Source organism: Bacteroides clarus YIT 12056, from assembly GCF_900129655.1.
Taxonomy (GTDB): Bacteria; Bacteroidota; Bacteroidia; order Bacteroidales; family Bacteroidaceae; genus Bacteroides; species Bacteroides clarus.
Genome location: NZ_FQWK01000009.1, coordinates 1 through 57,671, shown reverse-complemented (window position 1 = coordinate 57,671; position 57,671 = coordinate 1). Strand labels below are relative to the sequence as shown.

Sequence of the window (57,671 nt, the reverse complement as noted above, 5' to 3'; positions counted from 1 at the left end):
TGCCCTACAAGTTCCTGTCCTCGTGGATTTGCACGATGCTTACCGTACGCATGGTGCTCGCTCCCTGCATCGGAACCGCCTTATATAGTAATGTGTTGCAGGAACGGCAGCAATACTACATCACCCGTTATGCGCAGAATGTGGATATGATGCATCCCGAAGCGTCCGCCTCGTTTACGCAAACCGTGCAAGGAATGCAATATCAAGGAAAAAGCAAACAGGAAGCCGTCCACATGGCAGCCATGTCCGCTAAAGGACGCATTCAGGTGCAGGCCACCTTATCGGCGGTCAAGGAAATGGCGGGTTGGACGCTGTACGCCTGCCTTTTTTGCATGATATTTGTCGTGATACTGCCCTATCCTAAACGGAAATTATTAACTTAGCGCTGTTTTCAAACGAAACCTGTAATCTCTATCATCATGGATACCCGGCAAGAACGTTTATCGCACCTTGACAATGCGCTATCGAGCAAACAACAAATTTGCAGTTCGGAAGGCGTGCTCCGCTCTTTTCCGTCTGCCTTGCAAAGCCCGTTTATGATAGACGGGGTGGGACTGGTGATTTGCCGCCGGGGAAGTTTTACCTTCATCCTCAATCAGAAATCGTTTTCCGCCAAAGACGGCGATACGCTCTTTCTTCCGAAAGACTCCCTGTTTCAAGTACTGTACGTATCCGACGACGTGGAAGTAGTCATCTTCATTTATCAGACCGATCCCATACGGGATATTATGGGAAATTCGGTAGTATCCATGAACCTGTATTCACATCTGGCCACCGAACCGTGCTATGTATGGAACACCGGAGAGGAAGAAGAGGTCTTGAAATACCTGTCGCTACTGGACAATACGCTGAAAATAGAAGAGAACACGTTCAACCGATACGAGCAGAAACTGCTCCTGCTGGCATTGACATACAGGCTTTGTTCGGTCTACACCCGTAAACTCATTGCGGAGAAAGCATCCGTAAGCCACAAGCATGACATCTTTATCCGCCTGGTTCAGTTGATAGAACAATACTATACGAAAGAGCGGGGAGTGGACTTCTATGCGGACAAGCTGTGCCTGTCGCCCAAATATCTTTCGGCTCTGTCCAAGTCTATCTGCGGATATACGGTACAGGAGTTGGTGTTCAAATCCATCATCCGCAAGAGCATTTCATTGCTCAAGAATACACAGAAGAACGTACAGGAAATCTCCGATTTCTTCAACTTCCCGAACGCATCCTATTTCGGCACTTTCTTTAAAAAACAGACAGGAATGTCGCCCCAACAGTACCGCAGAAAATAGGTAAACGGCAAACCGCCACTACGCTTTCAGCCGAATAACGAAACGGCTGCCTTTTCCCAACTCGCTCCGGACAGTCAGCGTGCCTCCATGAGCCTCTACAAAATCTTTGGATATGGAAAGCCCCAAACCGCTTCCCTGCACTTTCGTACCGGGTACGCGGAAGTAGCGGTCGAAGATACTTTGGTGATAACGCGGGTCGATACCTTTGCCGAAGTCCTGCACATAGAGCTCCACAAAATTATCTTCCTGCTTTGCACCGATAACGACGCGGCCGTTTTCTTTGGAATAACGAATGGCATTGCTCAATAAGTTAGTGAGCACCCATGCTATCTTCTCGCTATCCACAAACAGCTTCGGCATCTTCTCTTCCGGATATTCCACCTCAATCTGGATATTGAACTTATCAGCCTGTACCTGATTCGCCTTGATAGCATACTCTATCAGTTCGATAGGCTTCGTTATCTTCGGTATCATCTGCAACTTGCCGGCTTCCACTTGCGTCATGTTAAGAAGCTCGCCCGTAATACCCAGCAGGCGGTCGGCGTTCTCCCTGATGCTCTTTGAAAGTTGTTCCTGTTCCTCGTTCAAGGCGCCCACACGATTGTCTTCCAAAAGCTGCAGACTCATAAGGATGGCGGAGATAGGGGTTTTCAGCTCATGCGAAATCGTAGAGATAAAGGTTGTTTTCGCCGTATCCAGCTCTTTAAATTCGGTGATATTCTTCAACAGAATAACATCGCCCAGATTATGGGATTCATCCGTATCGGCATCCGTATTCATAATGGTAATATAGGATGCCTGAAAATAGCTTTCCTTATTATCCGCATAAATCTTCAAAGGCTCTTTCTTCTCGCCCGGATTGATTAATTCCCTCACCAGCCGCCGGAGCAGGTCGTTTTTCAGCGACAGTTCCTCGGCAGAACGGCGTATGACATCTTCACGTTTCAGATTCAGTACGGTCAACGCCTCTTTATTGATGAAAAGGATTTCGTGCCCGCGGTTTAAGCCGATAATAGGCTCATGGATGCTGTTTACAATGGCTTCCAGGAACTTTTTGGCAGATAAAATATCATTCAGCGTACTGGTACGATATTCCGTGAGGCGTTCCGCCATGCTGTTAAAGCTATCGGCCACTTCGCGAAATTCTTCGTGCTCGCTCATATCAAGGCGCTTTTCATAGTTATGGTTGGCTATTTCGAGGATGCCTTGCGTCAGTTCCCTGATAGGTTTATTTATGGAACGGGGCAACCATACCAGCAGCACGATACTGGCAAGAATGCAAATGCCGCCCGTTACGGAAATCCACAGCAAGGCGCGCTGCAAGCCGGGCATGGCGGCAGGGCTATCCGGCTCCGTAGCCGTCAGTATCTGGAGATTCACAACCGAGAGGGCTACCAGCAGGATTATCATACCTGCGAGAATGCCTACACTGAGTATCAATTTAGTACGAATGTTCATAACGCTCAAGGAATTAAATTTTATGCAAGTATAATCAAATCTATGTTTGCTTGCGCCAGTTCGCTCACAAATTTTCTATATCTCAGCACCATAAACAAAGATTGCGGCAAAGCGAACGAGGGACTGCCCATACAAACGGTCGTTATCTGTTTCTCTCTGCAAGCCGTAACGATACTGCCCGGCACGTCTTTGGACTGCACCTGCATAACCTCTCCGCCCAATTCGGTCACCAGTTTGAAATGATTCAGCAGATGCCGCTGATTCGCAAGCGCGATGCGGTCGGCGCTCTCCCGGGGAGTCTGTACATAGAGAGCCACGAATGATGTATTATAACGGGTTGCCAGCCGCGCCGCCTTACGGATAATACGGCGCGGCGTCTTTTCATGGCTGCTGATACACGCCATGAACTTCTCATGCCGCACACCGACACTGGAAACCACCACTTCATTCTCCACTTTCTTCTCCACCCTTAACGCCACTTCTTTCAGAGCCAGCTCACGCAGTTGCAGAATATTTTCCGTCTTGAAGAAGTTGTTCAACGCAAGGGCTACTTTATCCGGCTTGTATATCTTGCCGGCTTTCAGGCGGGTTATCAGTTCTTCCGCCGTCAGGTCGATATTCACCACTTCATCCGCTTCTTCCAGCACACTGTCGGGAATGCGCTCCTTTACCTCGATACCGGAAATACCTTGCACTTCTTCATTAATACTCTCAATGTGCTGTATGTTGACGGCGGATATGACATTGATACCCTCATCCAGCAAATCCATTACATCCTGCCAACGCTTCTCATTCCGGCTGCCTTCTACATTGGTATGCGCCAGCTCGTCCACAACGACGATTTCCGGATGGATACGGATGATGGCGTCAAGGTCCATTTCCTCGAGTTCCTTGCCCTTATAGAATATCTTACGCCGGGGAATTACGGGCAGTCCGGCCAACACCGCCTCCGTACCGGCGCGTCCATGCGTCTCCACATAGCCGATATTCACGTCTACCCCATTATCCAGCAAGTCATGGGCTTCCTGAAGCATACGATAAGTTTTGCCTACACCGGCAATCATGCCGATGTAGACCTTAAACTTACCGCGACGTGATTTCTTAATCAGGTCGAGGAAATGTTGTACGCTCTCTTCCCTGCTCATGGCTTCAGAGTTATACCGAACACCAGGTGCGCATCTTCCATACGGGGATTCCAAATAGCCTGCGCAAATACCGGTATAGCGAACCTATCCGTTACCTTGATGTCTTTCGTGGCTTTCAGCGCCAGATTGGTTACGGCAAAGCCGCTGTTTGGAACTCCGTAAACACCCGAGCCGGCTTCATAAGGCAGAAAACCGCAAGTGGCATTCAAATCGACGGACTTGATGCTGAACGGATAGTTCAACTCTACATAAGAAGAATAATTCTGTTCTCCCTTCTCATTCTTATCCGCGCCGGCAAACATCGTGTACCAGGCTATTGACAGCGGAAACTTCTCCAACGGCAGCGTATAGGCAAGCCCCGCCTCAAAATGATGAGCCGTCTCATGGCTTTTGAAGTTAAAGTACTTATTGCTTCCCTGACCTGCCCACCAAAGACTGGCAACGGACAAGGTCAAACCGGAATCGCCGAACGTATAAGCTGCCGTCAAATCTATTTCTTTTGCAGCCTCACCATCCGAGGAGCTTGTTCCGTCAAAATCGGTAGAGCCCCATGCCGTCAACGAAAAGCCACCTATCCCAAATCCTAAAGTCGGCTGGAAGCTAACCCCGGTTTGATAAAAGCCGCGCCACACATAGGAACTGACTAAATCACCCTGTATCTTAAACTCCTGCGCCTGTACCTTGTCCACTCCCATAACACTTGCCGCCAAAACGGCGATAAAACCTATTACTGTTACTCTTATCCTATTCATATCTTTCATTATTTTCTTATTTTCCATTTGTTTCTTCCAATGCGATATTCAACTTCAACACATTCACTTTCGCCGTACCGAACAACCCCAGCAACGGTTTTTCAACAGCCTTGTCAACGATGCTCCGGACAGTAGCCTCATCCAGTCCCCTCGCCTCAGCCACACGCTTTACCTGTACATAAGCGCTGGCAGGCGTAATGTCAGGGTCAAGACCCGAAGCGCTGGCCGTTACCATTTCGGCGGGAACCTCTTTGCGTTGCAAATAAGGATGATGCAGCAAGAATGTATCTATGCGCGCTTCCACCTCCGCAAGGTATTCTTCGTTTGTAGGACCTTTGTTACTACCCGCCGAACTGCTCGCGTCGTAACCGTCACCGGCACAGGAAGGCCGTCCCCAGAAAAAAGTGTCTTCCGTAAACATCTGCCCCACATTGGCGGCGCCCACTACCTTGCCGTTCAGGGTCAAGACCTCGGCATTACCTTTATTCGGTCCTGCAAATTGCGCGAATATCCATAAGACAAGGATATAGAACACGGAAAAGAATACGCAGAAAGCAATGGTTATTTTAACTGATTTCCAAAGAGTTTTCATTTTCTTTCTATTTTAAATTAAAAAAACAAACTGACAAACATATCTATTAACTTGATACCTATGAACGGCGCTATGACACCGCCCAAACCATAAATCAGCAAGTTGCGGCGAAGTAGCGCGCTTGCGCCGATCGGTTTGTACCGGACGCCCTTCAATGCCAACGGTATCAGTATGGGGATGATGACGGCATTAAAGATGATAGCCGAAAGAATGGCCGTCTCAGGGCTATGCAACCCCATGATATTCAACGGAGCCAACTGAGGAATGGCCGCCATGAACAGCGCGGGAATAATGGCAAAGTATTTGGCCACATCATTCGCGATGGAGAACGTGGTGAGCGTGCCGCGTGTCATCAGCAACTGCTTGCCTATCTCTACAATTTCAATCAGCTTGGTCGGGTCGTTGTCAAGGTCTACCATATTACCGGCTTCCTTTGCAGCCTGCGTACCGCTATTCATGGCGACACCCACATTTGCCTGCGCCAGCGCGGGGGCGTCATTGGTTCCGTCTCCCATCATGGCAACCAGTTTGCCGGCCTGCTGCTCTTTCCTGATATATTCCATTTTATCCTCCGGCTTTGCTTCGGCGATGAAATCATCCACACCGGCTTTTTCGGCAATGTATTTGGCGGTCAACGGGTTGTCACCGGTTACCATCACCGTCTTCACCCCCATTTTGCGAAGACGCTCAAAGCGCTCCTGAATACCCGGCTTGATGATGTCCTGCAATTCAATGACTCCCAACACCGCTTTATTGACACATACCACCAGCGGAGTACCGCCGTTGCCCGAAATGGCGGCAATCGCTCCTTCTACTTCCTTCGGGAACTTATTCCCCGCACTTTCCACAATCCGACGAATCGCGTCGAACGCGCCTTTACGTATTTGAGTACCGTCTTGCAGGTCGACACCGGAGCATTTGGTTTCGGCTGTAAACTTAATCATGTGAGCGCCCGCTGTGTTGAGGTCGCGCATACGATGTCCGTTCTCACGTCCCAGCTCGATGATGGATTTCCCTTCCGGGGTTTCATCGGAGAGCGAGGACAGCAGGCAGGCCTCCACAAACACCTTTTCATCAATGCCCGGAGCCGGGTGGAACTTGGTAGCCTTACGATTACCGATAGTGATTGTACCGGTCTTGTCCAGCAGCAACGTATCAATGTCACCGGCAGTCTCAACGGCTTTACCCGACTTTGTAATCACATTGGCACGCAGGGCACGATCCATACCGGCAATACCGATGGCCGAAAGCAGACCGCCGATGGTTGTCGGTATCAGGCAGACAAATAATGAGAGTATGGCCGCAATGGAGATATACGTACCCGGATGGTCGATAGCGGTATAGTCCGCCATCGGAATCAACGTAATACATACGATTACGAACACTAACGTAAAACCGGCCAATAAGATAGTCAGCGCTATTTCGTTCGGTGTTTTCTTACGGGTGGCGCCCTCTACCAGCGCAATCATCTTGTCGAGGAAACTCTCGCCCTGTTGCTGCGTAACCAACACCTTTATCTTATCCGACAGAACCTTTGTGCCGCCGGTGACGGAGCTTTTATCACCGCCCGCCTCACGGATTACCGGAGCGGACTCACCGGTAATGGCGCTCTCGTCAATAGAAGCCAACCCTTCCACAATCTCTCCATCGGCAGGAATCGTATCGCCGGCTTCGCAAATAAAGAAATCTCCCTTTTTGAGACGCGCGCTGCTGACGGTACGCAACTTACCTTCCACCAAGACCTTGGCGGGAGTTTCCTCACGCGTCTTACGCAGGCTGTCCGCCTGTGCCTTGCCACGGGCTTCGGCAATGGCCTCGGCAAAGTTGGCAAACAATAAAGTTACAAACAATATCACAAACACCAAGAAGTTATAGCCGAACGTCCCATATTCCGATGTTCCCAAAGAGAGGATGCAGACCACCAGCATCACCAGTGTCACCAGCTCCACGGTGAACATTATCGGGTTCTTTATCATCACCCGCGGATTCAACTTCACGAATGACTGTTTCAAACTTTCCATTACTTGCTCCTTCTGAAACAAAGAAGCTGATTTTTTATCTTTCATAAACATATCTAATTATTCTTATCTCGTTACAAACTGAAGTGTTCGGCAATGGTACTCAACGCATGTGCCGGGAAGAAAGACAGCGCTGCCACGATAAAGATTACGGCAAAAGTCATTACGGCAAAGGTAAACGTATCGGTTTTCAGCGTACCGGCGCTTTCGGGCACAAACCTCTTCTGCGCCAGTAGACCTGCAATGGCGACCTGTCCCACAATAGGAAGAAAACGGCTCAGAATAAGTACCCATCCGCAGGCATAGTTCCAAAAATAAGTGTTGTCGCCCAAACCTTCGAAACCGGAACCGTTGTTGGCAGCGCACGAGGTAAACTCATAGAACTGCTCGCTCAGTCCGTGGAAACCGGGATTATTCAGCCAACCGCCCTCACTCTCCACAAACCCCGGATGATGCGCAAAGAGATAGCAGGACAAAGCCGTACCCACCAATATCACAAACGGATGAAGCAACGCGACGATTGTCGCTATTTTCATCTCCCGGGCTTCCACCTTCTTTCCTAAGAATTCCGGTGTACGTCCCACCATCAGTCCGCTGATAAAGACCGCGATAATAATAAACGTATAATAGTTCATCCACCCTACTCCGACACCGCCGAACCAAGTGTTTATCTGCATGTTCAGCATCTCCATCATACCGGACAACGGCATCGTGGAGTCGTGCATACCATTGACGGAACCGTTGGAAGTAACCGTGGTCGTAATGCTCCACAATGCAGTGGCGCCCGCTCCCAAACGGATTTCCTTGCCTTCCATCGCTCCATTGTCCTGTGCGATGCCCATATCATCGATGCGCGGATTACCGTTCATCTCCTGATAGACATTGATACCGACACCCGCCAGATAAGCGCAGAGCATTACGCCGTAAATACTATAAGCCAGTTTCATGCGTTTTGTATAGAAGCCCAACGCAAAAACCATAGCCATAGGTATAATCAGGATAGACCAGCACTCGGCGATATTGGACAAGTAGGTAGGATTTTCCAACGGATGGGAGGAATTTACGCCGAAGTAACCGCCGCCGTTCGTACCCAACTGCTTGATAGGAACGATGGCCGCCACAGGACCTTGTGAAACGATTTGTTCTTGTCCTTCGAGCGTAGTCACTTCCATCTTACCGTCAAAGCCCATCGGAGTGCCTTGCGTAATAAGGATAAAGCCGACTATCAGGGAAAGCGGCAACAGAATACGCGTGCAACTCAATACAAGAAAGTTCCAGAAGTTACCGATTGTACTCGTTGTTTTACGGCTGATGGACTTCATAATACCCGCCATAGCCGCCATACCTGTCGCTGCGGTAATAAACTGGAAGAGCGTGATGACGAACAACTGAGTGAAATACGTCAGTCCGCTCTCACCGGAATAATGCTGCAAGTTGCAGTTTACCATAAAGCTGATGCAGGTATTGAATGCCTGGTCGGGAGTTTGCGGGCCATTACCGTCAGGATTCAACGGCAGCCACCCTTGACTGACCAACAGCACCATTCCCCAAACAAACCAGAACGCATTCAATATCAACAATGCCTTGAGGAACTGCTTCCAGTTCATTTCTTCATCGGGATTAATCCCCACTGCCTTAAATATCAATCTCTCTACCGGTTTCATAAAGTCCGACCATGTCTTCTCTCCTTTATAAACCTTTGCAATATACTTTCCCAGTGGATAAGAAATCACCACCAACAGGAAAATCTGTAAAACTACACCTAAAATTTCCGTATTCATTTCTTTAATCTTTTAGAACTTTTCGGGTCTCACCAGAACATACATCAGGTACCCGAACACTGCAACACCTAATACAAATAATACTGTGTACATAATCTTTTCTCTCCTCTTTAAATCTTCTCAAACCAATCCACACATTTCCAGAATAGCCAGAAAGCGAGAAACCCGCTTAACAGGCAGAAAATAAATGAAATCGTTACTCCCATGTTTTTACTTTGTTAAATTAATATTCATGTTTTACCGCCCTCATAATCGCCAAATGCGTGCCAAAAGAGAAGCTAAAAAGATAAGATTTTGATTTCTAAAGGAATAAAGCAAAACAGGGACTCACAAAAAAAGAAAACACCCTTCCAAAATGAAAGGGTGCTTATCAAAATAGAAAAGGAATACTGCATGATTCGGGGTTCATCCGGCGGAACCATTTGTTCCAAGGGTTGGGAACGAGAGTTCCCCGGTGTGAAACGGAGTGTTTCACGGCATGGAACACTTTGTTTCCCGCTGCGGAACACTTTGTTCCATGCCGGGGAACTTTCGGTAAGCTATGGGAAAGGAACAGATTATATTCCGTACTCTTCGATTTTACGGTAGAGGGTGGTCAGTCCGATTTTGAGCAGACGGGCGGCTTCGGTCTTATTACCTTTCGTATATTCCAGTACACGGGCGATGTGACGACGCTCCATAGCCGAAAGTTCAAAACTGTCGGGACTGGTTTCATCGGATTGTTCGTAATGTGCGTTCTGTATATCGAGCGGCAAGTCGGCCACGTCCAGCCGTTCACCTTCGCTAACAATCAGACTGCGCTCTATCACATTACGCAGTTCACGGATATTGCCTTTCCAGGGTTGTTGCTCGAGAGCTTCGAGAAAGGCGGGCGTAATATCCGTAACGGGACGCGCCAACCGGGCGGAGAAGTTCTTCACAAAGGCTTTTGCCAAAAGACGCACATCGCCCGCCCGTTCGCGTAACGGCGGCAGATGTATTTGGAATACGGAAAGCCGGTAGAATAAATCTTCGCGGAAACGTCCTGCGGCAATCTCTTCCGGCAGATTACGGTTGGTTGCGGCAATGATACGCACATTCACGCGGGTAGGTTTGGTATCGCCAATCTTTATATATTCACCCGTTTCGAGAATACGCAGAAGCTTGGCTTGCAGTTCAAATGCCATTTCACCGATTTCATCCAGAAAGATTGTACCATTGCTGGCCTCTTCAAACAATCCTTTCTTGTCTTTCAATGCGCCTGTAAACGAACCGGCCTTATGACCGAACATCTCGCTTTCCAGCAGCTCTTTACTGAAAGAAGAGCAGTTGACCGCCACAAAATTCTGCCCGGCACGCTTACTATTATAATGTATGGCTTGCGCAAAGACTTCCTTTCCCGTACCCGTTTCGCCCGTCAGCAATACAGGCACGTCCGTTCCCGAGACTTTCCGTGCCAGTGAAACGGCATCTTTCAATGCTTTCGAATCACCCAAAACAGAATCGAAAGAATACGTCTGCCCTACTTTCTTTTCCAGTTTCTCCAAACGGACGTTCATGCGCGCCTTTTCCACGGCGCGGCTGACAAGCGGTATAATCTTATTGTTATCATCACCTTTGGTGATATAATCGAAAGCGCCGTTCTTAATGGCCTGTACCCCGTCCGGGATATTGCCATGCGCCGTCAATAGGATTATCTCGACGTTAGGGGCCGTTTTCTTGATAGACGACACAAGGTCTACCCCATTACCGTCTGGAAGGAATACATCGCACAAGGCCACATCCGGACTCTGAAATTCCAACTGCTTCAAAGCAGTCCTGCAATCACCGGCCTGACATACTTCATATCCTTCCAACTCCAACATACGCGACAGAAGGGTACGAATCTGTACTTCATCGTCAACGACTAAAATCTTGCTCATATTTCTCGGATAAGTTTAAAGTGATAAATGGTAAAAACAGGGGATGCGCAAATATAAATGTTTTCCGGGAAACGAACGGCATGTCTTTTGAACTTTTATAAGTGAAGGGGGGCTACATAAGGCTACGGAAAAGTAGTAAATCGCCTTACAATGCATCCTCGGGGGCATTGCAAGAGAACAGAAAAAGAAACTCTCCCTTTCATTTTGGGAATGAGCCTTCTAAAACGAAAAGGCGTACGGTGGCTCCACCCGGCAACGGAAAAAAGAATAACTAAAAAAGAATTAAAAATGAAAGTTTACAAATTCGGCGGTACTTCCGTCGGCACAGTAGAGAGAATGAAACACGTGGCGGAACTCATTTCAGAGTCCGCACCGAAGATTGTAGTCCTGTCCGCAACGGCAGGTACCACCAATCATCTGGAAGAAATCGCAGCCAACCTCTTCAGCCGTGATATAGAACAGGCACACGAGAAAATAACCCGGCTGGAATTCCAGTTCATAGACTTCGCCAACGAACTGTTGACAGACGAGTCCATAAAGCGGGAAGCGATAGATTATATTCTCGACCGCTTCCAGCGGCTCTGGCAATTTATCAACGATGAATTTACCTCGGTCGAGGAAAAAGAGGTACTGGCGCAAGGGGAACTTATCAGTACAGCCCTGCTCCACTTCTACCTGCGGGAACGAAAGATTGCCAATATTTTGCTCTCTGCTTTCGACTTTATGCGTACCGGAACGGAAGGGGAACCGGACTTGAAGTATATAGAGGAAAAACTGCAAGCGCAATTGGCACAGTACCCCGGCATCAATCTTTTTATTACTCAAGGGTACATCTGTAAAAACGCTTATAATGAAACGGATAATCTGAAACGGGGTGGCAGCGACTATACGGCATCACTCATCGGAGCCGCTATCCGCGCAGAGGAAATACAGATATGGACGGACATTGACGGAATGCACAATAATGACCCGCGTGAAGTATCGGGAACCCGTTCCGTAAAACATCTCAGTTTCAACGAAGCCGAGCAACTGGCCTTTTACGGAGCGAAAATATTGCACCCGTTTTGTATCGCTCCGGCACGCAAACGCAATATTCCGGTACGATTGCTCAACTCGATGAATCCTCAGGCAGAGGGGACATTGATTTCGGATTTGCAGGACGATAATATCATCAAGGCCATAGCCGCCAAAGACAATATCTTCTACGTGAAATTCGAATCGAAACACAGTCTGTGCCCTTATCAGTTTATCAGTAAGATTTTTGATACGTTTGCCAAGTACAGAACCCCGCTTTGTCTGTTGGTTTCATCCAATCAGGGCGTGTCCGTCGCCATAGACAATAGCGAACGCTTATGCAAAATCCTTGCGGAACTGGAGCAATATGCAAAAATTCTGACGGAAGACCGCATGTCTATTGTATCCGTAGTGGGAAACATACGCTGGCAGTATGCCGGTGTCGAGGCGCAGATTATAGAAGCGCTGGCGGATATTCCGTTACGGATGATTTCGTATGGAAGCAATGACAGCGACGTGGCATTCGTCATTAAGACGGAAGATAAGAAAAAGGCTTTGCAGGCGCTCAGCAATAAGCTCTTTGAGCCGGAAACAGATAAAATCATCAAATAGAAACCCGCCCCTATACATAATGGAGAGGCTATATCAGAATGGATATTCATCAGTACCTCATTCTAATATAGCCTCAACCTGAAAACAACTAACCTGTTTTTTACGAAAAGCGTTCAAGCATCTCCATACACATGCGCCCGTTATGATAGGGGCATTTCCAGAAACCCGCCTTATCATCGGCGGTGTTTACCGTTCCGTCGGCACGAACGCTCCAATACCATTCTCCGTTTTGATAATCTATCAGATGTTTCTTGATATACTCCCAACAGCGGAATGCCTTCTGAAGAGCCACTTCATCATCGAAATGCTGATAGAGATTAATGTGGCCTACCACATTTTCGGCTTGCACCCACCAATGGCAGTCCCTGTCCGTTATCCCCTTGTCGGGGAAAGTCTCGTAAATCATGCTGCCCTCGGATGTCAATCCCTCATCGGCAGCCGCCGCGATGTACCCAACCAGAGGCTCTACTTTCTCCAAGAGCGTTTTATCTCCCAAGACTAAAGCCGCCTCATGAATCAGCCAGGAAGCCTCAATATCATGTCCATAGGATACTATGCGGTATTTGCTCACCCAATCATCATCAAAAAAGAGTTCCAAATGCCCGGTTTGCTGGTTCAGTATTCTATCTGTGAAGAGTAGTATCAAGTTGCGGAGTTGCTTCTCAAGACCGTCATCTTTCCATACCCGATAGAGATTTGTGTAAGGTTCCAGAATATGCAAATGGGTATTCATGGTCTTGCGCTCATTCTCATCCTTGTCGCTAAGCCGCATATCGGAGATTTCGTGCCAATCGCGGGTCAAGGCCTCGCAATAACCGTTCTTTACGGAGTCGAAGCTATATTGTTCGATGCTTCTGAAGAGGCGGATGGCATAGTCCAATGCTTCTTCGTCTCCGGTGGCGCGATGATACTCACTCAGACCGTAAATAGCAAAACCTAAAGCATAAATCTGCTTTTTGGTATCCGAGGGATGGCCTGTATAGTCGAGCGACCAGTATATTCCACCCTGTTCCTTGTCGTAGAATTCGTCGATAATGACACGTTTGGCACGGGTAGCCATTTCCAAGCATCCGGGCTTCTTCAACAAACGGTAAGCCGATGAGAACGTCCACAATATGCGGGCATTGAGTACAGCGCCTTTCACAGCCTGCGGTTCCAGTTTATCCGTTCCGGTGATGCGGCCATAGAAACCGCCATGCACCGGGTCTGTCATTTTATCCGCCCAAAACGAAAGGATATTATCTTCCAGTATAGTACGCATCTCTTGCTGCATCCCGCTTAGTATATTCATGCACATCATTTTCTTATAATTGTCTTTTGTGTTCCAGTTCTGTTGTTATATCTTTCATTTTGTTTTCTGTAAGCGGATACATGCTGATGAACACCACACTCAGGATAGTACCTATGGCCGGCAAGAAGCTCAGGAACATCTTGATACCGCTAATCGCTTCTTCACTTTGCACTGCGTTTGCCTGGAAGCCAAAGAATCCGAGCAGCCAGCCGGTTACCGCCGTACCGATAGCCCAACCGAATTTCTGGCTCATGGAAGAAGAGGAGAATATCAGTCCTGTGGCACGGTTACCGGTTTTCAGTTCCGAATAGTCGGCGCAATCGGCATACATAGACCAGAGCAACGGAAAGATACTACCCGCGCAAACGCTGATTAACGCTTGAAATACAAACATCCATATCAGGTCTTCCTTATCAAACCAATAAAAGATAACGCTAAGTACTGTGGCGATAATCATCGCCCACATATAGGTGTTACGCTTGCCGATGCGGTTGCTGACGGGAGCGGCTGCTATTACGCCTATTATATTGGCAGCCTGCCCCAAAGCGAGGTATAGTCCGCTCAACACGAATGACATGCCGAAGAAAGAGACGGTCGCATAATCTTCCTCTACGACAAAATACTTAAAGTAATAGACAGTAGCGCCATCACGAATGGAGTTGAATACCAAAGCAGCCACACCCGCACCCAATAAGATCCACCAAGGCTTGTTTTTAAACAAATCTTTCAAGTCTTCTTTCAGCGGGTTTTGTGTTTCTTTGATTGGCTTTACCCGTTCTTTAGTCCAGGCAAAGCATCCGAAAAATAACACGATGCATAAGATGGCTATAACAACGACTGCCATAGTCCAGCCCGTCTGCTGATCGGCCAACTCCTTACTGTTGCCACTGAAAAAATTCACCAACGGCATAAACAACAGCAGGGCTATGAAGCTACCGATGTAGGCAAAGGTCATTCTATAAGTAGAAAGTGTGTTGCGTTCTTTAGGATTAGGGCTCATTACTCCCAGCAGGGAAGCGTAAGGTACGTTGATGGCAGAGTATATCATCATCATCAACGAATAGGTGACGTAGGCATAAATCAACTTACCGGTCGGGCTCCAGTCCGGAGTAACAAAAGTCAGAATACCGATGATGCCGAACGGGACAGCCAACCACAAGAGATAAGGCCGGAACTTTCCCCAACGGGAGTGTGTACGGTCGGCAACGACGCCGACAATAGGGTCGAAAGCCGAATCCCATATTCTCGTTATCAGGAACATAGTTCCCACCACCGCAGCCGGCAAACCGAAAACATCCGTATAGAATATCATCAGATAGGCGCCAAACAGTTTCCAGAACATGGATGATGCCATATCCCCAAATCCATAGCCTATTTTCTCTGTAAGTTTTATCATACTGTGTTTATTTAGAAACAACCTGTTGTTTCAATAGTTTCAAATTCTTGTCTATCAATCTCTTCAAAGTCTCTACCGAAGCAGAGGAGTTCAAACCGTCGGCAGGGGTATTCATGCAATAATCCACCAACTTGTCAATGGTGGACGTCGCTACATGCATCCGCGTATCGGAAGAAGCATAATAGATAAATACCGTCCCGTCATCATCGGCAATCCAGCCGTTGGAGAAAAGTACGTTGCTTACATCGCCTATACGCTCTTCGTCCTCGGGAGCCATGAAGTAACCGCCGGGAGCGGCTATCAGTCTGGTCGGGTCGTCCAAGGCCGTCATGTACATATATAGCACATAACGCAATCCGGCGGCACAAGCGCGTACACCATGCGCCAAATGTAACCATCCCTTAGGAGTTTTGATAGGATGAGGGCCTTCGCCGTTCTTCACTTCTTTAATAGTGTGATAGTAGCGTTGGTCGATAATCTTTTCTTCTTTTACTTCTGCATGCGTTATATCGTCTACCAATGCCCAACCAATACCGCCACCGCTTCCGGTATCGATGAAACCGTCCTGCGGACGGGTATAAAGAGCGTATTTACCATCTACAAATTCCGGATGAAGTACTACATTGCGTTGCTGGCTTTTGGTTTTCAAATCCGGCAGACGCTCCCAAGTCTTCAAATCTTTGGTACGGGCAATAGCTGCCGTTGCCGTTGCCGAAGACAAATCTCCCGCAGGGGCCGTATCGTCATGGCGCTCCGCACAGAAAAGGCCGTATATCCAACCGTCTTCATGGGCAGTAAGACGCATGTCATAAACATTGGTTGCCGGAATAATGTCTTCGGGCATCGTTATCGGATAGTCCCAAAAACGGAAGTTGTCAATGCCATTCGGACTTTCGGCTATGGCAAAGAATGATTTACGGTCGGCTCCTTCCACACGAACCACCAACAAGTATTTATCATTCCATTTGATAGCGCCGGAATTCATTGTGGCATTCATACCAATACGCTCCATTAGATAAGGATTACTGTTTTCATCCAAATCATATCGCCAAAAGACAGGGGTATGCGCAGCTGTCAGTACAGGATATTTATAACGGGTGAATATACCGTTGCTTGTTTCTTGGGGTATATTGGTTCTGGTTATCAACTCTTCATGTAAGCGATAGAGTTCTGCGATTTTCTGTGTATAAGTTTTCATCTAATTTTATATTAGTTTGTTATTGATACAAATTAACTTCTTCTGCAAATAATGTTTTGGGATGCTTATAGAATTCTACGAAATCCGTAGCAGAAACCTGTCCCGGATAAGGAGCATAAAAATGTGTAACCCTTTCACGCGCATTACGCCATACCAACGCATAAGCAAGAGAATATTGGGCTAATGCAGGAAGTAATGTGCCTGTCCACCATTTTGCATCAGGAATCCCCTCATATCCGATTTCTGTTACAGCATATACTTTATCATGGGTTTTACCTATACTATCCAAAATAGCAAGTGACTTATCAAGCTTGGATAGAAAAATATTACGATTAAATTGGTAAGTATCAAGGCCTATAACATCCACCATCTCATCTCCCGGATAACGTTCCAAATACTGAGCTGTGTCTTTAGGTTCAGTCCCCGGAGAATATGCATAGAGTATATTATTAACACCATTTAGCCTAAAATGATTCACTGTCATTTCCCATAAAGCTTTATATTCATCGGGAGTACATAACTGCTCACCCCACCAAAACCAACTACCAGTATTTTCATGCCATGGACGGAAAAGTATCGGGACTTTAACATTATCTGCCGTTTGCAGTGAGCTGATGAAAGCAGACACTTTATCCAGCCATCCTACGAACTTTTGATGATTAATACCACCAGGCAGAATAGACTTTACAACAGTACTGTCTTTTATATCCCAAGCATCTCCACCTGTCATAGGATTACGGGCATGCCAACTTAATGATATCATCCCTCCCCGATAATATTGATTAATTATTTCTTTCTTAATTTTATCAAAAGGTACTTTATCCAAATTAACCGTACTATCCAGTTCTAACTCTCCTAAATCAAAACTGATAACAGCCGGATAATCGCCACATACTCTTTTTACATCTGACTCTCCCTCATCTCCTTCCCAGCCAATGCCATACACAGTATCATCATGATGCCCAAACATAAAACCCCGCAATGATACTTTCTTCAAATTATCCAATAAGTTATTGGTTTCCTTACTTTTGATAGATATATTATTCGTTCCGGCCTTATCCAGAAGGGAATTATATCGTTTTATTATGCGCATAGCAGTATCTGTGTCAAAGACAGAATTAAGCCCCTGTTCTTCTTGTCCCGGGTCACCGACATAGTCATCCCAAGGTTGCCAAAATTCATGTTGAGGTTGTCCAGTACCACCCCATGCCCAAAAATTACACCCCGCCAACACATCTCGCTGTTTCAACGATTGGTATATTTTATCAAAAACAGCACTGTAATATCTATCTCTAGCTGTAGTAGGATCTGTACGGTGATACTTATGATTATCACGAGGCAAGCCAAACTCTTCCAACACAATGGGTTTATTCAATTGGCGAGCAACAATAATATGTTCTGCCATATATTGGGTAGTCAAACTAATAGCTCTTCTTACATTTTGCGGAATACTATCTGCATTTATCCAACGCCAATTTTTAGGCCAGATATGCATTGTAAGATAATCGACATTTTCATCATGATGGATTTCTTCAAACAGAGCCATATCATTTTCACAGCCCATTTTTCCTTCACTCCCAATTGTTATCAAATGATTAGAATCAAGTGTACGAATTAGACGAGTAGCTTTGCTCAGCCATTTAGCAAAAGCTGTTTTTCCCTCACTACTAAAAGCACGTGGTTCATTTCCAACTTGCCAAGCCATAATGGCAGGATCATCAGTATATTTTTTATTAGTATAGCGGTTTGTTCTACTAACTACGGTTCTGATGTGATTAAGAAACAAAGAATGACATTCTTCACATTCTGCATATTGAGCTACATATTTATTAAAAGCATCCCAACCATCAATTCCAGGAATAGGTTCCTTACCATGCCCGGTCCAATTCAGATATTTACTATATCCTCCACTCCATTCCCAGCTATTATTCAGATAGAGAACTGCATACATATCCCTTTTTCCCATTTCTGATAAGAGAAAATCTAATCCTTCAAAAATTGTATCATTATATATACCAGCCTCTTTCTGCAAAGTTGGCATTACCCGAAAAGGTATTCCCTCTTCGCCATCCGCTCCTACAAGAATACGCAAATTGTCCACTCCATTCTCTTTCATCAGATCAAGTTCCCGTACAAGACGCTCACGGTCTCCACCTCTTCCTGTAGACCCTAAAATTGCACCATACCAGTAATTAGTACCAATATAGTAATAAGGTATACCATTTTTTGTAAAGTATCCATTCTCTACCTTAATGAAAGTCTCTCCTAGTTCTTTTTTACCAATACAAGAGACTAAACAGCTCGCCAATAATATCAAGAAGATTATTTTTCTCATAACAGCATTTTTATATTATAAGCAGAGGTTATCAATTAGCCCTATTATTTTTTGAATAACCTTTGTGAGAATTCATACAATTGTTCTCTCCAAAATTCCCATTCATGTCCATAGGCAGCATCATGGAACTCACAATTCACACCATACTTCTTAAGATCCTGAACAAAGGAAACATGGCCTTCATAACGCGGATCTTTAGTACCGCAACTAATCCATAATAATTGAAGTTGCTGATTGATATTCTCCGGATGGTCCATCACTCCGGGAACATACTTATCATGACTGAACTTGCCATCTCCCATTATGCCTGCGCTAAATTGACCTATATAAGAAAATTTATCCAAATTTCGTAAACCAAGTACGTACGCCTGACCACCACCCATGGAAAGTCCGGCTATTGCCCTACTCTCCTTATTTTTTGCAACTCTATAATTGCATTCTATCATAGGAATAATATCTATGAAAAGTTCTTCTTCTAATGTATTCATTCCTTCAACAGTACTTCCACCCGCCCAAGAGCCGTCTGTAAGCCCATTGGACATTACAACTAACATTGGTCTAGCTTTATCTGCGGCAATCAGATTATCTAAAATTACAGCCGCACGTCCATCTTTTACCCAGCTACTTTCATTATCACCACCCCCATGGCGCAAATAAAGAACAGGAAAATCCCGCGTAGATGTTTTTCTATATTCAGCAGGTACATATACATACATTTCACGTGGTCTTTTTAAGGGAGTAGATATATACTTCAAAATATGAATTTCCCCATGCTGCACATTTTGCAACTCATCATAACGTACAGAATTGCCATGTACTTCTACTACACTTCCATAAACCGAGGTTCCGGCTTTCACTACAGGATTAGCAAAATCAATAGTACGAACACCATCAATTTCAAAGAGATATTGATATAAACGAGGAGATACCGGTTTAATGGTAGTAGTCCATATTCCATGTTTATCTTTCTCCATTGGAGTTGACAATACATCCCATTCATCAAAGATTAAAAGAACATTTTTCGCATTCGGCGCCTTTACTCTAAAAGTTATACTATGATCATCATTGACGACCGGCGAAAATGGTGGTTCAGCCGGTTTCCACCAACCTTCAGTACTAAAAACTTTTTCCCGCCGTTGAGCCATAGTGGTTTGTGTTATCATACACAGAGCCAATATCAACACTAAAATAGACAAAACCTTTACTTTCATCATTTAAAATTTTAATCATAACTAAAAACCAATCCTACACTCTAAAAGGTACCTATTTTTTAAAATAATTCATCAAAACAGTACGTCCCTCTCTATCCGGATCATTTTTTACTTCACATACATCATTAAATATCATTGTTTCTCCGTTCTTTACCGTAAACTCCGGCCATTTCGGCAAAGAGGAACAGTTCGGATTTCCTGTCCGAACAAAACTCAATAACGCATCAGCCATTTTATAGGACAATTTCCGTGGACGACTACCACCACCGGAATGAGTTACCATCAAGTCCGTATTCAAGAACCAAAAACTAATATCCAAACAATGAAACGCACGCATCCTTCCATCAAATAATGAAGGGCAAAATCCAAACCATGCCATATAAACAGGAGCATTCTGCTGCTTTTTAGCTGTTGCTGCTTCAATGACAGATAAACGATTGGAGTGTACTAAGATTAATACTTCTATAGGTTTTGCTTCAGGAAAATTTCGAGAATAAGCGTTATAAATATCTTTTGCTTTCTCGCCATAATGTTCTGATAATCGTTCTATTGCCTGTGCAGCGGTAATCATTTCCTGAGTAGAGTCTGCACGATTTACTCCCCATTCATGGAAAGTTGTGCAAAAAATCATAGGAATATCCAAAGAGGATGAAGAACGGAAAAACTTCTCTTGAGGGAGATGTACACCATCTCCAATCGGACCGAAATTACCTCTGACCATACCAGAAGCTCCTTCTTCTCGCTCCATACGGGCAGAAGCACGATACGCCAATTCCATATAATCTCTCCACGGCATATCTTGAAGCTTGTCTACTTCTGTGGCAGACAACCCCGCTTCCCTGAGTATATACTCGCCCAACAATCGAGAATATTCAGGCTTATTCGCCCTAATGGTCGATCCACTTAATGCCACACCCTTATGAATCAAACCGCGCATTTCGGGCATAGCTGCTAATAGACAAACCTTAGCGCCACCGCCAGACTGTCCAATTACCGTCACATTATCAGGATCACCCCCAAAATTAGCAATATTGTCATGTATCCACCGTATGGCTGCAACCATATCCAATAAACCGGCATTACCAGAGTCTTTATATTTTTCTCCAAAAGCTGATAAATCTGTAAATCCGAATACTCCCAAACGATGATTAATGGAACAATAAACAATATCACCATATCGAGTAATATTCTCCCCATTATATCCATCCTGTTCAATACCGTTACCACGTGTAAAGCCTCCCCCATGTAACCAAACCACCACCGGGCGCTTTTTTCCGTCAGCAATACCCTGAGTCCATATATTTAAGCAAAGACAATTTTCACTGATCTCATCATAGTTCCAATGATCAACGAACATATCATATGAAGTGGATGCACGACTATATACATCTTGAGGCGCTGTATTTCCATAAAAAACAGCAGGTCTAACTCCTGTCCACGGCTTATGCTTACAAGGAGGCATAAAACGATTTTTGCCAGAGGTATCAGCAGCGTAAGGAATTCCTAAGAAAGTATAAATACCACGCATTATATATCCCTTCACCTTTCCATACTCTGTATCAGCAATAGCAATATGGTCACCGATCTGAACTTGAGGTCCATCATCTGTAATATCTTTTCTATCTTGAGAAGAGCTATCAGAGACCAATGCTTCCGAAGCCAGTGCAGTGAGAGGTTGGGCACCTAACATAATAGTACCCAATCCTACACTCTTAAGAAATTTTCTTCTATTGATACCCATAATTTTGTTTTTTACCTTACCAAATAAATGTTCCTACAGAACCGGGCGCTAAATGTAAATTTGCAAAACGGCCATTGTACTGTATCTTAGCTGTTTGCTGTGACCAACTATCATTAGCTATGACCAGAACTATTTTCCCCTCAGGAGTTTTAAACGCAACATTTGGCAGTACATCGCTATGTTCAACAACGGTAGCACGACGAATTTCCGCCCGTTCCTCATCTTCCGTAATATCCACTCCCGGATCAAAAGCATCGGTAGAGGATATACGAACCGAACCTGGGCGAATAAATTTAGAAGCATGCGCTATGGTATAATATGCTATATTGCGGGTTACTTTATCCCCGTCAATAGTAATTGCTCCCTGACACATTGAGCACCCTCCATTATCTGTATGCGGGTCAAACTGCGGGTCCGCTGCATAGTTCCATAAAATAGAATTTTTACTCCAATTACGAGTTACATTCACAATCAAACGTTTGACGGCAGAGGCAATATTAATAGTTTCACTTCCCGGACGTTCTGTCAACATCTGCTCTGTAAAGTAGATATTCTTATCAGGACGTGCCCTATGTACTATATTCATGCCACTCATATAACCACGATAATGATGAAAAGCAGAACCATCTACATATTCCGAAGTAACAGGATCGCTCAATATAGCTAACGGATAATCCGGCCTATCACAGTTATGATCAAAGATTACTATTTTAGTTTTTAAACCAGCCGCTTTAAAAGCCGGACCCAAATGCTCTCTTACAAATTCATTCTGTTGCTGCCAAAACCATGGCATACTTGGAGTGTTACGAGAATTGAGAGGCTCATTCTGCACTGTAACTACATCAATATTAATACCCTCTTTCGCCATAGCCTGAACATATTTTGTAAAGTAACGGGCATAGGCATCATAACATTCATTCTTGAGAGCTCCTCCCCGTACATTCTTACTTTCCTTCATCCATGCAGGAGCAGACCAGGGTGAAGCCATAATTTTGATATCAGGAACAATTTTCAATATCTCTTTCATGACAGGGATTATATCATCATAATCATGCCCTAGGTCAAACTTTTTCATTTCTAAATCTTTTTTGCCATCCGGAAGGTCATTATAGGAGTATACAAAGTTATTTAAATCAGATGCTCCCAAGGTTAATCGTATATAGCTAAAACCCACATGATTTCCCTCAGTGCCAAACATCTCTTTCAAAATTTGTTCACGTGCTGAATCACTCATATGATGAAGATGGAAAGCGCTACCCTCCGTCAACGCAAATCCAAATCCATCTATCGTTTGAAATTCTTGGCGGTCATCTATAATAATTGGCAGACCTTTGCCTTCTTCATTTCCAAAAGTTATTTTTTCCGATTGTCGCTGGAAAAGCATCGAACGGTCAGCATTGGTTACCCATGCTTCAATCTCCTGTGCGCTCAGTACCCCAACACAACAAGTCAGCAATGAGCCTATAGTCAAAACCTTCAAATAATTCTTCTTCATAATATTAATAATTAAATATTTTATAAACCTAATCTATTCATTCTAATGAAGGGGTTAAAATATATACAACCTCTTTTTCCGCACCTAATGTTATGCCTTTCAAGGTTATAAAAGAAGATGTATTATCAATCCCCAAAATATCCTTAACAACCAACATTGTCGGATCCATAGCCTGCACTTTATATTTTTGATGTTCTGTAATAGGAATATTAACATCAATAACCAGAGTTGAATGCTCTGGATTAAATAAATATACAAAAATTTCCTTACCGCACTTTACTCCAAAAGCATCCACATTTTCTACTTCTATAGATAAAGGCTCAAAAGAGCCATTACCAGCGGCAAGCATTCTATCACTAATTTTTCTAACAGCTCGAAAATAAGGTGTCATACCACGAGTATCGAAATATTCCCACCACCAACTCATAGGGGTAACCGGAGTCGGGGAAAACAAACCATACCACAATCCTCTTTTAAAATCAATATCCATCTCATGAGAGAAATCATCAAAATTTTTCGACCAATCCCATTCCCGGCCAAATTCTCCGATTATATAAGGTTTACCGAATTCCTGAACATATCGTTCTATTTCAGTTGGTATACTGGATGTTTTATTATATATATGCTTTTGGTTAATATCCATATTTGCTATGGAATTTAACCCTTCAATATCCCTATGAGAAATACTAGTAGTAACAATATGGCAATATGGATCTATTTGTTTAATATAAGTGCTCATCTCATCATGCCAATCTACGATAAATTTGCTATCAATTGGATTATTACTATTACGGAATTGTATATTATCCACTTCATTAATAAATTCCCACATTGCAATCGAAGTACTATATCCCCAACGAGCAACAATATAACGTAATCGATTTTTATACCATGCGCGTGCTTGTTTATCAACAAAGAAGTCTTCAGCAGTATCCACTACTCCACGTTCTTTGATTAAATAACCACCTTGGCCTAAGGTTAACATTATATATAAATTCAGTTCTTCCGACAACTCTATCAAATAATCCATGCGGGCCAATGCATCCGGGTTATAAAATTCATCACTTTTTGTATACCGACTATTATTAAATGGTCCTTCGTAATCAATCGGCAGGTTCCATGAACATATCCATGTACGAAAGAAGTTCCCACCATTCTTCGCAAATTCCGTTAACAAATAATCGTAGTTATATCGTTCTGACTTTTCATGCAGTTTCTTAAAGAACTTAGAATCATCGTTATCTCTTGATTCCCAACAAATATTTTCCCCTATTCCACGAAAAGGTTGCCCGTTGTCAAATGCTAATATCCAATTAGACTTTGTATGCAAAAAGCCGGGCTCAGCAGACTTATTTACTTCAAAACGTTCAACCTTTGAAGTATCTTTTTTTATGCCACTCTTTATTAGTTGAATTTTATACTGATATATTCCACTTTCCTGAGGAGTATATCTTGCTTTCCAACAAGAAAGATTATTACTCTTTTTTGAGACAAAGTAACAAGGTAATATCTGTTCTTTTTGGGAAGGGGTAGTAATCAACATATCCAATGCAATCTCCTCTTGCACATATGGATTATTAAATTTCTGCACAAGTTCAATATCAATTTCTACCTTATCATATTGCTTGTATTGAATAGGATGTATGCTGCTTTTAATTGTTTGTCCAATCATTGGAACATTCATGCCCAACAAACAAACTAAAAGAAGTATTTTATTCTTCATGTTCATTTTATATTAAATTGATTACTTATGCCCTATTTGGAAAAGGGGATTGACTAAAAACGGATTTCAACATTATTTTAGCCAATCCCCGCCTCGTTAGTCTGTATAAATAGCTCCAGCACCTTCCCATGCAGGGTCTTGTACCAAAACACCCGCTGAAAGATTCACCTGACTAACAGGTATAGGGAAAAATCCACCTGTTTCTTCAATTCTTTTCTGCATATCCCCCATATTGGCTGTTGTCCACACACCGGCATTACAAATAGGCACTCCATTTTTCTTATCTAATTGTGTACCAGCTATATGCCAACGTAACAAATCATAATAACGAATACCTTCAAAACATAGCTCATATCTACGCTCATTACGTAATGCTTCTTCCGTATATGCTCCTAATGCCGGTAATCCCACTCTATCTCTTACTTGATTAATATAGGAAACATCTTTAGTTAGCTCAGCCAACATCAAAAGCACATCTGAGAAACGCATAATATATGTATCCTGAGTATTATTCTTTCTATAATCATCCGGAGCATTAAACAGAATACAACTATAATTTACATAATCGATACCACCTTCATCGTTTTCTCTTTTAGCATTCATTGCAATGTACTTCTTATTCCAATAACCAGTCTCTTCCATTTGGCCATCTCCTCCCCAAGTATATTTATCCATCTCATTCGGATCTCTCACATCCATAATAGAAGCTTGTCGACGAAGGTCATTAGGCTCATTTGCCTCCCATTCATCCCACAATTGAGGATTGACGGTTCCACCTCCCCATCCTAAACCTAAAGGAAACATCTCGGCACCCGCATCAGCTACCCCCCAACCACGGATAGAGCTATACAATACAAGCTGATTTGCATGATTTTCACCATAAGTATCAGCTAACGATGAATATTTGTAGCTGAATATATTTTCATAATTAGCTCCCTCTTCTTTAATCCAAGTAATATCACCATATTTTTGGGCGTAATCAGCCTTAATTTTTTTCATATATTTATAGTCTTTGGAAGTTTCCTCATTACTATAAGGCCACAATGACCAAAAATTAGGTAAAAGTCCATGCCCACTATTAGTTACAACATCCTTAAGCCAATCAATTACCTGTTCTTTGGAAATACTCCCTCCATCGGCGAGCGGCATATTCTCTTCCTCATAATAACCTGTATAAAACAACCAGGCTCTTGCCATCATAGATTCTGCAGCCCACTTCGTAGCATGACCTAAACGAGACTTATCCATGGCTTGAAATTTTATAGCAGGTATTTTCTCAATGGCAGCCTTAAAATCTGAGGCTATCTGCCCCCAAAGTTCTTCGGGAGTTGCACGAGGCAAATTCACTTGTTCTGTTGTCAGTACTAAAGGAACCGTTCCATAAGTACGGCAAAGATTCATATAAGCATAAGCTCTCAAAAATAAGCTTTCTCCTTCAACAGCCTCTCTATTAACTTCACTGCTCCAAGCAACCATATCCATACTATTCAGAATTGTGTTTACTCTAAAGATGGTAGAATACATCTGCTGCCAAGGATTCTTATATTGATCTTCACCATTACGTTTCAAACGTCCGATAGCTCGATTGTCCCTATCACTCTGCCCAGCTCCGCCAAAACGATCATCAGAAGCCAAATCACTCATAAAAAAGGGATTATTTAATGGTGCTATTTGAACGATAGTCTGATATGTCGCTGCTATTAACATATTAACATCAGCTTCGGTCTTAGGAAAGCTTGAAGAATCTTTTTTCGTCAAATTATCTGTATCCAAGAAGCTCTCGCAACCCATAAACATAAATACAGAAATGCATAATAATAGTATTTTTTTCATCGCTTATTAAAATTTAAGATTGAAACCTATGATTATTGTACGTGGAGAAGGGTAAGAACCAATATCAATACCTGATGCCCAGCTCTTTCCATCGCCATAACCGACTTCAGGGTCCATGCCTGAATAGCCAGTAATTGTCAAGAGGTTTTGCACTGCAAAATACAAACGCGCCTTTTCAAGAAACATTTGTGGAAATAATTTCTTAAAATCATATCCAATAGCAAGATTTTGAATACGGAAATAATCACCATCTTTAATATATATATCAGAAATATTCTGCCAATTTAAATGTGAAGTACTCGTTAACCTTGGCAATGTATTAGAAGTACCGTCACCATGCCAACGTCCATATATCTCTGTTGTATAATTATCCAATGGTTCATCTTTATAGTTCCGATAGGACTGAGCAATCTGATTTCCTAAAACAGCAACTGTTGCAATATTCAAATCGAATCCTTTATATTCCATATTGACATTAAATCCCATATTCACCTTAGGATAAGGGTTACCTATCATGGTACGGTCTTTGGAATCAATCTTATTATCATGATTAGTATCCACAAAAATAAGATCACCCGGCTGCACATTATCATATTTAGCACCTTTGTATGCATCAATCTGAGCCTGATTCTGGAAAACTCCCGCTGTTTTATAACCATAGAAGAAACCTATAGGATAACCGACCTGTGCACGATACATTTCATCACTGTTTCTAAATAATGTACCTGTACTACCATAGATAATTTGTTCACTATTATTAATCTTAGTCACTTCATTCTTATTATGTGCTATATTATAACTCAAGCCATAAGAAAAGTCACCTACTTGATCTCTCCAAGTTAATCCCAATTCAATACCTTTATTTTGTACATCGCCACCATTAATATAAGGTGCACCTGCTCCATAACTTGTTAATGCAGGAGCTTTTAACAACCAATCTTTGGTATTCTTTACATAATAATCAAATGTTACACCTAAACGACTTCTCAAGAAACGAGCATCAAAACCTACATTTATCTGTTCAGAAGTTTCCCAAGTCACATCCTCATTGGCAAGAATATCAGGATAAGCTCCTGTAGTAATAGCCCCTTTGTCAGTACCAAAGAAATAACGAGCATTAAAATCAATAGTGGATAAATACTGGAAGCCATCAATGGACTGATTTCCATTTTGTCCCCAACTTGCTCTCAATTTAAAGAAATCCATAAAAGAAGTTATACCTTCCATAAAAGATTCATTGGTTAACACCCAGCCTGCTGACACTGATGGGAAATATCCCCAACGCTTTCCACGCTTAAAATTTGACGAACCATCAGCTCTCATTACAAAAGTCAACATGTACTTTTCATTATAATCATAATTCACGCGACCAAAAAATGATGCCATTTTATGAGGGGTAATAGGCGCACCACCAAGAGTTGTCGAACCAGCAAGAATTACCTTGGTGTTATCTAAATAAGCATGCTCAAAATCATTAAACAAAGAATTCTTATTTGAGCCGTTCATACTCATGCCTAAACCGTTATTTTCAACAGATTGCCCCAATAAGATATCAAAATTATTTCGTCCAGCCGAAAATGTATAATTAATGGTATTTTCAATCATCCAATTCATTCTTGTTGTCATCTGCTGCTGCACTTCATTCTCATTCCTAAAGTTATCACTTGAAAGATTATATACAGGAGCAAATTTTCTATAATTATTTTGTAAATAACGTACCCCAAAACTACTTCTGAACTTTAAATTTTTGATTGGTTGTAGCACAAGATAAGCATTTGCATGAAGACCATAAGTCTTTGTTTCATTTTGCCCATGTTCATAATCCATCATTCCAATAGGATTAGCTCTACTACTATTAAGAGGAATAGCAGTTGTGTAATTACCAGCAGCATCATAAATATCAAAAACAGGATAGGTATTTAATAATCTATAAATGCTATTAGAATCCATATTGCCAATGGCAATACCATTTTTACTACCGGCATGGAAATTAATATTTTCTCCAAACTTCAATATATCCAAATCATTGTGTTTATATAGGGTATGTTCTGAGTTAATGCGAACTGTCGTTCTTTCATAAACCGGAGCAACAGGCTTACCAATAGTGCCTTCCTGACTCGTATTCGATATACCCATTGAAAAAACAGAACGTTCACTACCACCACTTATATTTAATGAATGATTTCTAATTAAGGCATTCTTATTTAATGCACTCTCAAACCACTGAGGACCTTCCCAACCATTCTGAATTCGATCCCAATCAGGAACAAGATTAGTCCAATCTAATGTTTTATTATCATAAGCATATGCCTCATTCATAATTTCAACATACTGTTGTGCGTTCAAAAGTTCCGGCTTTTTATATACATTTTGCCATCCAACATAAGTATCTAATGTTATATCCAACTTGCCTGTACGCCCTTGCTTCGTTGTAACTAAAACAACACCATTTGCAGCACGAGCACCATAAATAGCAGCGGATGCCGCATCTTTCAAAATATCAATTGATTCGATATCTGCCGGATTCAAAGAGTTGATATCACCACCTGTAACACCATCTATGATATATAACGGTTCTGAATTACCTACTGTACCAAGACCGCGAACAGCAACCTTAAAACCCTCACCAGGCATTCCGGATATGGAGGTTATATTCACACCTGGAGTTTGGCTGGCTAATGCGCCTAAAGCATTTACAGTATTTAATTTAGTAATATCTTCACCTTTCACTTGTGAAGTAGCACCCGTTACCAACTTTTTCTTTTGGACACCATACCCTACCACAACAACATCTTCCAATTCCAATGCATCAGCTTGTAAAGTAACTTTGATATTTGTTTGATTACCAACTACAATATCTTGAGCAGTATATCCAACGAATGAGAAGACTAGAACAGAGTTCTTATCTGGAACAGAAATTCTAAAATTGCCATCAATATCAGTAATAACTCCAGTAGTAGTCCCTTTAACAATAATATTCACACCCGGCATTGTTAAACCTTCCGTATCAACCACTGTCCCCGTAACAGTGATACCAGATTGCATAATACTTTCAGAAGAAAGACTTATCCTACTATTGGAAGCACTAGCAAAAGCAACACTTACATTAATCAATAACAAAAAAGAGCATAATTTCATAAACAAAGGTATCTTTGCCATCAAAGACCTTGCATCTATTCCATTTACATAATGATTTTGCATGTTTTTCATTTTTTAGGTTGTTTTTTAATGATTATAATTTATATATTAAGTTATACTTCACTCTATCCATTATTTATTTTCCATAGGCATGTCTATTTATATGTTAACGATATCATGTTATATAATTCAAATCTTGCAAGAGAGTATTTTATTTTACATAAAAAACATATTTAAAACTCCAGTCAATCTCCTGCCGAGGAGACAGTTCAATATTAATATAAGGTTCTGGGCAGCACGTTCTCTCCGATGCCCAAAAATGGATTGTAGAATATCTAGCATCTGAGATAATCTCTACTCCAGCTTTCAACTTTTCATTCTCAACAATAATACTACTCGCGACAGGATTATCATTAATATTCATTACCATCACACTTTCATTAGGAAAAATTGCTCTTGTAAATCCAACTCTATTTTTATCAATATTCAAAATTCTATTTTTATTATCTGAGATACTCTTAACAATGTTCTCCGGAAATGTTACCACTACATTGGAGTCAGTAAACAAATGTCCTATAGTCAAAAAATTATGATTATAAACTTTGGTCTTAATGACTTTTCTTCCTGTATTCTTCAATGTATGTGTTATAAGTAATTCAGGTATACCAACTGTTAGTTCTACACATTTTGTATAACAATAAGAATAGCCTGAAACATCCTTAATCAAATGTCTAAATACTACTTTACGGCCTGTTCGTTCTACAATCCATTCTCCAGGATTAATAATCTCATAAAGTTTAAATCTATCATATTGCTCATTATTAGATTTACGAAGACCACCTATTCCTATTTTTAAAAACTCATCTTCATCCTCAATACATTCATATCCTATTTCATTAAACTCTTCAACAGGACCAGATATCGCATCATTCACTCTTGGATTATGTTTTGAATACCATTGCCCAAAATAATCTATACCTTGATAAATCAAACTGCCAATAATTCCTGACCAATCAAACCGTGTAGCCCTATAAAAACCTTTATCTTGATCAGGCAAATATATTTGAGCAGTTACTATTCCATTTGTTATAGTATGAACAGGGTATTCTTGACATTTTAATTCTCCAAAGAGGAAAAAGACAAAAACTAAAAACAATATCTTTATATGTATAAGCTTCATGTAAAAAAGTAGTTACTTTTTTAACTTATATATCCTATCGGTAAAGTCTATCATATCCAAATTGATACTATGCGGATGATTATAGATATCTTTTGCTATTTTTATATTCTCCTTATTTTGAATAAAATACCCCCAAGGCATAAACCATGACCATTTTGGTTGCCTCTCATATACTTCTACCGAAGGTAGATTACCCACCTCACCTAAAGAAATAATTTTACCCTTACCCAATTCTAAGAGTTCATCATGATGTGATTGTTTCCAATCACTATGATAAACATCAGCAGCCAATACGTCTACATACTCTGACCCTGGGTAATAATCAGCATATGGACCGGCCTCATCACCCGGATTATTACGTGGAGCATTAGCATCCCACACCCAAAGCAAATTATTCAATTTATGATAATTTGTAAAATAGTCATACATCGCTATCCATAACTTCTTAAATCCATTTTCACCTGGTTTATTGCACCACCAAAACCAAACTCCATTCATCTCATGAAAAGGTCTCCACAGTACTGGAACACCTGCATTTTGAAGTTCTCTCAGACACATAGCAATTCCGTCCATCTGTTTTTTCCAAATACCATTAAGTGCTGTACCATCAGTTGTCAACTCATCCCATTCTTGCTGACTTGGAAGATTATCAGCCCAGCGCCAAATATCATCACCATTACAATCATCGCCATTAGTTGGCCAACAGCAATGCCACATCAATGTTATAATACGTCCTTCCGAGTGTCTCTTTATAGCAGTATCAATTATTAATTGTCGTTGCTGAATTGGAGATAAGCTAAGCTCTCCACAGGATATCCCCTTATTGCCGGGAACTGTTAAATTCAACGGCCCGCAATGGCGAAACTCGCATTGATTGTTTCCCAATGCATTGAAACTAAAGTCAGAGCCCCATACAACAGGCGTTTTCCCTGTTAGAGAATCCACAACCTGATCATAGCGATTTATATCACTCGCAAAATTATGCATTCCAGTCAACGTATACTTACCTTGTATTGAATACAAAAAATCCAATAATTGAACAGCTTCAGGAATTGCATTCTTATTTACCGGAACGTATCCATTCTTTTTCATTCCAGTGCAACCCATTAGAACCAATAGAATCACAACAAAAAAAAGACTCTTACTTTGTTTCATAACCAATTAGATTAGTGTTAAAAAGTGATATTGCAAATATAGGGGGATTGCAGCAGAGTCTTTGATACTATTTTATCAAAAGCATATACAATTTATTTTTATCACAGACGCCTTCATTATCAATATAATACGATGACAATCAACAATATAATCTATGCTTAAAAACAAATAGAGTATAGGATAGTTATTTAATGAACATACAATTTCCAATGTTTTTATTACAGGATAGCCTTATACTACAAGTTTTTTCTTTCTATAGTTTTCTCTAAATTCTTTTGGAGCACATCCTTTCTTACGCTTAAACATCCTATTAAAATTAGAAAGATTATTGAAGCCGCATTCATAACAAATTTCAGCGATAGACATTACCGAATCTACTAATAAACGAGAAGCAAATCCAATACGGATATCAATAATATAATCAGAAAGTGTTTTCCCCGTACGTAAACGAAAGAAACGACTAAAAGCTACTGGAGTCATACCAACCATATCTGCTAAAGTATTTAAACGGATATTCTCCTGATAGTGTTCTGCAACATATTTCTGTACTCTTTGCACGCGCCTACTATCAGCAAATGTTTCAATTTTGGCAAACGAAGAACTTGATAAAACTTTAGCATCTTCATACAAAGAAAGCTCATAGAGAATACGTAAAAAATTCATTACAGCATAAAATCCTTGTTCTTCAGAAGCCAGTTTATCTAACCAGTTATATACTTTCATAATAGCTTGCATAGGAAAAGAAAGACCGCATTGTGCACGCTCCAACATTCGGCGAATACTATCAAACTGACTTTTATTAATAAAATCTTTAAAGAACAGATTAGATGAAAATTGAATTGTTATTTCACGAATCTCTTTAGAAGTACATTCATGTTGTTCCCATACATGTTCTAACTCTTTCCCTGTAATCAACACCAAATCATAATCACCTATAATTTCAGTAGAATCACCAACAACACGACGTACACCAGAGGCATGTTCAGTAAAATTTAATTCGTATTCTGCATGACAATGAATCGGATAAGTAAACTCTGTTTTCCGACGATCAGCAATATAAAAACAGTCACGTTCAGATAGAGGGGTGATTTCCCGCATTATGTAATTCTGATTTTCCATAGTATTTGATCCGTAATTTTGTTTGTTTAAGAAAGCTTGTAACCCGTTTCCGTTGAACAAAAATAGATTATTTAGTTTATCACAGCAAAGTAACCTTACTGTGATAAACTTTTTTATGTGTTTTTATTTTAATCTCTAAATATTATAAAAGATTACTTTAATCTTCTTATTCCTGTAATTGAGTCAGAAGAATAAAACTCTGCGCTTTTATCTTAATAGAAAAATACTTAGATAAATCGAGCTTCTGTTCTACCGGTATAGGAAAACCATATTGATTAGCAGGCATATTTTGTTCTTCATATTTAAAGAGTTGAACACCATTCAAATCCTTAGGAATATTTAGCACCACTTCTTTATCTTCATTTCCAACATTTACCAGAGCTATAGTAAACAACCCCTTATACCTGCCTGCAACAGCATAAATGCCCTGTGCAATATCTGATAATGATGTTTTCAGAATTTCGCTTCCTGCTGGAAAATATCGGCACATCAAGGCCCAAGTATAATACCAAGGTCGTATATTCTCTTCATCTGGCTTACTAAACACCTCTTCACCAAGTATATTCCACATTCCCCATATTTTAATATCTTCAGTTTTCCCAGAATCGTTTTTACTATGCATGGCATCATCTAACATCCAAGCAGCTACTCCGGCATATCCACTATTCATAACTTCCATAGCAAGAAGCGGCATATCCAATCCATAAAAATAATCATAAACAAACATATTACAGTCTGACCCTTTTGTGAAAGGATGATTCTCCACCCTATGACGATACTCCGCACCCAATATGCTATCTGCCGGATTCCAATATTTATACCCAGCTTCACCTAATAAAATCTTCTTTCCTTTTGGAATGTGCCGTTTATATTTAGCTAATATCTCCTTATATTCACCGGCACGTACTTGTCCTTGTCCTGGATAGGCATGAATATCATATATACCGATTAGACTATCTACATCCGAAACTGTCTGTTTTACCCAACCCTCGGCATCATAAGGTGATACAGGATTCTTATAATTTACCACAACATCAGGCCCCGCAAAAGACACTTTCTCCAATAATCCCGGATATGTTTTCATTTTCTCATGAAAACGGAATAAGACATTCTTCCATAATTCATAATCGCCATTAGTAGATGCCCAATTTCCATCTGGTTCGTTAAATATGACAAAATGTTTTATACATGAAAATCCTAAATCGGTAACAAGATAATTCAAATAATCAACAGACATATCAATCCACTCTTGATCTTGTTTCATATCCCAAGTAGGCGGATTATACTCGCCATAAATAACCGTTATATCATGTTCTGTACAATACTTTAACAACCGTGAAATAGATTCTATATTTCTATTTTTATCATACTTGCCAGTTTCAACATTATAATAACGATAAGGGCTATTAATCATGCAACGAATATATTGGGGCTTCATATAATCAAGCCTGGAAAAAAGTTTATTCCAGTCTTCATCCGAAATGGTACTACCCCAAGCTTCCGCCTCGTCATACGGGTCCCATTCAGCGCCATTACCTATAAATCCAGTACTAACTACCTCTGGTAATATTGTTATCTGGACATCACTTCTCCTATTTTCGCAAGCGATACACACCATTAAAAACGCTATGGTCAATATAATTTGCCTTATATTCATAGTATCTTTTTTTAATCTATTAATAATCATAACTTACACTCAGTCAACAAAAATGAAAGTAACTCAGAGATTGAGCAAGTAGCCACACAAACATACTTATCCGCCCCGCCATAATATACAAAAAGTGTATCATTTACAATAACATTACCTGTCGGAAATACACAACCATTATAATATCCTTGGGTTTCAAATACCATTTCCGGTTCTAAAATAAAACGCTTTGTCTTAGATATGATTTTCAATGGATTATTCAAATCAAGTAACATTGCTCCGACTCTATAATACCCTCTTCCACCGTGTTCTACGCCATGATAAAGAACCAACCAACCTTTTTCTGTTTTCAAAGGCGGCGTACTACCTCCTATCTTTTCCTCCCAAGTACCTTCTTGACCTGATAAGAGGAGATAACTTTTTTTATTCTCCCAGTTTAAGATATCATCAGAGAACTTCACCCAAATTGAAGGATAATCTACTCCATATTCTTTACCGATATATTGTTTAGGGCGATGCAGCATAACAAATTGCTCATTTATCTTTTCTGGAAACAGAATAACATCACGATCATCCAATACAGGAGAAGTCAAACGTCCTAAACGACGAAAGTCTTTAAAATCTTTAGTAACAGCCAGCCCTGTGTTCCCTAAATTTTTAACGATAGCAGCTGGTGCATATCTCCCACATGCAGGGACAGAAACCTCATCATGAGCAAATTTCCAATATTGTCCGGGGGGTACCGGACGATATGCATAGGTTATGTAATATTCATTATCAAACTTCACAATACGAGGATCTTCCACACAACCGGCATCCGGACCATCCAAACTAGGTGCAAATACTGGTTTATCAGACTGTCTCTCAAAATGGAATCCATCTTTACTAGTAGCCAGTCCTAAACGAATAACATGTTCAGTATCATTCCCTGCCGCACGGTATAACATGTAAAATGTTCCATTATCATAATAAACTCCAGGATTACAAGTTACCAGTGATTCCCATTCATTACCTGGAAAGGGAGCCAAGATAGGATTCCCTTCAAATTTCTTCAGTTTCATACATCTTCATAGTTCTATTAAAAAATGATCCAAATAAAAGCACTCAACACAAGTAAAATAGCAGCCCATATCTGATAATTCTTATACCAAGCTGTTCTTCTTAAGATCACATATTCTTCTTTTAAATCTATAAAAGAAAAAGTGGTATCGATTAACGCCTGCATCTTCGGAACTTCAAAAAACAAACTAGCTACATAAATTACCATCATACTGAATATCAGTAAAAAAGGTACCATTAACAAGAAATGTAAATCTCCAAATATTGCATTCTTATAAAACAACAAAAGAAGAGCTATCAAAAAACCTGAAATTAATCCTATAAAAGCCCCACTTCCATTCACCCTTTTATTAAAAATTCCAAGTAAAAAAGCCGCTACAATAGGTGGAGCAATATAAGAAAGCATTTCTTGATAGTATTTCAAAAGTGACCCAAACTTTCCTATCTGAGGAGCCCACAGTGCCGCAAGTATAATAATTATACAAGAAGCTATTTTTCCTACTAATACCAATTTCTTAGCGTCTGCCTCTTTAGTAATTTGTGCATAAAAGTCCATTGTAAACAACGTAGAAGTTGAATTTAAGATCGCACTGATTGTAGAAGTTAAAGCAGACAACAATGCAGCTAACATTACACCTAATAACCCTACCGGCATCAATTGCATTACCATATTAGGATATACCATATCCGGTTTCTCCAGTCCAGGAAATAAATTACGGGCTATCAATCCCGGAACAGCAATAATAAACAACGTACTCATTGTCAGAAAGCCCGTGAAAATTACTCCTTTTCTTCCCTCATCAATAGTTTTTGCACTTAAAACACGTTGTACCAGAGTCTGATTATTTGCCCAAAAATAGATACCCAATACAGGCATTCCTACAATCAAGCCTAACCAAGGAGTTGCATTGTCTGATAACGGGCGAATTAATTTTACTAAAATATCATCATTTGCCCAAAGATTAAAGAAATAATCACCACCTTGCGAAAAGCAAAAATAAGTAAGTAATACTGAACCCAAAATTAAAACGACAGCCTGAATGAGCTCTGCATTAATAGCAGAAGATAGTCCGCCTGGAATAGTATATGAAGCTGCTATAATAGCAAAGACTACAATAATCAGATGCAGATCCACTTCCGGCAATACTAATTTAATAATCAATGCAGCAGCATAAAGAGCTCCGGCTGCATCAAGAAATATATTACCTACAATACAAATAGCAGAAAAGTAATATCGGGAACGTTTATCAAATCGCCTTTCTAAAAACTCAGGAATAGTAAATACCTTTGATCTTATATATAAGGGGAGGAGGAAGACTGCAAAAAAGACCATAACTATAATGCCTGTCAAGTTATAATTGAAAACAGCCAGTCCTGTATGGTAAGCATCTCCAGACTGTCCAATTAATGTTGTACTGGATATACTGGCTGCAAATAACGAAAGTCCAACTACCCACCAAGGCATCGAGCGTCCAGCCAAAAAATAAGACTGCGCATCTGTACTCTTTCCATTCTTTATTCCCCACCATATTATAAACAGAAGATAGACTGCTACAATAACAATATCAATAGTTCCGATAGAAAATGCCTCCATGATATTTCAACATTAATTTAAAGGATATAATTTATTTTGCAAAGGTAGAGTATGACACTATAACATTCTGATAGTATATTGTTTAATGATTATACTTTTTTGAATACTTCACTGCTTTTTCATAATTATTTGTAGCTTTGTGCACAAAACAGGCTTGTACCAATGAAAGACATTCAAAAAGAAATAACACCTATCTCTAATGATGATTTATTCATTGTTTTGAATCATCCTGATGCTAAATTCGACTATCCTATACATTATCATTCCGATTTTGAACTAAATCTGGTATTAAATACATATGGAGAAAGAATTATCGGTGATTCCATAGAAAAATTCGGTGAGTTGGATTTAATAATGATTGGGCCAGGACTCCCTCACGCTTGGAAAGGAGAAATTATAGAAGGCAATCATGTAGTAACAATTCAATTTTCAGAGAATCTATTGAACTTCCCTATTTTAAACAAACGATTATTCAGTACAATAAAGCAACTCTTGCACGATGCACAAAAAGGGATTTCCTTCTCTGAAGAAACGATGCTCAGAATGAAAGAGAGAATCCTCCTGTTGACACGTATGCAAGGCTTCCACACTGTATTGGAATTCTTTTCTATTCTGCACGAATTATCTACATCAGAGTATCATACATTAGTAGACAATCTCTACAACACCCTAGATACAGTTCGTACATCAAAAAGCAGAAGGATAGCCAAAGTCTGTAAATATATAGAATTAAACTACCAAGAACCCATTAAATTAAAAGAAGCAGCAGATTTGGTCAATATGTCAGAATCTGCATTTAGCCATTTCTTCAAGAAAAAAACGAACTTCACTTTTATAGAATATGTGACTAACTTACGAATAGCGCATGCCTGTCAAATGCTGACCGAGACTTCTCACACAGTAGCAGAGATTTGTTATTCATGCGGTTTCAATAACTTATCTAATTTTATCCGGACGTTTAAAAAGAAAAAGGGTAATACTCCCAATGAATATAGAATTATTTTACAACAACTACTAATCAAGTACTAACACTTTTACTAAAACCAACAGATATGATAAATCCCACCTATTCCCCGGCCCCCGACAGATACGATAACGGTATGAAATACCGCTGCTGCGGTAAGAGCGGCATCCTGCTGCCTGAGATTTCTTTAGGGTTATGGCACAACTTCGGCGATATCAATACATTTGCCAACTCTCTGTCAATGGCGCATTACGCATTCGACAAAGGTATCACCCACTTTGACCTTGCCAATAACTACGGCCCTTCCTATGGCTCCGCAGAAGAAACATTCGGCATGATCATGAAGAAATCATTCATGCCCTATCGGGACGAATTATTCATTTCCACCAAAGCAGGACATGAAATGTGGCCGGGTCCTTACGGAGATTGGGGTTCCCGAAAATCTTTGATGAGCAGCCTCAACCAGAGTCTGAAACGAATGAATCTGGATTATGTAGACATCTTTTATACCCACCGTTACGATCCCAACACTCCTCTCGAAGAAACACTTCAAACACTGGTTGATATCGTACGACAAGGCAAAGCGCTATATATCGGCATTTCCAAATATCCTAAAGACAAAGCAGAGCTCGCCTATAAATATCTGGAAGAGAGAGATGTTCACTGTCTCCTCTACCAAGGCAGATACAATCTGTTCAATCGCGAACCGGAAGAAGAAGGCATCCTGCGACAAGCCAAAGAGAACGGTACCGGATTCATCGCCTTCTCTCCTCTGGCACAAGGCTTGCTTACCGACCGCTACCTGAACGGTATTCCAGAAAACTCGCGCATCGCCAAAGGCGGCTTTCTTAAAAAAGAAGCGCTGACAGAGGAAGTCTTGAGCAAAATCCAAGCACTGAATGCACTCGCTATCCGTCGCGGCCAGACCCTTGCCGAAATGGCGCTCGCATGGATACTGAAAGACGACTTGGTGACCTCGGTCATTATCGGGGCAAGTTCCGTCGGACAATTGGCAGATAATCTGAGAGCGATGGAAAACACGGCTTTCTCTGCAGAAGAATTAGAAAGTATTTATCAGATTGTAAAATAGTTGCGATAAGCCTGCATACAATAGGGTGATGATGTATTTACCATACATTCATCACCCTATTTCTTTATCGTTCGCCGCACATTTAACACATTTATTTTTGAACCTTTTATTTTTTATCTTGTTCTTTCTCCAAAAGCCTAAGGTACCAATAGGGCAGGAATTTATATTTAACCTAAACAATTATAGAAGTATGAAGAAATTTATTCCCTTATTATTAGCGGTCTTCGCAATAGCATTTGTTTCTTGCGAAAAAGACCCCGACATGGATAAGCTGGACAGCAAGTATCTGGTTTATACCAATTATGACACGAAAGCAGACTTCAAAGCTTTCGAAACTTACTACTTACCGGATAGCATCCTTGTTATCGGCAACAGTAAAGACGCCGAATATTGGAAAGACGAAAGCGCGCAGGAAATCCTCAGCGCATACGTTACCAATATGAACAACCGCGGTTATCTCCGTGTGGACAACCGTGAAGACGCCGACCTCGGTTTGCAAGTCAGCTACGTAAAGAGCACTTACTACTTTACAGACTACGGACGCCCCGAATGGTGGTGGAACTATCCGGGCTATTGGGACGCTCCTTACTGGGGTAACTGGGGCGGATGGTACTATCCGTATGCCGTAAACTATGCTTATAGCACCGGTTCCTTCATCACCGAATTGCTGAACCTCGACGCTCCTCAAGGCGAGAAAGAGAAACTCCCTGTTCTGTGGACCAGCTACATGAGCGGATTATTGAGCGGTTCGACTTCTTTCAACACCAAGATGGCCGTAGAAGGCGTAAACCAATCCTTTACACAATCTGCCTATCTGAACAGAATGAGTGCTCAACCGAGATAAGCAGCCAGCTTCTTCTATCCCGATAGCAAGCTATTGTTGAATTTATAAAACAAGAACAAGTATGAAAACATTGAAATATATATCTTTGAGGGCATTCGCCATTGCAGCCCTCGCCCTTGTCTTCGCCATGCCGGCAAAGGCACAGATGACCGATAACGGTTACGCCAACATCGATTGGCAGTTCAACTTCCCCTTAAGTAACCACTTCGCCGATAAAGCCAGCGGATGGGGTATGAACTTTGAAGGCGGTTACTTCCTGACGTCCAATTTTGCCTTAGGAGGCTTCCTTGCTTATCATAGCAATCATGAATATTTCAGCCGTCAGACCTTGCCGGTTGGCGAAAGCGGTAGCTTGAACACCGACCAGCAGCACACTGTATTCCAGTTGCCTTTCGGTCTTGCCACGCGTTACGCATGGAACCGCGGCGGTGCATTCCAGCCGTATGTAGGCGTCAAACTCGGCGCACAATATGCGCAGTTGAAGTCCACTTTCAACGCGTTCGAAACCAACAAAGATACATGGGGCTTCTACGTATCCCCCGAAATCGGCTTCAACGTCTATCCGTGGGCTTACGGTCCGGGGCTGCACTTCGCGGCCTATTATAGCTACGGCACCAACAAAGGCGACCTCTTCACTTACAGTGTAGACGGTGTGAACAACTTAGGCTTACGTATCGGTATCGCATTCTGACATACACACCTAAAGCTTAACAGAATAAATTAATTGTTTCAAGAAAAGGAGAGGCTGCCTGACAATCCAAAGTCAGCCAGCCTCTCCTCTATTTTTTATTCGGACGTGATACCTTACTTCAACACCGCCCGATACATCGCTTCCTGTATTCTCCCCCTAATATCCAGCTTTAGCAGCTTCGAGTTCCATACGTCCGGATAAATACGGTTGCTGAGAAAAACATAAACCAAGCCATTATCCGGGTCCACCCATGCGCAAGTACCGGTAAAACCCGTATGCCCGTACACCGATGCCGGGGCGGAAGGCGCGCAAGGACTTTTTGCAGGGTTCTGCATATCCGGCTTATCGAATCCCAGGCCGCGGCGACAGCTTCTGGCAACCGTAGTGGTAAAGAGCCTGCAAGTTTCCTTGCTCAAATAGCGTTTTCCATCCAGTTCACCGCCGTTCAGCAACATTTGATAAATCCGTGCCACTTCCCCAGCCGTAGAGAATAATCCCGCGTTGCCGGAAACACCACCCTGAAAAGCGGCAGACTCATCATGCACGAATCCTTGCAGAGTTGTTTTCCTCAGGAAAGGGTCAACGGACGAAGGAACAATCTCCTCTTCAGGTAAGAACCGTAACGGAAGATACCCGGTGCGCTTCAACCCCATCGGAGTATAAAACTCCTGAGCCAGAAACTCATCCATAGGCATTCCCGCACGCGCCTCAACCAGTTGCTGCAACAGAATAAAGCCCACGCAGCTATAACGATACCGTTTATCCTTCAGAGGGGTATCCGCGATTTTTTGAAGATACTCTTTTTTGAAAGACTTGTTCAGCCAGAGGCTGTCACAAACCTGCAACGTACATTCGGCTGTACGTACTTTTGAAGTCAGTCCCGGACGGAAACGGAACTTCGGATTAGCCCATGTCTGCCGCCCGATACGGGTAGGATGCTGCGCATCCGCCCTTGCCTTGAACAATGTACCATCATAACTGTCCTTGTCGACGGCCTCCAGATAGAACAACAAAGTGGAAGGCAACCCCGACTGATGGAACAACAACTCCCTGACAGTGATATTACGTTTATCCGTATCTTGCAAGTATGGAAGATAATCAGCCACACGGTCTGTCAGGTTCAAGCGTCCTTTATCATACAGCTTCATTACGGCCAATAAGGTAGCCGTGGTCTTCGTCAAAGACGCAATATCATATACGGATGCCGGCGTCACCGGAACAGCGGCTTTATTCTTAGCCGTATTCCATGTATAAGTGCCGAAAGCCTTATTATACATCTCTTTCCCATCCTTCAAAATCACTACCTGACATCCCGGATAGGCGCCTTCCCGTATACCTTCGCGCGCCAGCGTATCAATCCGCGCCAGCAAGCGTGAATCCAGCCCATGCTCTTCGGGTACGAAATGCGGCTCTGTCTGCGGGTTCAGGTCTACCCCCTCTCCGGTAGCAAACAAACCGCCGATACTTGCCGAAAGCCTGCCGTCAGCCACAGCGTCCGCATAGAGTATCCCGGCTACCTGCCGCTGCACATCCTCATCCGAAGAATGAGCCAATACCACCGCTTCGGCGGCCGATATGCCCCGATGTATCTGCAACAGTTGCTTAGCGGGAATGAAGAACACGTACACCACCGGAACATCCGGGGCAAACTCCGCAAAGAAAGACTGATAAGCGGCCAAACGATGCTCGGTGACGCATACCAGAATACGTTTATATTTTGACAGCTTATCCCTCAAAGCCTTACGCCCCGCTGCCGGCAGGTCTTTCCCCAATTGGAACTCTACCGGACGCGTATATCCGGACAATTGTTTGATGAAAGGCCGTATCTCCGCAGCCGCACCTACATTCAGTACGGCAACATCCTTTATCGACGGGTCCAGCGGCAGCACTTCCGTTGCATTACCCAGCACGGTAATGGCAGCCATGTTCAGACGGCGAATCAAATCACGTGTATAAGGCGTATTAATCCGGGTTCCCAAACCGGAAAGACGAATCATCGGCTTCTTATTCAGCCCCAAAGCATATTTATAAGTCAACACCTTCCTGCACTTCTCCTCTACCGCCTGTTCCGTCAGCTCGCCACGTTTTACGGCAGCCAATACGGCATCCACTTCTTCCTTGATACGCCGTGGAACGAGCAGCAAATCATTGCCCGCTTTCAACGCTTTCAAACAGAGCGACCCATTATTCGACACCCCTTTCATCGCCAAGGCATCCGTAAAGATAAGTCCCCGAAACTTCAACTCGCGTGTCAGCAAGTCATAAACCACATTACGGGAAAGAGAAGACGGCAATCCGCTTTGCGCCTCAAAAGCGGGAACTTCCAGATGCCCTACCATAATACCGCTCAACCCTTCCTGAATGACTTTCTTAAAAGGATACAGCTCCACACTATCCAGACGCGCGCGTGTGAAAGGTAACGTAGGAAGCGCCTTGTGCGAATCCACATCCGTATCCCCATGACCGGGGAAATGCTTGGACACCGAGAGTACCCCGCCGTCTTCCAGCCCTTTGGCATAAGCGGTAACCTTATCGGCCACGTTCACCGGACTCTCACCGAAAGAGCGGGTATTGATAACCGGATTCTTCGGATTGATATTGACATCCGCCACAGGGGCGAAATTCACCTGTACACCCAGTTCCCGGCACTGCCTTGCCATCTCCCGGCCGTATTCATAAAGCAAGCTGTCGTTCCGTATGCAGCCCAGCACCATATTCTTCGGAAAGACGGGCGTACCCCGCAAGCGCATGGACAGCCCCCACTCCCCGTCGAACGTAATCAGCAGAGGAATATCCGCCATGCGCTGCGCCTCATTCGTCAACATAGCCTGGTTCTGCATCAAGCCGCCGGAGAACAGCAGGCCGCCGACCTTGTAATCCTCAACCACCTTGCGCAACAACTCCTTGTTGGCTTTATCCTGATAGGGGGCGATTGTATAAATAAAAAGCTGTCCTATACGTTCCTTCAGACTCAGTTTATCCAACACCGAGTCCACCCACTGCCTGCACCGCACGTCATCCAGTACCGGCCTTACCAACAACGGTTCCACGGGAGCCGCAACGGCAGGTGTCGCCGGACACCGTTTCGCATCCGAAGCGAAACGGCCGCAACATCCCATTATCATCAGAACAAATAGTAACAGTCTTTTCATCTACTACTCCTTAGTCAACGTCAAATCCAATTCTCCTACGAAAATACCGCTCTTTCCGGTGTGCAATACCGGGACACTCTTGCCCTCGGCATTCAGGTAAAAGGCCGGCTTCTCCATAAAGGTGTGGGAATGCCCGCCCAGAATTACATCAATACCTTTGGTTTCCGCCGCCAGTTTCTCGTCGCAAACTTCATTCTTTATGCGGAATCCGAGATGAGAAAGGCAGATAACCACATCGCATCCCTCTTGTGCGCGCAGCCGGTCGGTCACTTCCTGCGCCGCGGCAATCGGGTCGTTGTAAACGACGCCTTCGCACTTATCGGCCTGTACCAAGCCTTCCATTTTGGGACTCAACCCAAATACGCCGATTTTCATTCCGTCGCGGTTCAGTACAACGTAAGGCTTCACCAGCCCTTCAAGGACGGTTCCGGTGACATCATAGTTGGCGCACACCACCGGGAAATCGGCCATGCGGAACAAACGCGCCATATTATCCAGCCCGAAGTCAAACTCATGGTTACCGATAGTCATGGCGTCATAGCCCATGAGGTTCATCATCTTGACTTCCACCTCACCTTGGAAAAGGTTGTAATACGGCGTACCTTGCGAAATGTCACCGCAGTCAAAGAGCAGGACATCCGGATTTCCGGCACGAAAATCTTTCAGAAAAGTGGCACGGCGCACCACACCGCCCATACCGGCATACCGGTCGGCAGCATGCGGGTCAATCGGTTCGATACGGCTATGGGTATCACTTGTGTGCAGAATGACCAGTTGTTTGGTCTGCTGTGCCGATGCTGTCAGCAATACGCAGAATATCAGCAAGCAATATATAGATATACGTTTCATCGAATTCTCTTTTTTTAGTTTTCCGTTCTTAATCTTCTACCGTGATTCGTCCTTCCATGCGCGAAGTAATCTTCTTTCCCGCTGCCGTCTGCCGCTCCACATAGTCCATAAACAGACCACGCAAGGTTGCTCCCGGAGAACAGTCTCTCTTCTCGCCCTGAATAAGGGCGGTCATACCGTCATTGCCGTCGGCCAGATAGTCGATGGTGGCAACCGTGTACAGCTTGTCGTCGACAACCGGCTTGCCGGCTACGGCAGCCCGGAGCAGTTTGCCGTCTTTGGTAATCTGCAATTGCACGCCGCTGACTCCTTCGCCGCCGCGCGCCGCTATATTTTCAAACAGATGGTTCAGATAAACGCCCTTCAGAGTTACCACACAAAGCGAGTTCTCAAACGGCAGTATTTCGTAGATATTACCGCAGGTAACGGCACCTTCGGTCAGCACATTGCGCAGACCGCCCATGTTCACAAGCCCCATATCGGCAGGTTTTCCGAGCACTTGCGCGGCCGCTCCGCGCAGCACGTCGGCCACCAGATTGGAAAGGAGACTTTCGGGAGCGCCTTTATCCATAGACATTTCGGCAGTGCCCACCACCCGGTACATCATACTGTCTATCTTTGCCTTATAGGGGGCAAGCAACGCCATAGCTTCCGTATCGGGATTAACATCATACGTGGAATCCATCGGTCGCATACGTCCTTCCACTTTCGTCACTTCGCAGGCCGAATGGCAAGATGCCAACAAAAACATCATTGCCAACGCTGCGCCGGAGACGAATTTCAAATAACTTTTCTTCATATTCGTTCGTTTTAAATTGCTACAAATATACTTTTCTTTTGCTGTAATCCCAAAGGGGGGGATAGTTTTTCTTTCAATCTGACAAAAAAGAAAAAGCGTACATCTCTTTGTCAATCAAAAGAAAAACTCTACCTTTGCACCGCTTTCGCGCAATCGCTGTCAGGACACCGAGTGAGAAGCCTGGTATGTTGCGTTGTAACGATCAAACAATTTAATAATAAGAACAATGGATTTAATTAAAATTGCAGAAGAAGCATTTGCTACCGGCAAACAACACCCGAGCTTCAAGGCAGGTGACACTGTTACAGTAGCATATCGTATCGTCGAAGGTAACAAAGAACGTGTACAGTTGTACCGCGGCGTTGTTATCAAGATTGCCGGACATGGAGACAAGAAGCGTTTTACCGTACGTAAAATGTCTGGTACTGTAGGTGTAGAACGTATTTTCCCGATTGAATCACCGGCTATCGACAGCATCGAAGTGAACAAAGTGGGTAAAGTTCGTCGCGCCAAATTGTACTATCTGCGCGCTCTTACCGGTAAGAAAGCAAGAATTAAAGAAAAAAGAGTCAACGGTTAATTCCGAACTCCTATTTCTAAATAAAAAAGGGAAGCCGATTGATTCGGTTTCCCTTTTTTAATATCTCAAAAGCCCCGTCCCACGGGATGGAATTATTTGTCTCAGGAGACGGATAAATCCATTTCACGAGACGAATGCAACCGTCTCGCGAGACAAAAACATCCGTCCCGCAAGCCGGTTCTCGCGGTGTACACCAACAACACCCCTTCACCCGCTATCCAGTATGGATAAAGGGATGTGAAAGGTGAAGGGGTACAGGAAAACTTATGTTCCTTACAAGGATATTCTATTTTCGTAGGATGAAAAAGACTTTTCACCATAGGAAAAAATTCGTTCGATACGGTTGGAAATCTCTTTTGATGTACATCAAAAAACAATGCTGCCCTGCCGGAACGTGACGTTCCGGCAGGGCAGCTATACCTTTATTAAAGACTGCGCTTATTTAATATCTCTCAACTCCCAACCCAGTGCACTGGCTCCCAGTACGGCGGCATCAGAGTCTTTCAGCTCAGACATCATCAGTTTGGCCTTGCCTTTGTAAATAGTCAGGACATTGTCATCGAGAGCTTTCTGAATAGGCTTGAAGATATAATCGCCTGATTTAGCCAATCCGCCGAACAGAATAATGGCTTCGGGACTGGAGAAAGCGATAAAGTCCGCAAGAGCCTCGCCCAGAATGGTACCGGTAAAATCAAAAATATCTTGCGCCAGCTTGTCTCCTTGAACGGCCGCGTCGTACACATCCTTAGACGTGATATTTTCGGCGGGAATGGAACGCAACAAACTCGGTTCGGTACGTGCGGTAAGGAACTCACGTGCAGTACGCGCCACACCGGTAGCCGAGCAATAAGTTTCCAAACAACCGTGACGGCCACATCCGCAAAGACGACCGTTTTCGCGGCGGATAATGGTATGTCCCAGCTCTCCGGCGAAACCGTCGTGTCCGTATACCATCTGGCCGTTAATAACGATACCGCTACCTACGCCTGTACCCAGCGTTATCATGATGAAGTCTTTCATACCGCGTGCGGCGCCGTAGGTCATTTCACCGATGGCGGCGGCATTGGCGTCATTGGTCAGCGCGGTGGGAATACCCAGACGTTCTTCAAACATGGCGGCCAAGGGGATTACCCCTTTCCACGGAAGGTTCGGGGCGAATTCGATTGTACCGCTATAATAGTTGCCGTTAGGAGCGCCGATACCGATACCTTTTATTTTATCGACACCGCCATTTGCGATAATCAGCGGAAGAAGATTCTTACATACTTCGTCTACGTAATCTTCCGCCCGTTCATAAGCTCCCGTCTTGATGGAACCACTTGCAAGAATAGTGCCACGTGCGTCCACGATACCAAAGACGGTGTTCGTTCCGCCTATGTCAATCCCCACTACATAGGGTTTTTCCATGTTTGAATTCATGATATTTACTTTTTTGTTTAAAGGGTTAGTTATAACATTAATGGTTACAAATTACACAAAGAAAAACGACACTGCAAAATCTTTTTTTAAAAAACTTCGCTCCATTTGCAACTTTTCGTGACATCGGTGCGTCTAATAGTGAAAATTAATAAGAACAAAGCAATAAACAGGGAAAATCGTGATACAACTAAAAGACATCAACAAAACCTATCATAACGGGGCGCCGTTACACGTTCTCAAAGGCATCGATCTCGACATCCGGAAAGGAGAGTTCGTGTCCATTATGGGAGCGTCGGGTTCCGGAAAATCCACGTTACTTAATATATTAGGCATTCTGGATAATTACGATACCGGAGAGTACTATCTGAACGGTACGCTTATCAAAAACCTGAGCGAGAACAAAGCCGCCGAATACCGTAACCGTATGATTGGCTTTATCTTCCAGTCATTCAACTTGATTTCCTTTAAGGATGCGGTAGAGAATGTAGCTCTCCCGCTCTTCTATCAAGGCGTAGGCCGCCGGAAGCGCAATGCCATGGCACTGGAGTATCTGGAGCGTTTGGGACTGAAAGACTGGGCGCACCACATGCCCAATGAGATGTCCGGCGGACAGAAGCAGCGTGTCGCCATTGCCCGTGCGCTGATTACCCAACCCCAGATTATCCTTGCCGACGAACCGACCGGCGCCCTCGACAGCAAAACTTCCGTAGAGGTTATGCAGATTCTGAAGGACTTGCACGAAACGGGCATGACCATCGTCGTCGTAACTCACGAGAGCGGCGTGGCCAATCAGACGGATAAGATTATCCACATCAAGGACGGCGTGATAGGCAGTATCGAAGATAATCCGAATCATGACGCGTCGCCATTCGGCAAAGACGGATATATGAAATAATGACCACCTTATAGCATTACCACATTAATCATGATAGACCTTTGGCAAGAAATATACGGTACCATCAAGCGTAACAAGTTGCGTACGTTCCTCACCGGTTTTGCGGTGGCATGGGGCATCTTTATGCTTATCGTACTGCTGGGAGCGGGCAACGGTATCATCCACGCTTTCGAGCAAAACGCCTCCGAGCGCGCGCTGAACTCCATTCGTCTGGGCGGCGGCTGGACTACCAAGTCATACGAAGGACTGAAAGAGGGACGACGCATCCAAATGGAGAACAAAGACCTCGCCGCAACCGAGAAATACTTTCCGGATAACATTATCACCGCCGGCGCCACACTGCGGCAAGGCGATGTAAACATCAGCTTCGGACAAGAATACATCAATATCTCGCTAATGGGCGTACACCCGAACTACGTGCAATCCGAAGCCATAAAAACCGCAACCGGACGCTTCATCAACCGGAACGATATCAAAGAACGGCGGAAAGTTATCATTCTTCATAAAAAGTCGGCGGAGATTCTTTTCGGAAAGTCGAATACGGAGCCTGTCGGCCGGTTTGTCAATGCAGGCGGCGTAGCCTATCAGGTAGCCGGACTGTACGAAGACCAGGGCGACCAGAGCAGCGTGGCCTTTATCCCCTTCTCTACCCTGCAAACCATTTATAACAAGGGCGACAAGCTTAACAACATCATCTTCACCACCAAAAACCTCACGAGTGAGGAAGCCAATGAAGCCTTTGAAAAAGAATACCGGAAAGTCATTGCCGCCAATCATCGTTTCGACCCGGAAGATGAAGGCGCAATCTGGATATGGAACCGCTTCACACAGTACATACAGACGCAGAACGTTGCCGATCTGCTTCGTACGGCCATTTGGGTGATAGGTATCTTTACGTTGCTGAGCGGTATTGTAGGCGTATCGAATATCATGCTGATTACCGTCAAGGAGCGCACACGCGAGTTCGGCATACGGAAAGCGCTGGGCGCAAAGCCTTTCTCCATCCTTTGGCTGATTATTGTGGAAAGCGTCACGATTACGACCTTCTTCGGCTACATCGGCATGGTAGCGGGCATCGGAGTGACCGAGTGGATGAATTCCGCCTTCGGCACCCAAACGGCAGACACGGGTATGTTCCAGGCCAGAATGTTCTCCGACCCCACAGTAGACATCGGCATCGCCATACAAGCTACGCTGACTTTGATTATCGCAGGTACGCTCGCGGGATTCTTTCCGGCCAGAAAGGCGGTAAGCATCAGTCCCATTGAAGCACTTAGAGCAGATTAAACGATTATGAGAATAGACATGGATACGTGCGAGGAAATCCTCGTCACGATAACAAGAAACAAGACGCGCAGCCTGCTGACGGCCTTCGGGGTGTTTTGGGGCATCTTTATGCTTGTGGCACTCATCGGCGGCGGACAAGGCATGCAGGAGAAAATGAAATCGCAGTTCGAGGGCTTTGCCACCAACTCCGGATTTATCGCCGCGCAAAAGACGAGTGAGGCTTATAAAGGCTTCCGCAAAGGCCGCCGGTGGGACTTGGAATTGGAAGATGTGGAACGGGTGCGCGGCATCGACGGAATAAAGATAGCCACTCCGTCATTCGCTCTTTGGGGACAAACAGCCGTTTACGGCGAAAACAAATACGAATGCAGCGTCAAAGGCTTGTACCCTGAGTACGAACAGGTAGAGCATCAGGAAATGACCTACGGCCGCTTTATCAATGACGTGGATATACGGGAAGCGCGAAAGGTATGCGTCATAGGCAAGCGCGTGTACGAAAGTCTTTTCAGACCGGGTGAGGACCCCTGCGGGAAATATATCAGGGTAAACGGCATTTACTACCGCGTCATCGGCATGTGCTCTTCCGAAGGTAACGTCAACATACAGGGACAGGCTTCGGAAGCCGTCACCCTGCCTTTCACAACGATGCAGCAAACGTACAACCTGGGACAAAGAATAGATGTCGTGTGCTTTATCATGAAACCGGGAGTAAAGGTTACGGATGTAGAACCGGAGATAGAACGTCTTGTCAAAGCCGCCCATTATATCTCACCGGACGACAAACAAGCGGTCATGTTCCTTAACGCAGAGGCAATGTTCTCCATGATGGATACCCTGATGACAGGCACGCGCATCCTTATCTGGATGGTAGGCTTGGGTACCCTGTTTGCCGGCGCCATCGGCGTATCCAACATTATGATGGTTACGGTAAGGGAACGCACTACGGAGATAGGCATACGGCGTGCCATCGGCGCCCGTCCCAAAGACATTCTGCAACAAATCCTTTCGGAAAGCATGGTACTGACCACCGCAGCCGGTATGGCAGGCATCTCTTTTGCCGTCCTTGTGCTGCAAATACTGGAAAGCGCGGCGAATGAACCGGGAATAATCAAGACGCATTATCAGGTGTCTTTCGGGTTGGCTATCGGCACCTGCGCCCTCCTCATCGCATTGGGAGTATTGGCGGGACTGGCGCCCGCCTACCGTGCAATGGCCATCAAGCCGATTGAAGCGATAAGGGATGAGTGATACGAGGTGACAGGGTGATAACGTAGAGAAATAAAACAATAATACAATAATAAGATGAAAACAAAGAAGTATCTGAAAATCGCGTCGTTGGTAGTGGTAGCTGCCATATTTATCTGGACATTCGTGTTCTTATATCAGAAGTCACAGCCTAAGGTAAAAGTATATGAGACCATCGTCCCGGAAACAGCCGATTTGGAAAAGACAACCGTGGCTACCGGGAAAGTGGAGCCGAGAGATGAAGTACTTATCAAACCGCAAATCTCCGGTATCATTTCCGAAGTATATAAAGAAGCCGGACAAAGCGTGAAGCAAGGTGAAGTGATTGCCAAAGTAAAGGTCATCCCCGAACTGGGTACGCTGAACTCCGCCGAAAGTCGCGTCCGCCTGGCTGAAATCAACGCCAAGCAAGCCGAAACGGACTTTGCGCGCATCGAGAAGTTATTTAATGACAAGCTCATCAGCAACGAAGAATACGAAAAGGGCGAGGTGAACGTAAAGCAGGCACGGGAAGAACTGCAAACAGCCAAAGATAATCTGGAAATCGTAAAGGAAGGTATCACCAAGAACAGCGCTTCATTCAGCAGCACACTGATTCGTTCCACCATCACCGGACTGATTCTGGATGTACCCATCAAAGTCGGCAACTCCGTTATTATGAGTAACACTTTCAACGACGGAACAACAATCGCTACCGTCGCCAATATGAACGACCTTATCTTCCGGGGCAATCTGGACGAGACCGAAGTAGGACGCGTACACGAAGGCATGCCGGTGAAACTGACTATCGGGGCACTGCAAAACCTGTCATTCAATGCCGTACTGGAATACATATCTCCGAAAGGAGTGGAAGAAAACGGCGCCAACCAGTTTGAAATCAAAGCGGCCGTTCAAGCACCGGATAGCGTACAAATCCGTTCAGGGTATTCCGCCAATGCGGAAATTGTACTGGAACGTGCCCAAAAGACGCTCGCGCTGCCGGAAAGCACGGTTGAATTCAGCGGCGACAGCACCTTCGTATATGTGTTGACCGACAGTGTACCTCAACAAAAGTTCAAACGCCGGCAAATAGAGGTGGGCATGAGCGACGGCATCAAGATAGCCGTCAAGAGCGGTCTCACCGCCAAAGACAAGGTACGTGGCGCCGAAAAGAAAGATAAATAACCCTCACCATCAGAAGAATCAGGAACACCATGAAGAGAAATATATGCATATCTCTGGCTATGCTGGCTTGTATGCAAATCCAGGCTCAAGAGCGTTGGTCATTACGCCAATGCATAGACTACGCCATCGAACATAATATCGACATCCGCCAGACAGCCAATGCCGCCGAACAAAGTAATGTTGAAGTAAATACCGCCAAATGGGCACGGCTGCCGAACCTTAATGCCAGCGCCGGACAAAACTGGAACTGGGGACGTACACAGACGGCAATCAAGGACGAAAATACCGGCGATTACTCCACTGTATATGTCAACACGGGCAGTCACGGCACAAACATGTCCGTTTCTACCAGCATTCCGCTGTTTACCGGGCTCGAGATACCCAACCAATATGCTTTGGCCAAGCTGAACCTCAAAGCCGCCCTTGCCGACTTGGAGAAAGCCAAAGAAGATATTTCCATCAACATAGCCTCAGTCTACCTGCAGGTATTGTTCAATGAGGAACTGTACCGGGTATCCTTAGGACAAGTGGAACTGAGCAAAGAACAGTATAACCGTATAGAGCGGTTGGCGGAAGTAGGGAAAGCCTCTCCGGCAGAAGTCGCCGAAGCCAAAGCGCGTGTAGCGCAGGATGAGATGAACGCGGTACAAGCGAACAATGATTACCGGCTGGCATTACTCGACCTCAGCCAACTTATCGAGTTGGAAACACCGGAAGGTTTCCTTTTGGAAGAGCCCGCCGTAAAGATAGAGCTCACTCCTCTAACTCCGCCGGATGAAATTTTCCAGATAGCATTGGGCAGCAAGGCTTCTATACAAGCTGCGCAGTATCGTCTGGAAGGAAGCAAACACAGCATCCGAATCGCCCAAAGCGGTTATTATCCGCAACTGAGTTTCAACGGAAGCCTCGGTACGAACTACTATTCGACCATCAACCGGACTTTCAGTCAGCAGATGAGTGATAACTTCAACAAATACATCGGTTTCAATCTGAGCGTACCTATCTTCAACCGACTGGCTACACGCAACCGGGTACGTACAGCCCGCCTGCAACGCGAGAACTACTCTTTGCAACTGGATAATGCCAAAAAGAACCTCTACAAAGAAATTCAGCAAGCATGGTACAATGCGGCAGCATCCGAGAGCAAGTATACAAGCAGCAGTACGGCAGCCTCGGCGAGCAAGGCATCCTTTAAGTTGATGAGCGAGAAGTACGAGAACGGAAAAGCGAATGCCGTAGAATATAATGAGGCAAAGCAGAACTTAATGAAAGCGCAATCCGACGAACTCCAGGCCAAATATGAGTACCTCTTCCGTACCAAGATACTGGACTTTTATAAAGGGGAGCCTATCAAATAAATATAATTTTAGTTGTTGTGTGTTGATAAGCCCCTTTTCTTCTGCGTATACAGAGGGAAAGGGGCTTTTGTCAGTTAAGTCACACAGACAAGAGTTTAATTTCGTCTTGACGTTCCATTACTTTTTTCCGACGAACGGGAAGAAGAACGTGTCGTACGCGTAGAAGAGGAAGAAGAACCGCCGCTTCTGCGTGAACTGCTATTGCTCTCCACCTGCCTTTTAGAGCTACCGCGCCTTACGCTTTCTTTTTGAGTACTCTGTTCCCGTTTCGGCGCATTCACTTCTTTCCCGGCATCGGAACGGCGTGTCGGGCCGTTGGCGGCAGGACGGCGATTGGACTGTTCCACGCGAGGGCGTGTACCGGAGTTGGGGCGGATATTGACCGAGCCGAAATCAGAACGGCGGCTCGTGTGGTACGATTTGTTATCACGGATACGGAAAGAACCGTTATAAGCGGGATGATTGTGCCTTCCCCGATAGTAACTTACATTTTGATAATGGGTACGATAATGTCCGCCACAGTAAGTACGATAATGGTAAGGACGCGGATAATAGAAATGATTCGGATTGGTATAAGTAACATAAATCCGGAAAGACCATCGTCCGCCACTCACATAGACCGGACGGAAAAAATAAGCGGCCTGCATGAAACGGGAATACTGTCTGCTGCTCAGCACCCAGCGCAAATCGTCATTACGTATATCCAGATAATCGTAATAACGATTCAAAGCCCATTCTTCCCCCCTCAAGACATCGTCCATCAAATACCGTATACCCGAGATAAAGTCATAATTGATTTCGTACACATCATTATACTGTTCCGTATTCAGTTTCAGCTCATAGGCCATCTTGTCCGTAAGGAAGCGTGTCTCTTTACGCACTTTACTGTTACTCATAGCCGCATGGCAGACAGCGGTACTCATTATTGCGGCAAATAATATAAATAATATTCGTTTCATGGTAGCGTTCTTTACAAGTTTATATTCCATCGGTTCTTTAGTAAAAACAAAAATAGGGGAATATTTTCCCCCATCCTTTTGTTTCTCTCTAATATGTTATAGGGAAAACCCTATCGCAATTAGAGGTTAGAGGTATTTACCAGCTCGATGCCATTCTCCTGCAACGATATCAGATGCTTTTTATATAAATCGCCAACTGCTTTCTTAAAGGTTTTCTTGCTGACACCGAATGTATCGTAAATATCTTCGGCAGGGCTCTTGTCATGCAAGGTAATGTGTCCTCCCTGTTCGCGGATATAGTCCAACAAGGTGGTCGCAAAATCTTCCACTTTACCCTGACCCGGTTTCTGGAGTATCAAGTCAATCTTACCATCCTCACGTACCTGCTTTACATAGGCTTTCAGCATCATGCCCGTATGCAGGGGCTGAAATATTTCGCTTTCATACAATAAGCCGCTATATCGGTTCTCAATGATAGCCTTGAAACCTAAATCCGTTTTCTGCCAGATAAGTATGTTGACTTCCTGGCCGGGGGCATAAGGCGCTTTTTCTTTCGACAGATAACGGTCTACTTTCGCAGAGGCTACAATCCGGTAGCTTTCATCATCCAGATGCGCATGGACTACATATCGTTTCCCAACCTGCATCTTCATCTTCTGCTCACGGAAAGGGACAAACAAATCTTTCATCAATCCCCAGTTGAGGAAAGCGCCGTACTGATTTATCCATGCCACTTCCAGACAAGCGAATTGCCCGACCTGCACCAGCGGCGTCAACGTGGTAGCTACCAGCCGTTCTTCATTATCCAGGTAGATAAACACAGTCAACTCATCTCCCGGCTTGCACTCTTCGGGCACATAACGCGACGGAAGCAGAATCTCTCCTTCTTCACCGCCATCCAGATACATTCCGAAATCGACCTCTTTCACCACCCTCAAAGTATTGAACTTCCCTAACTCTATGCTCATATAAATTATATTTCGTAACGTTTACAGCAAGGATAATGCACAACGGCGCACAACTTATCCCGGCATTCAGCGCAAAGATAAAGATAAGGAATAACTTTTCACTCTAAAAGATAACTTTTTTATATGAACAACTCCGCCTGAAAACGGTTATCTTTGTAACATAGCAATCAACAAAAGCGCTTGTTATTCATCTTTAAACAATATAATTATGGAATTTCTTACAAACGAAAAACTGACCATTGTAGGTGCGGCCGGTATGATTGGCTCCAATATGGCGCAGACCGCAATCATGATGCACCTCACCCCGAACATCTGTTTATACGACCCTTATGCTCCCGGGCTGGAGGGTGTAGCGGAAGAAATGTTCCACTGTGGATTCGAAGGTTTGAACCTTACGTTCACATCCGACATCAAAGAAGCCTTGACCGACGCCAAATATGTAGTATCTTCCGGTGGTGCTGCCCGTAAAGCCGGCATGACCCGCGAAGATTTGCTGAAAGGCAATGCCGCCATCGCCGAAGAATTCGGAAAAAATGTAAAAGCTTACTGCCCGGATGTGAAGCACGTGGTTGTCATCTTTAACCCTGCGGATATTACCGGCTTGATTACGTTATTGTATTCAGGGTTGAAGCCATCTCAGGTTACAACACTGGCCGCTCTCGACAGCACCCGTCTACGCAGCGAGCTTTCCAAACACTTCGGAATTGCTCCCGATAAAATAGAGAACTGCCGTACGTACGGCGGGCATGGCGAACAAATGGCCGTATATGCCTCTACCGCCAAAGTGGATGGAAAACCGTTGCCGGACATCATCGGCACTCCCGCCCTGACAAAGGAACAATGGACAGAGATACAAACCAAAGTTACCAAAGGCGGCGCTAACATTATCGCCTTACGTGGCCGCTCTTCGTTCCAAAGCCCTGCCTATGTTTCCATTGAAATGATTGCCGCCGCCATGGGTGGAAAGCCTTTCCGCTGGCCGGCAGGTACATACGTGCACAGTCACGGTTTCGACCATATCATGATGGCCATGGAAACCGAAATCAATAAGGACGGCGTACATTATAAAGAGCTGAAAGGTACTCCCGAAGAGGAGGCCAAACTGAAAGAAAGCTACGAACATCTCTGTAAGCTGCGTGATGAAGTTATCGGAATGGGGGTGTTACCGCCGATTAAGGATTGGCACAGCATAAATCCGAATATAGATTAGACGATTACGCGGAAATCTATACCGATAAATAATACGAATATCCCCTTTGTCCTTATTTAGAAAGTCACAAAGGGGATTTTTCTAATATTTTTCCTCAAAAAGCCTTGTAGTATAAAAAAATCTCTTTATCTTTGCACCCGCAAACGAAAAAGGTGCCATAGCTCAGTTGGTAGAGCAAAGGACTGAAAATCCTTGTGTCCCCGGTTCGATTCCTGGTGGCACCACTTTTCGAAAAAGGTATCGGAATGTAGCGCAGTTGGTAGCGCACTACGTTCGGGACGTAGGGGTCGGGCGTTCGAGTCGCCTCATTCCGACACAAATAAAATAAGCTGTTGTTTCTTTACAACAGCTTATTTTATTTTAGCAGTTTCGTTATATATCGGATTGGGAGTCAATGTAAAAACGAATTTCCATAGCATGAATCTCCTATTCAAACAATGATTTGGCAATTCCCATTTCCAGTCCTCTCAGTTCCGCCAGTCCTCTCAGACGACCGATGCAGGAGTAGCCCGGATTGGTTTT

General features: G+C 43.6%; 44 protein-coding genes, 2 tRNA genes and 1 pseudogene (1 of these 47 running past the window's edge). 16 read left to right on the top strand and 31 right to left on the bottom strand.

Annotated features, from left to right (window positions below; genetic code table 11):
• Positions 1-383, top strand: partial view of an efflux MFS transporter permease gene (locus tag BUB52_RS14705; RefSeq protein WP_009122318.1) — the 3' end only. 1,258 nt of this gene lie to the left of the window's left edge; 383 of the gene's 1,641 nt are visible here — the last part of the coding sequence; the start codon falls outside the window, past its left edge; the stop codon is at positions 381-383.
• A gap of 36 nt (positions 384-419) precedes the next feature.
• Complete coding sequence (locus BUB52_RS14700; protein WP_009122319.1) at positions 420-1,286, top strand: helix-turn-helix domain-containing protein; 867 nt, start codon at positions 420-422, stop codon at positions 1,284-1,286.
• An 18-nt stretch (positions 1,287-1,304) separates the two neighbouring features.
• On the opposite strand, the gene BUB52_RS14695 is transcribed toward BUB52_RS14700, so the two are convergent.
• From BUB52_RS14695 to BUB52_RS14660, 8 genes are all read right to left on the bottom strand, one after another.
• The gene (locus BUB52_RS14695; protein ID WP_009122320.1) at positions 1,305-2,744 is read right to left on the bottom strand and encodes an ATP-binding protein; all 1,440 of its coding nucleotides are present in this window, start codon (positions 2,742-2,744) and stop codon (positions 1,305-1,307) included.
• Between the two features lie 20 nt (positions 2,745-2,764).
• Complete coding sequence (locus BUB52_RS14690) at positions 2,765-3,889, bottom strand: sensor protein KdpD (protein WP_009122321.1); 1,125 nt, start codon at positions 3,887-3,889, stop codon at positions 2,765-2,767.
• Entirely contained in the window at positions 3,886-4,650 is a 765-nt protein-coding gene (locus BUB52_RS14685) for a hypothetical protein (protein WP_083554551.1), read from the bottom strand. The genes BUB52_RS14690 and BUB52_RS14685 overlap by 4 nt, the downstream gene beginning before the upstream one ends.
• A 7-nt stretch (positions 4,651-4,657) precedes the next feature.
• Positions 4,658-5,233: a K(+)-transporting ATPase subunit C gene (locus BUB52_RS14680; protein ID WP_009122323.1), complete on the bottom strand. Its 576-nt coding sequence runs from the start codon at positions 5,231-5,233 to the stop codon at positions 4,658-4,660.
• A 17-nt stretch (positions 5,234-5,250) separates the two neighbouring features.
• Positions 5,251-7,299, bottom strand: coding sequence for a potassium-transporting ATPase subunit KdpB (kdpB, locus tag BUB52_RS14675; protein WP_039950904.1), 2,049 nt, complete (start codon positions 7,297-7,299; stop codon positions 5,251-5,253).
• A 26-nt stretch (positions 7,300-7,325) separates the two neighbouring features.
• Positions 7,326-9,032, bottom strand: coding sequence for a potassium-transporting ATPase subunit KdpA (kdpA, locus tag BUB52_RS14670; protein WP_009122325.1), 1,707 nt, complete (start codon positions 9,030-9,032; stop codon positions 7,326-7,328).
• A gap of 12 nt (positions 9,033-9,044) precedes the next feature.
• Positions 9,045-9,125, bottom strand: coding sequence for a K(+)-transporting ATPase subunit F (gene kdpF, locus BUB52_RS16010; protein WP_087426886.1), 81 nt, complete (start codon positions 9,123-9,125; stop codon positions 9,045-9,047).
• Between the two features lie 464 nt (positions 9,126-9,589).
• A complete protein-coding gene (locus BUB52_RS14660; protein ID WP_009122326.1) occupies positions 9,590-10,933 on the bottom strand; it encodes a sigma-54-dependent transcriptional regulator in 1,344 nt (447 codons plus the stop codon).
• Between the two features lie 288 nt (positions 10,934-11,221).
• Here BUB52_RS14660 and BUB52_RS14655 point away from each other — a divergent pair, with 288 nt between their 5' ends.
• Positions 11,222-12,559, top strand: coding sequence for an aspartate kinase (locus BUB52_RS14655; protein ID WP_039950905.1), 1,338 nt, complete (start codon positions 11,222-11,224; stop codon positions 12,557-12,559).
• 100 nt (positions 12,560-12,659) lie between these two features.
• Here BUB52_RS14655 and BUB52_RS14650 read toward each other — a convergent pair whose 3' ends face one another.
• The 17 genes and pseudogenes from BUB52_RS14650 to BUB52_RS14570 all read right to left on the bottom strand — a co-directional run bounded on the left by BUB52_RS14650 (position 12,660) and on the right by BUB52_RS14570 (position 37,675).
• Positions 12,660-13,850, bottom strand: a complete 1,191-nt coding sequence (locus BUB52_RS14650; RefSeq protein ID WP_039950895.1) for an AGE family epimerase/isomerase — start codon at positions 13,848-13,850, stop codon at positions 12,660-12,662.
• Between the two features lie 13 nt (positions 13,851-13,863).
• Positions 13,864-15,246 carry an MFS transporter gene (locus tag BUB52_RS14645; RefSeq protein ID WP_009122329.1) on the bottom strand — a complete coding sequence of 461 codons (1,383 nt, stop codon included), beginning with the start codon at positions 15,244-15,246 and terminating at the stop codon, positions 13,864-13,866.
• Between the two features lie 7 nt (positions 15,247-15,253).
• Positions 15,254-16,444 carry a glycoside hydrolase family 130 protein gene (locus tag BUB52_RS14640; protein ID WP_009122330.1) on the bottom strand — a complete coding sequence of 397 codons (1,191 nt, stop codon included), beginning with the start codon at positions 16,442-16,444 and terminating at the stop codon, positions 15,254-15,256.
• 19 nt (positions 16,445-16,463) lie between these two features.
• Complete coding sequence (locus BUB52_RS15930) at positions 16,464-17,537, bottom strand: glycoside hydrolase family 26 protein (RefSeq protein ID WP_050792287.1); 1,074 nt, start codon at positions 17,535-17,537, stop codon at positions 16,464-16,466.
• Positions 17,523-18,779: pseudogene (locus tag BUB52_RS15925) on the bottom strand (glycoside hydrolase 5 family protein); the annotation flags it as partial. The pseudogene BUB52_RS15925 and the gene BUB52_RS15930, both read right to left, overlap by 15 nt.
• A 44-nt stretch (positions 18,780-18,823) precedes the next feature.
• On the bottom strand, positions 18,824-19,993 hold the full coding sequence (locus BUB52_RS14625) for an esterase (RefSeq protein ID WP_009122332.1): 1,170 nt from the start codon (positions 19,991-19,993) through the stop codon (positions 18,824-18,826).
• Between the two features lie 49 nt (positions 19,994-20,042).
• Complete coding sequence (locus tag BUB52_RS14620; protein ID WP_009122333.1) at positions 20,043-21,731, bottom strand: carboxylesterase/lipase family protein; 1,689 nt, start codon at positions 21,729-21,731, stop codon at positions 20,043-20,045.
• A 16-nt stretch (positions 21,732-21,747) separates the two neighbouring features.
• Positions 21,748-23,226 carry a glycoside hydrolase family 30 protein gene (locus BUB52_RS14615; protein ID WP_009122334.1) on the bottom strand — a complete coding sequence of 493 codons (1,479 nt, stop codon included), beginning with the start codon at positions 23,224-23,226 and terminating at the stop codon, positions 21,748-21,750.
• A gap of 37 nt (positions 23,227-23,263) precedes the next feature.
• Positions 23,264-24,949, bottom strand: coding sequence for a DUF5060 domain-containing protein (locus tag BUB52_RS14610; RefSeq protein ID WP_139259724.1), 1,686 nt, complete (start codon positions 24,947-24,949; stop codon positions 23,264-23,266).
• Positions 24,950-25,045: 96 nt separating this feature from the next.
• Positions 25,046-26,782 (bottom strand): RagB/SusD family nutrient uptake outer membrane protein, encoded by a 1,737-nt coding sequence (locus tag BUB52_RS14605; RefSeq protein ID WP_009122336.1) that lies wholly within the window; start codon positions 26,780-26,782, stop codon positions 25,046-25,048.
• Positions 26,783-26,788: 6 nt separating this feature from the next.
• Positions 26,789-29,983 (bottom strand): SusC/RagA family TonB-linked outer membrane protein, encoded by a 3,195-nt coding sequence (locus tag BUB52_RS14600; RefSeq protein WP_050792289.1) that lies wholly within the window; start codon positions 29,981-29,983, stop codon positions 26,789-26,791.
• A gap of 148 nt (positions 29,984-30,131) precedes the next feature.
• Positions 30,132-31,100 carry a hypothetical protein gene (locus BUB52_RS14595; protein WP_009122338.1) on the bottom strand — a complete coding sequence of 323 codons (969 nt, stop codon included), beginning with the start codon at positions 31,098-31,100 and terminating at the stop codon, positions 30,132-30,134.
• Between the two features lie 12 nt (positions 31,101-31,112).
• Positions 31,113-32,255 (bottom strand): glycosyl hydrolase, encoded by a 1,143-nt coding sequence (locus BUB52_RS14590; protein ID WP_009122339.1) that lies wholly within the window; start codon positions 32,253-32,255, stop codon positions 31,113-31,115.
• A gap of 231 nt (positions 32,256-32,486) precedes the next feature.
• Entirely contained in the window at positions 32,487-33,374 is an 888-nt protein-coding gene (locus BUB52_RS14585; protein WP_009122340.1) for an AraC family transcriptional regulator, read from the bottom strand.
• Positions 33,375-33,540: 166 nt separating this feature from the next.
• Positions 33,541-35,031 carry a hypothetical protein gene (locus BUB52_RS14580; protein WP_039950910.1) on the bottom strand — a complete coding sequence of 497 codons (1,491 nt, stop codon included), beginning with the start codon at positions 35,029-35,031 and terminating at the stop codon, positions 33,541-33,543.
• Positions 35,032-35,057: 26 nt separating this feature from the next.
• Positions 35,058-36,083: a glycoside hydrolase family 130 protein gene (locus BUB52_RS14575; RefSeq protein ID WP_009122342.1), complete on the bottom strand. Its 1,026-nt coding sequence runs from the start codon at positions 36,081-36,083 to the stop codon at positions 35,058-35,060.
• 17 nt (positions 36,084-36,100) lie between these two features.
• Complete coding sequence (locus tag BUB52_RS14570) at positions 36,101-37,675, bottom strand: sodium:solute symporter (protein WP_009122343.1); 1,575 nt, start codon at positions 37,673-37,675, stop codon at positions 36,101-36,103.
• A 162-nt stretch (positions 37,676-37,837) separates the two neighbouring features.
• On the opposite strand from BUB52_RS14570, the gene BUB52_RS14565 reads away from it, so the two are divergent.
• The 4 genes from BUB52_RS14565 (at position 37,838) to BUB52_RS14550 (ending at position 41,264) form a co-directional block, all read left to right on the top strand.
• Positions 37,838-38,704 (top strand): AraC family transcriptional regulator, encoded by an 867-nt coding sequence (locus tag BUB52_RS14565; protein ID WP_009122344.1) that lies wholly within the window; start codon positions 37,838-37,840, stop codon positions 38,702-38,704.
• Between the two features lie 23 nt (positions 38,705-38,727).
• Complete coding sequence (locus BUB52_RS14560) at positions 38,728-39,729, top strand: aldo/keto reductase (RefSeq protein WP_009122345.1); 1,002 nt, start codon at positions 38,728-38,730, stop codon at positions 39,727-39,729.
• 190 nt (positions 39,730-39,919) lie between these two features.
• The gene (locus tag BUB52_RS14555) at positions 39,920-40,573 is read left to right on the top strand and encodes a DUF4136 domain-containing protein (protein WP_022219374.1); all 654 of its coding nucleotides are present in this window, start codon (positions 39,920-39,922) and stop codon (positions 40,571-40,573) included.
• A 61-nt stretch (positions 40,574-40,634) separates the two neighbouring features.
• Positions 40,635-41,264, top strand: a complete 630-nt coding sequence (locus BUB52_RS14550; RefSeq protein ID WP_009122347.1) for a porin family protein — start codon at positions 40,635-40,637, stop codon at positions 41,262-41,264.
• Between the two features lie 113 nt (positions 41,265-41,377).
• Here BUB52_RS14550 and BUB52_RS14545 read toward each other — a convergent pair whose 3' ends face one another.
• Genes BUB52_RS14545 through BUB52_RS14535 form a run of 3 tightly spaced genes read right to left on the bottom strand, consistent with a single transcriptional unit; the run spans position 41,378 to position 46,064 of the window.
• Positions 41,378-44,416: a serine hydrolase domain-containing protein gene (locus tag BUB52_RS14545; protein ID WP_009122348.1), complete on the bottom strand. Its 3,039-nt coding sequence runs from the start codon at positions 44,414-44,416 to the stop codon at positions 41,378-41,380.
• Positions 44,417-44,419: 3 nt separating this feature from the next.
• A complete protein-coding gene (locus tag BUB52_RS14540) occupies positions 44,420-45,265 on the bottom strand; it encodes a bifunctional metallophosphatase/5'-nucleotidase (protein WP_009122349.1) in 846 nt (281 codons plus the stop codon).
• Positions 45,266-45,293: 28 nt separating this feature from the next.
• Positions 45,294-46,064, bottom strand: a complete 771-nt coding sequence (locus BUB52_RS14535; protein WP_009122350.1) for a 5'-nucleotidase C-terminal domain-containing protein — start codon at positions 46,062-46,064, stop codon at positions 45,294-45,296.
• A 226-nt stretch (positions 46,065-46,290) separates the two neighbouring features.
• Between BUB52_RS14535 and rplS the strand changes: the two genes are divergently transcribed.
• Positions 46,291-46,644 carry a 50S ribosomal protein L19 gene (gene rplS, locus BUB52_RS14530; RefSeq protein WP_009122351.1) on the top strand — a complete coding sequence of 118 codons (354 nt, stop codon included), beginning with the start codon at positions 46,291-46,293 and terminating at the stop codon, positions 46,642-46,644.
• A gap of 438 nt (positions 46,645-47,082) precedes the next feature.
• Here rplS and BUB52_RS14525 read toward each other — a convergent pair whose 3' ends face one another.
• Entirely contained in the window at positions 47,083-48,063 is a 981-nt protein-coding gene (locus BUB52_RS14525) for an ROK family protein (protein ID WP_009122352.1), read from the bottom strand.
• A gap of 178 nt (positions 48,064-48,241) precedes the next feature.
• Here BUB52_RS14525 and BUB52_RS14520 point away from each other — a divergent pair, with 178 nt between their 5' ends.
• From BUB52_RS14520 to BUB52_RS14500, 5 genes are read left to right on the top strand one after another with little or no spacing between them, the layout of a single operon-like run.
• Positions 48,242-48,958, top strand: coding sequence for an ABC transporter ATP-binding protein (locus BUB52_RS14520; RefSeq protein ID WP_009122353.1), 717 nt, complete (start codon positions 48,242-48,244; stop codon positions 48,956-48,958).
• A gap of 30 nt (positions 48,959-48,988) precedes the next feature.
• Complete coding sequence (locus BUB52_RS14515) at positions 48,989-50,245, top strand: ABC transporter permease (protein ID WP_009122354.1); 1,257 nt, start codon at positions 48,989-48,991, stop codon at positions 50,243-50,245.
• Positions 50,246-50,251: 6 nt separating this feature from the next.
• On the top strand, positions 50,252-51,493 hold the full coding sequence (locus tag BUB52_RS14510) for an ABC transporter permease (RefSeq protein WP_009122355.1): 1,242 nt from the start codon (positions 50,252-50,254) through the stop codon (positions 51,491-51,493).
• Between the two features lie 54 nt (positions 51,494-51,547).
• A complete protein-coding gene (locus tag BUB52_RS14505; RefSeq protein ID WP_009122356.1) occupies positions 51,548-52,654 on the top strand; it encodes an efflux RND transporter periplasmic adaptor subunit in 1,107 nt (368 codons plus the stop codon).
• Between the two features lie 29 nt (positions 52,655-52,683).
• Positions 52,684-54,012, top strand: coding sequence for a TolC family protein (locus tag BUB52_RS14500; protein ID WP_009122357.1), 1,329 nt, complete (start codon positions 52,684-52,686; stop codon positions 54,010-54,012).
• 95 nt (positions 54,013-54,107) lie between these two features.
• Here the strand turns inward: BUB52_RS14500 and BUB52_RS14495 are convergent, their stop codons facing one another.
• Together BUB52_RS14495 and BUB52_RS14490 are read right to left on the bottom strand one after the other, a co-directional pair.
• A complete protein-coding gene (locus BUB52_RS14495; RefSeq protein ID WP_039950912.1) occupies positions 54,108-54,971 on the bottom strand; it encodes a hypothetical protein in 864 nt (287 codons plus the stop codon).
• 119 nt (positions 54,972-55,090) lie between these two features.
• Complete coding sequence (locus BUB52_RS14490; RefSeq protein ID WP_009122359.1) at positions 55,091-55,939, bottom strand: CvfB family protein; 849 nt, start codon at positions 55,937-55,939, stop codon at positions 55,091-55,093.
• A gap of 208 nt (positions 55,940-56,147) precedes the next feature.
• Between BUB52_RS14490 and BUB52_RS14485 the strand changes: the two genes are divergently transcribed.
• From BUB52_RS14485 to BUB52_RS14475, 3 genes are all read left to right on the top strand, one after another.
• Positions 56,148-57,149: a malate dehydrogenase gene (locus BUB52_RS14485; RefSeq protein WP_009122360.1), complete on the top strand. Its 1,002-nt coding sequence runs from the start codon at positions 56,148-56,150 to the stop codon at positions 57,147-57,149.
• 151 nt (positions 57,150-57,300) lie between these two features.
• Positions 57,301-57,373 (top strand) — tRNA-Phe (locus BUB52_RS14480).
• 17 nt (positions 57,374-57,390) lie between these two features.
• Positions 57,391-57,463: transfer RNA gene (locus BUB52_RS14475), tRNA-Pro, on the top strand.
• Positions 57,464-57,671: the final 208 nt, after the last annotated feature.

Bases quoted from the DNA above. Each gene is read 5' to 3' on its own strand.
- BUB52_RS14700 (WP_009122319.1), top strand. From the start codon at position 420: ATGGATACCCGGCAAGAACGTTTATCGCACCTTGACAATGCGCTATCG.
- BUB52_RS14695 (WP_009122320.1), bottom strand. From the start codon at position 2,744: ATGAACATTCGTACTAAATTGATACTCAGTGTAGGCATTCTCGCAGGT.
- BUB52_RS14690 (WP_009122321.1), bottom strand. From the start codon at position 3,889: ATGAGCAGGGAAGAGAGCGTACAACATTTCCTCGACCTGATTAAGAAA.
- BUB52_RS14685 (WP_083554551.1), bottom strand. From the start codon at position 4,650: ATGAAAGATATGAATAGGATAAGAGTAACAGTAATAGGTTTTATCGCC.
- BUB52_RS14680 (WP_009122323.1), bottom strand. From the start codon at position 5,233: ATGAAAACTCTTTGGAAATCAGTTAAAATAACCATTGCTTTCTGCGTA.
- kdpB (WP_039950904.1), bottom strand. From the start codon at position 7,299: ATGAAAGATAAAAAATCAGCTTCTTTGTTTCAGAAGGAGCAAGTAATG.
- kdpA (WP_009122325.1), bottom strand. From the start codon at position 9,032: ATGAATACGGAAATTTTAGGTGTAGTTTTACAGATTTTCCTGTTGGTG.
- kdpF (WP_087426886.1), bottom strand. From the start codon at position 9,125: ATGTACACAGTATTATTTGTATTAGGTGTTGCAGTGTTCGGGTACCTG.
- BUB52_RS14660 (WP_009122326.1), bottom strand. From the start codon at position 10,933: ATGAGCAAGATTTTAGTCGTTGACGATGAAGTACAGATTCGTACCCTT.
- BUB52_RS14655 (WP_039950905.1), top strand. From the start codon at position 11,222: ATGAAAGTTTACAAATTCGGCGGTACTTCCGTCGGCACAGTAGAGAGA.
- BUB52_RS14650 (WP_039950895.1), bottom strand. From the start codon at position 13,850: ATGAATATACTAAGCGGGATGCAGCAAGAGATGCGTACTATACTGGAA.
- BUB52_RS14645 (WP_009122329.1), bottom strand. From the start codon at position 15,246: ATGATAAAACTTACAGAGAAAATAGGCTATGGATTTGGGGATATGGCA.
- BUB52_RS14640 (WP_009122330.1), bottom strand. From the start codon at position 16,444: ATGAAAACTTATACACAGAAAATCGCAGAACTCTATCGCTTACATGAA.
- BUB52_RS15930 (WP_050792287.1), bottom strand. From the start codon at position 17,537: ATGCGCATAATAAAACGATATAATTCCCTTCTGGATAAGGCCGGAACG.
- BUB52_RS14625 (WP_009122332.1), bottom strand. From the start codon at position 19,993: ATGATGAAAGTAAAGGTTTTGTCTATTTTAGTGTTGATATTGGCTCTG.
- BUB52_RS14620 (WP_009122333.1), bottom strand. From the start codon at position 21,731: ATGGGTATCAATAGAAGAAAATTTCTTAAGAGTGTAGGATTGGGTACT.
- BUB52_RS14615 (WP_009122334.1), bottom strand. From the start codon at position 23,226: ATGAAGAAGAATTATTTGAAGGTTTTGACTATAGGCTCATTGCTGACT.
- BUB52_RS14610 (WP_139259724.1), bottom strand. From the start codon at position 24,949: ATGAAGAATAAAATACTTCTTTTAGTTTGTTTGTTGGGCATGAATGTT.
- BUB52_RS14605 (WP_009122336.1), bottom strand. From the start codon at position 26,782: ATGAAAAAAATACTATTATTATGCATTTCTGTATTTATGTTTATGGGT.
- BUB52_RS14600 (WP_050792289.1), bottom strand. From the start codon at position 29,983: ATGCAAAATCATTATGTAAATGGAATAGATGCAAGGTCTTTGATGGCA.
- BUB52_RS14595 (WP_009122338.1), bottom strand. From the start codon at position 31,100: ATGAAGCTTATACATATAAAGATATTGTTTTTAGTTTTTGTCTTTTTC.
- BUB52_RS14590 (WP_009122339.1), bottom strand. From the start codon at position 32,255: ATGAAACAAAGTAAGAGTCTTTTTTTTGTTGTGATTCTATTGGTTCTA.
- BUB52_RS14585 (WP_009122340.1), bottom strand. From the start codon at position 33,374: ATGGAAAATCAGAATTACATAATGCGGGAAATCACCCCTCTATCTGAA.
- BUB52_RS14580 (WP_039950910.1), bottom strand. From the start codon at position 35,031: ATGAATATAAGGCAAATTATATTGACCATAGCGTTTTTAATGGTGTGT.
- BUB52_RS14575 (WP_009122342.1), bottom strand. From the start codon at position 36,083: ATGAAACTGAAGAAATTTGAAGGGAATCCTATCTTGGCTCCCTTTCCA.
- BUB52_RS14570 (WP_009122343.1), bottom strand. From the start codon at position 37,675: ATGGAGGCATTTTCTATCGGAACTATTGATATTGTTATTGTAGCAGTC.
- BUB52_RS14565 (WP_009122344.1), top strand. From the start codon at position 37,838: ATGAAAGACATTCAAAAAGAAATAACACCTATCTCTAATGATGATTTA.
- BUB52_RS14560 (WP_009122345.1), top strand. From the start codon at position 38,728: ATGATAAATCCCACCTATTCCCCGGCCCCCGACAGATACGATAACGGT.
- BUB52_RS14555 (WP_022219374.1), top strand. From the start codon at position 39,920: ATGAAGAAATTTATTCCCTTATTATTAGCGGTCTTCGCAATAGCATTT.
- BUB52_RS14550 (WP_009122347.1), top strand. From the start codon at position 40,635: ATGAAAACATTGAAATATATATCTTTGAGGGCATTCGCCATTGCAGCC.
- BUB52_RS14545 (WP_009122348.1), bottom strand. From the start codon at position 44,416: ATGAAAAGACTGTTACTATTTGTTCTGATGATAATGGGATGTTGCGGC.
- BUB52_RS14540 (WP_009122349.1), bottom strand. From the start codon at position 45,265: ATGAAACGTATATCTATATATTGCTTGCTGATATTCTGCGTATTGCTG.
- BUB52_RS14535 (WP_009122350.1), bottom strand. From the start codon at position 46,064: ATGAAGAAAAGTTATTTGAAATTCGTCTCCGGCGCAGCGTTGGCAATG.
- rplS (WP_009122351.1), top strand. From the start codon at position 46,291: ATGGATTTAATTAAAATTGCAGAAGAAGCATTTGCTACCGGCAAACAA.
- BUB52_RS14525 (WP_009122352.1), bottom strand. From the start codon at position 48,063: ATGAATTCAAACATGGAAAAACCCTATGTAGTGGGGATTGACATAGGC.
- BUB52_RS14515 (WP_009122354.1), top strand. From the start codon at position 48,989: ATGATAGACCTTTGGCAAGAAATATACGGTACCATCAAGCGTAACAAG.
- BUB52_RS14510 (WP_009122355.1), top strand. From the start codon at position 50,252: ATGAGAATAGACATGGATACGTGCGAGGAAATCCTCGTCACGATAACA.
- BUB52_RS14505 (WP_009122356.1), top strand. From the start codon at position 51,548: ATGAAAACAAAGAAGTATCTGAAAATCGCGTCGTTGGTAGTGGTAGCT.
- BUB52_RS14500 (WP_009122357.1), top strand. From the start codon at position 52,684: ATGAAGAGAAATATATGCATATCTCTGGCTATGCTGGCTTGTATGCAA.
- BUB52_RS14495 (WP_039950912.1), bottom strand. From the start codon at position 54,971: ATGAAACGAATATTATTTATATTATTTGCCGCAATAATGAGTACCGCT.
- BUB52_RS14490 (WP_009122359.1), bottom strand. From the start codon at position 55,939: ATGAGCATAGAGTTAGGGAAGTTCAATACTTTGAGGGTGGTGAAAGAG.
- BUB52_RS14485 (WP_009122360.1), top strand. From the start codon at position 56,148: ATGGAATTTCTTACAAACGAAAAACTGACCATTGTAGGTGCGGCCGGT.